The sequence below is a fragment of the Candidatus Poriferisodalis sp. genome, assembly GCF_965215815.1.
Taxonomy (GTDB): Bacteria; Actinomycetota; Acidimicrobiia; order Acidimicrobiales; family Poriferisodalaceae; genus Poriferisodalis.
Map to the genome: position 1 here is coordinate 57672 of NZ_CBDCEO010000011.1, position 56631 is coordinate 114302.

Consider the following 56631-nt stretch of genomic DNA (forward strand, 5'->3'; position numbering starts at 1 on the left):
GTCTCGGCTGACGGTTTCCGAGGCGTCTACGAGCGCATCGTGCTCGACGGATACGACGAATCCGTCAGCGCCCATGAGTACGTCCATCACCTCGGTGCTCATCGGGCGCGCCGAGTCGACATTGACAACGACACGGCGTGGCCCGCTGACGGCGGGCAACTCTTGTGGGATTGGGCTCTGTTCTTGCACGCTTTTCCTCCGGTGGATCGTGAGCCTGCCGCGTGGGGGATGCACACCCTGCTGACGACTCGCCATCCGTCGTGTGTGGCCCGTGAGACTCTGAAACTCTGCGACGCACCGTTCTCCGCTGCCACGTCGCCGCATCTGCGCAACGACGAGCACGCCTCGCCGCTGGGGATCGCGTTGTGGAACCTTGTGTGCGGGGAGCACCCGCAGACCTAACGGGACTGTTCAGCAGAGCCTTCCGCAATGGGGCTGGTTGCGGAAGGCTCGACGCTAGGCACCGACAGGCTCAGCGGGGATGCCGACTCGTTCCTCGATGCGAGCCACCCGTTCCCTGACTCTGGGCTCCATCCATGGCGTAGCCGCTCGGCTGCGCCCTCAACCGGAGGCCAGGTTCCGAACGTTCTTGCGATTCCGAACGCGCTGGATGTGCCCCAGTACCCGCCTCCACAAAGACGGTATTCCGAAGTCGAATATCAGCCCGCGGCTGACGTCAGCACTCGGGAAGAGCGCTTCTTGCTCATTGGGCGACGCTTTCAGGTCCACGAAATTCACCGTAACACCGTAACCAAAATGGCTGCGACCACGTAGACGACCAAGAGTGTGAGGGCTGCTTGGGCGCCAACCAAGCGTTGCGTCCAACGCACGATGCGCTCGTTGTGATTGAAGTGCCCCAGGAACGCACCTACGAGGTGGCGTTGCAGGCGCGGCAGTGCGTTGACGGTGCCAGGGAAATCTGTCAGCACGTCGAACTCGGCGATTTCTCTCCAGTGTCTCGCAGCGGTGTGAGTCTTGATCCAGAAAACGCCGTTGACGAGCGCGGCCACCACGAAGACAACAGCAATGAATGCCAACCATCCCGACTGCAGGCCCATAGCAGTCTCCGTGTCGGCCCCCTCCGACCGGAATGCGGGAGCGACGGAAACGGCGGTCACGAAGATTGCCGTCATGGCGAGGAACCCAGCGACGATCATCTGGGATTGCCGCTGGGCACTAACAAGGCGGGCATCCTGCTTGTTGCGGATCTCCCGGACCTCAGTGAGGACTTGCCCCCACGCGAGAGCCGCATCGCTGTCAGTTGGGCCGTTTGACACGGCACATCTCGCTGATCTGGTCTGAAATCAGAGCAACGATCACGATCTCAGTTTCCCAGCCCGACCCCATGTGCCTCAACCTAACGGTCTTCACCTGGTCGCTGATCGGCAGGCCCTTGGGGTGCGGCGAACGGGCCGATGCCCATATTCGACGGTATGTCTCTACGTCGGAGGTCTCCGATGGATGCCATTGCCGAAAACCCCGTCGACAACACGACCCGCTGGCGTTTTGTCGTCGCGGCGCTGTTCGTCATAGCTGGCGCGGCCGTAGCAGCGGTCTTGCTGGACAGCGAACCGGCTGCGGCGCACGATCCGACGTGCGGACTCTGGGGATGCCAACACACCGACCATCCGCCGCCACCGCCACCACCTCCGCCACCGTCTTGTCAGCCATGGCCCAACTGCAACCAAAACCCCCCACCGCCACCGCCGCCGCCGCCGCCGCCACCACCTCCGCCACCGTCTTGTCAGCCATGGCCCAACTGCAACCAAAACCCCCACCGCCACCACCGCCGCCGCCGCCGCCACCACCTCCGCCACCGTCTTGTCAGCCATGGCCCAACTGCAACCAAAACCCCCCACCGCCACCACCGCCGCCGCCGCCGCCGCCACCTCCGCCACCGTCTTGTCAGCCATGGCCCAACTGCAACCAAAACCCCCCACCGCCACCACCGCCACCACCGCCTCCGCCACCTCCGCCACCGTCTTGTCAGCCATGGCCCAACTGCAACCAAAACCCCCCACCGCCACCACCGCCGCCGCCGCCGCCGCCACCTCCGCCACCGTCTTGTCAGCCATGGCCCAACTGCAACCAAAACCCCCCACCGCCACCACCGCCACCACCGCCTCCGCCGCCGCAATGCCCCGTCGGCACAACAGGCACCCCGCCGAACTGCGCACCTGTCGAAGACGACGATGAGGAATTCGACGAAGACAACGACTTGGAAGACGTCGATGACCGGCCGACGTACAGCCCTGATGACACGGCGTCGGGGAATTGCAGAGGCAGCGACAAGCTTGTCGACGGTGCGTGTGTGCCGCTTGATCCGGTCACTGATCTGCAAGGACGGGTGCAGTGCATGGTCCTTGACCCCTTGGACACGACGGGCCTCCACACGACGACGTATCTGGTCGACAGCGCAGCGGATTGCCCAGGGGTTCTCCCGGGAGTCGATGATGACACCGAGGATGCGTTCTGGGAAGAAGTGTGGGAAGACCGATGCGCTGATCAAGGTCTCGGGACGACATGGGAACCGACAACTCAGACGTGCGGCGGCAGCGGCCTGCGACCTTGCTTCGACGGCACCACTTGGACCAGTGTTGACCCGAACGTTGTGAATTGCGGCGCTTCGCAGTGCCCTGTGCCAGGCGAACCCGGCAACTTCATCGCTGGCACAAACGGGCAGGACTGCGGGGGAACCACTCCGGGCGGCAGCGGCGGCAGCAGCGACACAGACCTTTGTTACGACGGGATCTACCGGCCTTCAGGATCGTGCCCTGCGCCGCCTCCCGGCTACACCCCGCCTCCTGTTACGCCGGGGTCGACACCACAAGAACCGCGTTCAGGCAATCTGCTGGCTTGCCGTGCGAGCTCGACGGTGCGCATGTCGTGGTCGGCGGTGACGGTTTCGAACCCGCAGACCGGCTTCGATCTGGATGGCTGGGAGATCGAATGGGGAGTGCAAGGCTCAGCGTCGACCTCCACGGCCTCGCTGGCTAAGACCGCGCGTTCCTACAGCCGAGTTCTGTCTACGACTAACGCGTGGACTGTCACGCTCACGCCGATGCTGGAGTCCGGCATAGCCGGGATGCACTCGGCCTCGATTGACATTCCGTCTGGGAACCCACCTGCGGGGCAGTGCCCGGCGCCTCCGGCGTTGCCGATCCCGACAGTGATGGCGTGCCGTTCCACCGCGGGCATCGAAGTGGAGTGGACAGTGCCGCCCGGCACCGGCGTGGGCACCGGCTGGGTCATCGACGTGAACGAATGGACCGGCTCGGTCGGGCATTACACCTCCTACAGCATCACCAGTTCAAACGCGTTGCCATGGGCAGACCGAGCAGTGACGCTCCCTGTGCCTGCCGGGCAGGCATACCTGCTCACTGTCGTGGCATACGACGCAGGCCCGCCGGCCCGCTGGGGCTCCTACTCCACGTTGTCGGATGACACCGCTGCCGATCAGCCCGAAGCCGGCTGCGGCCCGCCGCCACCGCCTGCCGTGCCTGGGGGGCTGCCCGATCCGGCACCGGCCCTTGCATGCCTCGCGACGCAGTTCACTGGCCGCTTTACGAGCTGGGCTGACTCGGCGCCGGCGAACTGGGAACGCGAAGCCGAGTACGAAGTCAGGTATCGCCGAAGCGGCAGCACCGGTGCGTGGGCGACAACGACAGCGACGACGAACAGCTCTGGCGATGTCGTGCTCAGCGGCAACTCTGATCCCGGCTACTCGGTCGAAGTCCAAGTTCGTGGCCGTGGCCGTCACCGTCAGCAAGTCAGCGGTGTGTGGTCCGGGTGGTCAGCGTGGGGCTCGTGGAGCAGCTGGCACACACACACGACAAGCACATGCCCTGTGCCTCAGCCGTCGGCTCCTGCTGGTCTGCCTGATCCCGGCCCGGCGCTGACATGCTCCGCGACACAGTTCAGCGGATCATTCACAGGCTGGGCTGACGGCGCCCCGACGAACTGGGAGCGCAACGACCGCTACGAAGTCGAGTACTTGAACGTTTCGTCAGTGTGGACATCGTTGACCGTGACAACGAACGCGGGCGGCGACTACGTGTTCGACGGCCCACCGATCGCGTCGAGCGCCGTTCAGGTTCGTATGCGAGGCCAGGGGCAGCACCGTCAGCAGATCAACGGCACATGGTCGCCTTGGTCAGCATGGGGTGCATGGAGCAGCTGGCACACGGACTCAACACCGACGTGCCCTGCAACGCCGCCGCCGACGACACCGGCTCCGCCTGCCGCTTTGCCCGCTCCGACTGTGAGCCTGCCATGCACAAGCGCGGGATTCTCAGGCACGTTCACCGGATGGGCAGATGGAGCAGCAGCGAACTGGGAACGCGACCAGGAGTATGAGGCCGAGTACCGGCACTCGGGCAGCAACCCGCTCGCCCCATGGCTGACAGCGACTGTTACGTCACTGTCGGGTGATCGCGTGCGAGTCGACGGGCCTGTCGACCCAGGGCACACGATTGAGGTTCGAATCCGAGGCCGGGGCCAGCATCGCAACCAAGTCGGCGGCGTGTGGTCATCGTGGTCGGGCTGGGGCGCATGGAGCGGTTGGAACGCCTACACGACCGGCGCATGCCCAGGCACGATTGGCACAATCCCGCCGGCACCGGCGCAGCCGACGATCACGTGCGCCAGCGCTACAGCGACGAGCGCCACGGTGTCGATGCCTGTCACTGCCTCCACCGGCCTGCGCGAAGTTCGCTACCTGGTGCGCTGGTACGAGGGCCACGCAGACATCAGCACACAGGTACAGCATGACTTGCTGATCGGCCCGTTCACCAGCAGCCCGCACACCATGACTGTCAACATCGGCACTGACATCGCTGCGCTGTTCGACGTCGTGAGCCTGCGGGTCTACGCGCAGCAGCGCACCAAGCCCAACATTTCATCTCCGTGGAGCCCATGGAGCGTCCTGTCAGACGCATCAGCACACCCGCACGTGATCAACTGCGTCTCCGGGGTTGCCAGCTGACGGCACTGATCGGACAGATCTAGAGCGCGGCAGCGGGCAGGAACCGATTCCTCGTCCGCTGCCGCGTTGTCGAGCTACGTCTCCGGAGCCTGTGCCCGTTCTGCAGCGCCGCGCCATGCCGAACAGCAGCCCGCTGCCCGCACATGTGACCACGGCCAGGGCCGCGGCCGTCCAGCGCCTCGGATCTTCCAACTGATCGGCCCGTTGACCAGCAGCACACCTCAGACGTTGACGCTCACAGTCGGCACCAATATCGATGCTCTGCTCGACGTGGTCAGCTTCCGCGTCTACGCACAGCAACGAACACGAGATCTCCCGACCGATCCTTGGAGCCCGTGGAGCGTGCTGTCCGACGCATCGGAGCAGCCGCAGGTCGTCAACTGCGTCGCCGGGGTCGGCAGCTGAACCCAACCGATTGCAGCCCTCCGCAACTCCGCAGACCGACCGGCTCAACACCCTGACCTGTGGCTATTGCTGAGACGCGGTCCACGAACCCGGCGTTTCGCGTTCCGCGCTCACCTCGGAGGATCGCTGCGGGCCGCATAGACGCTGCAAAACGGACTTACGCGCACGTCCCACCCCAGTGCGCGCCGATAGGTACGCCGGGCCGCGCTTGGTGCTCTGGCGCAACCCGCAGACTCGCTTCTCCAGCGCGGCCGGGGTGCGCCTCGGCGAACGGTGAGGCCGGCTGGAACGATCCACCAGTTCCGCCTCACCTCCGGCCAGATACCGGTGCCACCACCTCGCGACGGTGCCCCTCGACAGGCCCATCTGACGGGCCACCTCGGCCTGGGTCGTGCCCGCCTCGATCCGTTCGACCAGCAGCAGGCGCCCAGCGGGCGTCAAGCGAGCATTAGCGCGAGACATCGAGCCTCCTGATGTGATTGTGGTTGTTGTCGCAAACACCACGCTCGCACAGGAGGCTCAACCCATCACGCTGCTACCAACCTCTATGTCCACGACATCTAGATGCTCACGTAGTAGGCACCGTCGACGTTCGCGTTTGGCTCACGCAGGTACTGAACTCGGCCACAACGCGCTCTGGGAAGTCGCGAGGCAGAACCGTGACATAGGCATCCACCAAGTCACCCAATCTCAGCAATGCCGCTTCTCCCAATAATGTCCTCTGACCTGCGGTTATTCCCACGAGTAGGCGTCTACCATGGCACCAATCGGTTACCAATTTCGAGAAAATCAGTTACCCGAGGGATCCGGCGCGACGCTGTGACCAGGGACTTTGGGATTTCGTTCCAGCGCCCGTTCCTGCGGCAGATTCATCCACTCGTTCCTGTTGAGTGGGTCATATAGCCGACGATACGGAAACCTCACTAGATGTACCGCTGGGAACAGCCTCACAGCAAGAACGCAGAAGGAAGCCTGGCGAGTCCGAACGCCACCCGGCAGATGCAGTGTTCGTAGGTACTCTCTTGCGAGTCAGGAGGGGCTGTGATGCACGTCGAAGTTGAAGTCGACCAGTTGGACCTCGACGTTCGCAACCCGCGGCACGGCCCAGTCACAAGCCAGGAAGCGGCACTTAGGTCGCTCATCCGCGACCAAGCACGAACGAATGACAGCCTGCTCGTCAACCTCGCCCTCGACCTTCACCGCCACGGGCTCAGCCCGGCACTGCGATTCGTCGTCATGGAGAAGCCCGACGGGCGCTACGCGGTGCTTGATGGGAACCGAAGACTCGCCGCTCTGCGCTTGCTTCAGCAGCCCGACCTGCTGCCACCGGGGCCAGGGGCCAGCGAATTCGCCGAACTGGTGAGCGGGTCCGGGAAGCAGCCTGACAGGGTTGCGTGCTACGTCGTTTCTGCACGCGATGATGCTGACGATTGGCTGGAGCGGACTCACACTGGGCAGGCGGACGGTAGAGGCACCGTGCAGTGGTCACCGGCTGCCCAACATCGCTGGCGTCCGGTTGGGCGACCGACCCAAACGTCGAGAGCTATCGACGTTTTGGACTGGCTCAAGCGCCACGTCGACGACGAAAACGATGTTCAGGACAACATCGGCTACGTCGAGCGCAACGCCACAACGAATCTCGGCCGGCTGGTCCAGACAACCATCGTGCGAGATCTTGTCGGATTCCATTTCGAAGGACGCGAGATTGTTCCTGATGCACCAGAAGCGGACCTGGTGCGACGTCTCAACGTTGTCGTCGCCGATCTCGCCTCAGGGCGAGCCGTGACGGATATCGCCCGCAAGGAAAATCGTGAGCAGTACATCCGCGATCTGCTGGGAGCAGACTTGCACGGCCAACAGCCCGAGTCCCCTCAGGCATCGCTTCTCGAAGACGATGAGGCCGACGAGGACACTTCGGGCCCTGGTGAGCAACATGACAGGGGCGAGCGCGTCGACTCCCGAAGCGGTGACGAGGAACAAGACAGCGGCTCGAGCCAAGATGCCGAGCCGCGCACGCCTGATCGCCGGCCTACACCTCGCCTGTTCCGAGATGTGGCAGTTGACGGGTTGCATGCGCGGACACAGACCATCTTCTGGGAGCTGAGGAATCTCGATCTCTCGAGGTTTCCGAACGGGGCGGCAGTTCTGCTGCGCAGTGCCATCGAACTCAGCGTCGATGAGCACCTCGATGCCATTGGTCCCACACCATCACCCGACACAGAGCTCGCCAAGCGGATTCGAAGATCCATCAACGCGCTCAAGGACGGCACTGCCGGGGGCAAACGCTTCGAGAGCATCCTCACTGACTTGGATAAGCAGTACAGCCTCGTGTCGGCGCGGAATCTGAACCAGTACGTGCACAACATCAACAACTCGCCGCTCCCGCGCGACCTCGAGACCATCTCGGTCAACTACAGCCCGCTCATCGAAGGCATATCGGCAGCAATCAAGGCTCGGCGGGCAAACTGAGCGGCGTGGCGTTTTTGAGCCCGTTGCGATACCCAGGAGGCAAGGGCCTCCTGCTCAAGTTCGCTGAGGCGATCCTGCGCCAGAACGTGCCATCGGATGCCACCTATGTGGAGCCATTCGCCGGTGGTGCCGGTGTCGCTCTCGGGCTCTTGCAGGCAGATGCGGTGGCGCGCGTGATCATCGGCGATGCAGACCGACGTATCGCTGCGTTCTGGCGAGCCGCCACGGACCACAGCGATTCGCTCATCGAACGCGTGGAACACTGCGAAGTGACGATCGAAACCTGGCACGAGCAGGCACGAATCGTCCGCGAGGGCGCCGAAGATGAGGTGGATCTGGGCTTCGCGACCTTCTTTCTGAACCGCACCAATCACTCGGGCATCATCGATGCCCGCCCTATCGGCGGACTGAACCAAGACGGACCGTGGCCACTGGACTGCCGCTTCAACAAGGAGAACCTGGTGAAACGCCTCGGCTTGGTCAGCGACCTCGCGGACCGGATCGAAGTCCGACATGGCGATGGGGCGAATCTCGTGACGGAGGTCACGGCCGATCCCGACGTGCCGCTGTTCATCTACGCCGACCCGCCCTACCTCACCAAATCGGACGACCTGTATCTAGACACGATGACGTACACCCGCCACCGGGATCTTGCAGCAGCACTGCGGACGAGCAACTGCTGCTGGATGGCCAGCTACGACGTTGACGACCGAGTGGCCGACGAGCTGTATCCGCATTCGCCGATCTTGCGGTTCGATCTTCGGCATAGCGCCCGGCGATCTCATGTAGGCCGTGAACTCATGGCGTTCTCGGCAACGTGTGCTGTGGGTGAAGCGCGATCACTGTTGCGAGACCCCACTTGGGTCCGCGAGGCAACATCCCTGCCTGTCGAGGCCGTGTAGCGGCTACAAAGACATGCGCCTATCGCAATTCACCGCTGGAGCATCCAGAGACGGCCGCTTGCCACCGAACCGGTCGCATCTGGCACAACGAGGGCCAACTGCTCTCCAGCCGAGCGAAATACTGCTTGCCGGTCCAAGCGCCCTTCCACGCCCGAAGCTGCCGTTGTTCTTGAGCATCGTCCATGTCTCACGTACCTTCGACGGCGGCAGGCCAGTCCGCTCAGCCACATCATCGATGGTGCGGCCGAACCCGAACCGTTCCATCTCATCGGTCACCCTGTCCAAGACCGTTGCGGTCATGGAGTTGCCCAGCGATCTCGTGGTCGCCCGGAGGCAAGCTCGTCGGCACTTGATGCCAAGGCGAGTAGAGACGCGTCGTTCGATTCCCGATGCGCAGGGCGATGAATCCATCTGCGTCCTTGTCGGCTTTGTTGCCTCTGCGAATGCTGCGGCTCGGTGGTGCGTCCGAAGGTCAGAAGTGCCCCTTCGAGGTAGAGAGGCTTAGGCTCCGCGGTTTCACAGCCGAGGCGGCGGATGGAACATCAGACACTGGGCGCGGCCCACTCCGCGGCGGCCCAGCAGGCGTGTCCGATCTGATGATGAGTTGGGGGATTACATCGGTGAGTGACCACGCGGCCGAGTTTGACACGAACCTGTGGATGCACGGCCGAACTAGCGTGCCTGCGTGGATTTCGATAATTTGGGCTGGCTCGACAGCGACGATCCTGACGTTCTCAGAGCACGACTGCTAGCAACCGACTCGGCATTGATGATCGCAGCGAAACGGCTGTCAATCCCGATGTTGCGAGAACTGGGCAAGGCCCTTGCGCAATTGGACGTCGAGATCGACGGCGAAATCGCGGGCCATCCGTTTCTTTCTCATATGCGGGAAGAACTTGACCGGCTTTCGCTGATCCTGTTGGACCTCGCTGCGGAACGGTAGCCAGCTCATGTCTGTCACCCTACCGCGCGCCCGCGCGCGGAACAGCCGCCCTCGGTGAGTGGCCACGGGGCCGATTTTGGCAGCCGGGAGCCTGTGGATAACGGGCTGGGCTGCCGGGCGGGCCGGTTGTTGTCTTGTAGCCTTTGGCTCGCTACTGCCGAGAAGGGGTGAAATGAGCAACTTCGTAGAAATCCCGAACATCCAAGCACGCGTGCAAGGAAGCCGCGACAGCCTCGCCAACGCGGTCAATCTCGCCGTTGACGCTGTTGTGAACGAAGAACGCGGCAGGTTGCAGAGCATCCTCAATGCAATGCTCAGCGCAAGCGTCGTGGACTACGAATCCGCTCAGAACGGATTAGAGGAATACCGCAGCGCCATTGCTTCGGCGTTGTGGAACCACTTTCCCGAAGATGCCGTGCGCTCTGTATTCCCCGAAGAAGATGGCTAGGGACAACGGGCTACCGGCTCAATTGTTCTTACGCGTGATTGTTCGTTAGCGCGCTCATGGTCCCGTGAACGCGGGCCATGCCAGAACTACACGCTTCGGATTTGGCGTCGGTGGGGGTCCGCTAATATCGAAGGTGCCCTAAGGGCACAAAAGGCCCCACCGGTGAGCGCAGAAGGTACCTGCGCAACCGGTGGGGTCCCGCGTTGTTCAGCCACGGTATCGGATGGTGATACCAGCCCGCCACCGCATCATGATGGAATGATATGAACAACGCGCGCGGGGGCATGAACGAAACGCGCGCCTAGCTGCCCCGCTCAGCGTCGACTCAAGGCGTTGACGCCGAGCAACCCGACGAACAGCGCGGCAGCCGCCCACCACAGCAGACCTGCCATGAAGAGAGCAACGCCGACCCCGACCACAACGAAGTTACCGACGACTGTGACCATCAATCGGTATCGCGGTCTACGTCGTATCGCCATTCGTCGGGCTTACGCGGCGGACTCGACATCAACGCCTTGGCGACGTTCTCAGGGGTGTCGGGGATCGGCTCAGGCAGGTCGCGTTTCGCGGGTTTGCGTCGCCGTGGTGTCGCCATAGGGCCACGGTAGCGGCTCGGCTGTGGATCGGCAGCGAACAGCGCCAGTCGTAGCGGTTACTATCCAGTTTGCCATCAACGCCGTGGCAGCCCCCGTTTGGGGGCCGTCGCAGTCGGTCTCGTTTCGGGGCATCATTGCAAGCACATGGTCCCCTTCGGATCGGCTGCGACGGCGTTGATGGCTTGATGCCTGATCTTCCGAACCGAAGGGGACCACCCCATGCCCGCACCTTGGCGGCTCGGCGTGCTCATTGTCGCGTTGCCGTTCACCGCTTGCACAACGGCAACGCCCGAGACCGCGACCGTCACAGTCCCGGCGACCACAACGACGGTCGCCGTCGTGCCGCAGTCGACCACAGCGCCGGTGATTGTTCTCGACGCTGAGCCGTCCGCAGTCGATGTCGTGCTGACCCAAGCCGAAGACGACCCCGAACAAGCCAACGAAGCCTTGTGCAAGTTGCGCGGCGAGTTGCGCAGCACCTACGCCGCGCTGTACGACGAATGGACGGCTCAACTCGAATTCGCCGAAACGAATGCCCGTGTCGAACACATCGCTGAACACGCTGCCGAAGCGTTGGTGCTGTGGCAATCCGCTCTGCCGCCGCCCGAGTGCGAGTGGTGCCATGGACGGTTCTACGAAGACATCTGGGCTGCGTACGTAGACCACGCTGAACGATGGGCCGAATACAGCCCCATGCTCTACGGCGAATGAGTCGGGACGCCCCATGGCTCTGAAACCCTGCAACGAATGCAAGACCGACATATAGCGACGAGCGAAGACCTGCCCGCACTGCGGCATCAAGAAACCGTTTCAGTCAAAGTTCGAGCGTGGCGTCACCGACGTAGCCAATGCCCTAATCGGATTAGCAATAGGTGTGCCGGTGCTGATCTTCCTCGGCATCTTCCTATGGGTTTGGATCACAGCATGGTTCTGAATCCAACGAATCGCGTGCTCCGCGCGAATCGTCTGTTACCGTGACGAGAGAAGGCCCCACCGAGCAAGCTCAGCAGGGCCTCCATCTCAGCCCCCGTATCGGGGGTGCCATCTGGCCCCGGCTTCGGTCGGGGCCAGCACTGTCTAACGATAGAAGGACCCCACCGAATCGGGGGTAAGGCTGCCACGGCTCAGTGGACAAGTCACACGCCGGTAGTTACTCGCGATCAGACGTTCGCGCCAGCTAAGATGGGAGATAGCTAAGCGCGGCTAGGCCCCAGCCTTAGACCCCGAGTAGTCCGATGTGGCCGGACGAAACGGTGACGAGGCTGGGGCCGCACCATTTGAGACTGTCACACGCAGGCGAAGACTCACTGCTGATTATACGCATGTTGGTCCGCAACGCGTGCGTAATTGCGCTACCACGGTTCGCCGTAGGCAGGCTCAACGTCCATGTCCGGTTCGATATCGGCCACAAGGTCGACGTATTGCAGCACCTTGCCGGACATGGCCGCTGCGGTCCGGCGCATCTGTTCCGCGGTATCGGAACCGCGGGCGTTGTGGCGGCCTGCGAACTCGGCTACGTACCGATCCAAGTGTTTCGCTGAGACGTGATGGAAGGTGCCGTGGTAGCCGCGCTTGAGCAGCGACCAGAACGACTCGATGCCGTTGGTGTGGGCTTGGCCGTTGACGTACTCACCGACGCTGTGCCGCACGAATCCGTGCGGGCGGGGCAGCGCCCGATATGCGGGGTGCCCGTCGGTGAACACCACCGTCGCAGCATCGGTGCGGTCGGTGACATAGGGCACCAGCGTGGCGGCTTCGGTGTCGGCGACGACTTGGGCTGTGACCGTGTTGGTGGCCCGGTCCAAGACTCCGACGACGACGGTCTTGTCTTTGCCGCCGCGGCCCGTGATGCGACGTTCGCGGTCGCGAGCGTGCATGTTCTTGGCGAGACCGCCGATGAACGTCTCATCGACCTCTACGGGACCGTCGAAACGGTCGATGGCGGTCTTGTCGGCCCACGTCTCCCGAATACGGTGCGCCAGATGCCACGCAGTGCGTTGCGTCACCCCCAAGTCGCGGTGCAGTTTCATGCTGCTGGTGCCTTTGATGCCGGTGTTCAACAGATAGATGCCGATGGCCCATGTCTGGTAGCCGAGCTTGCTGTCCTGCATCACGGTCCCGACACGCACCGAAAAGAACCGGCGGCAAGTGCGGCACCGGTACGGCATCGTCTTGTGAGTGGTGCCGATCTGCACGTTCGCTGATCCGCAGCCTTCGCGGGGGCAGCGTGGCCCGTCAGGCCAACGCACGTCAGCGAACCACTGCTCAGCGGTCTTGTTGTCGGGGAACATGCGGAACAGGGCGGGGAGTGTGACCCCTTGACGGTCCGCTCGGCCGGGTGCGTTCTTTGCCATAACCCCACCGTAGACAGGGGGTGTGACAGTCATGATGGGAGGGTCAGCGGTCGGGCCTGGGTTTGACTCGGGGTGTGACGGGCTTGATGCCTTGTACGTGATCTGTCGGCCTGGTGTCCCGGCTGCTGGCGCGCACCGACCGGTCGGGCGGACGTGACCTCATAGGAGCCTTGGAGACCACCTTGACTGTCCTGTCCGCCGTCCCGGCCGGCGGTGCCTAGCTCACTACTGGCAAGAAAGGCAGGGTTCATCATGGCTGATGAGGCAGTCGGCGTCTACGGGGGCGTCGACACGCACAAGGAGGTCCATGTCGCTGCGGCGGCCGACCAGGCGGGCCGGGTGCTCGCTGCGGAGTCGTTCGGGGCGGACCCGGCGGGGTATCGCCGGCTCGCAGAGTGGCTGGGGTCGTTCGGCCCTGTGGTGCGCGTCGGCGTGGAGGGCACCGGCTCTTATGGGGCGGGGCTGACGCGTCACCTGGTCGGCTCGGGTGTCGAGGTGGTCGAGGTGAGCCGGCCGAACCGTCAGATGCGTCGCCGCCGCGGCAAGTCCGACACCGTCGACGCCGAGGCCGCGGCACGCGCTGCGCTCAACGGCGAGGCGGCCACGGCTCCCAAGGGCAGCGACGGGATTGTGGAGTCGATCCGGGCGATCCGGGTCGCGTTGTGCTCGACGCGTGCTCATCGCACCCGCATCTCCAATCAGATCCGCGATCTCATCGTCACCGCTCTGGACCGGCTGCGCTGCGCCCTCGAGCCGCTCACCACTGCACAGCGGGTGGCTCGGTGCGCTCGGTTCCGTCCCGGCGATCCCGCCGTGCCCGCCGAGGCGGCAAAGATCGCGCTGCGCACCCTGGCCCGCCAATACCAGACCCTCGACGACGACCTCGCCGAGCTGCGCCGCCATCTCGACGAGCTCACCATGACCGCCAACCCGGCGCTGCGAGCCGCCAAAGGCATCGGCACCGACACGGCGTCGATCCTGCTCATCGCAGCCGGCGACAACCCCGCCCGGCTCACCACCGAAGCCGCGTTCGCCGCTCTGTGCGGCGCATCACCCGTCGAGGCGTCATCAGGCAAGACCACCCGGCATCGCCTCAACCCCGGCGGGAACCGCCAAGCCAACCACGCCCTGTGGCGAATCGCCATGGTCCGCCTCGCCACCTGCCCCCGAACCCGCGCCTATGCCGCCCGCCGCCAAACAGAAGGCAAATCACGCTGCGAGATCATCCGATGCCTCAAGCGCTACATCGCCCGAGAAGTCTTCGCCATGCTCGCCGACCCCCACCAGACCAACAGCTCCGACGACCCAAGCGAGCTCCGACACCGACGACAAGCAGCAGGCCTCAGCCTCGCCCACGCCGCCGACCAGCTCAACACCTGGCCCGCAACCATCTCAGTGATCGAACGCGGCAAAGCACCCCACCACCCCCTCATGCCCGCCTACCGCGACTGGCTCAACACACTCCAACCCGCCGCTTGACGAACCATAGGAGCATCACGAAACGGGCGTGGCGGTCGGTACCGGGGCACGACAAACAACGCCATTTGCTCGGCCATCGGTGGCACCTTTCAGTTGTGGAATGTGTGCCCCTACCGGGACGCGAGCCATTGAAGCACAGACCTGTGGATGGCCGAATGGGCGTGCGTAGGCCCCGGCGCATTCCACAACACCGGGGCCTACGGATGTCCCGTAGCGACCGTTACAACGCCACGGGACTGCTGAGAGTGCCACGCAGGAATTGGAAACCGCGCAGCGCTCAATCAGATCAATGGTCACTCACCGATGAGCCTCCCGATAGCGTTCCGCGATGCCACCGACACCCGACGAAGCACAAGAACTCCGCGACCTGCTCGCGGCCATCGAACCGTTGACCGACGCCCTCGAAGGCATCCAACGAACCGCAGCCGAGTCATTGGGTATCGTCGCTCAGTGGCGTGAACTCATGGCCAGCGCTTGGGACGTGCCCACGCCCGGCTCGGAATGGCATCAACGAGGAAAGGCGCTCAGCGATGCGCTCCGGGAACGGCTCGGCGTGCTCGCTGTCCTTTTCGAGACTTTGCGCGACAAGAACACCGAATGAACGAAACGCCTCCAAGAACTCTCGGGCGGCCACGATTTGAGAATTCTGGTGGTGACTCACCGATGTAATCCCCAACAAAAGCCTGCCCGATGGTTCGCGCGAGAGCTACCGGCACCGCATTGCCGATCTGTTTGGCTTGCGTCGTGAGGCCGCCGACGAACTCGAACTCGTCGGGGAATGTCTGCAGGCGTGCCGCTTCCCAGACCGTCAACGCTCTGTCCTGCGTTGAGTCCGGATGGCCATACCGACCATTGCTGTAACTGATGCAGCGGGTGCTCAACGTGGGAGCGGGTTTGTCCCAGCTCAGACGACCGTACGTATCAGTGTGGGCTACGCGTTCTTGCTTGTGGCAGTCAACCCACAGCCGTTTCGGCCAGTTGCGCCTGTCCCCGCCTTCGGGCGTGTTGCGGATGCGTTCTAGGTTGAGCCGTGAGAGGCGCATGGCTCGGTGATCAGGAAACTCAGGATGTGTCTCGCCGGCTTGGACCTGCGGCAGGTCATGGATCGCGTCGCGCACGGTCACATGACGCTCAGAGGCTCCATCTCCGTGAGTGGGCGACGGGAGATTGATCTCGCCGAGCCGGCTGGCGATGAGCACGAACCGGCGCCTTGTTTGCGGGACGCCGTAATCGGCACAGGGAATGATCTCTTGCGTGGACTCGTATTCCTGCGGAAGGTTCTTCTCGAACTCTGTGAACGCCTTCTGTCCCTTCGCACCAGGCACGTTCTCGACGAAAACGAGCTCTGGGCGCAATTCGTCAACGAACCGAAGGAAATTCAAGAGCAGCCTCGCGTCCGGTCCTCGCGCGGGTGCGCCGTTCTTGCGTCCTGCGAACGGCTGGCATGGAGCGCACCCAGCGAAGAGCCGTACCGCACCCTGCGCCTCGCTGAACGCTTCGCGGACTTCATCGACGCTGACGTCACGGATGTCGCGCTCCAAGACGGTCGCATCCGGGAAGTTGAGCCTGTAGCTCTCTGCAGCGTCCGGGTCCCATTCGACAGCCAGCCGGGGCACGATGCCGACATCTGCGAACCCCTGAGATGTTCCGCCGCAGCCAGCGAAGAAATCAGCCAGCACCAGCTCGGCGGCGGGCGATGTCGGATCTGTTCCTCGTTCCCGCGTCGCCGTGCCGCCTACGCCGGAGGCGAGTTCGGCATAGCCACCTGAAGCGGACATCACGTCAACGGGAGCAGCAGCACGATCATGGGCAGCCATGGCACCTCAACAACGTTAGACCAGAGCCTGCAAGAGGAGGATGCCACGCGGACGCCATACCGATCAGAGCCGTGATCCTCTTCCTTCTCGGTCAACTGTCGGCGGCCCGACCATCTCCTGTGGTGTTCAGCGGCCCTATGTCTCCGGCGACCCAGAACGTTTCGGGGCAACTTTCGTGCGGCTGGGTCACAAGCGCAATTGTGTCGTCGCCGAGATTTTCGCGGCTCCAAGCGTTCGGGGAGGCGAATTCGACTGCGTCGCCGTCATGAATCGTTACGGGCTGGTGTCGTTGGATGACATCTGCGCTCTTGCCCTCCAGAACCTCCAACGGCGGATGCTGGACTGTGATCGGCCCAGTCGGCGAACTCACCAGGACTGGTTCGCGAGCGTCGAACATCAGCGTGTACAGCCCTTGGCGGGAGCTGGGGGCGGCGATCTCGAGAACGATGCACTCCGGATCGATATGCAGTACACCTACGGCCGATGCCTGAAGAACAACCGCATTTGGGCTATGGCGAACATACACGACTTGGCTGGTCTCCATCTCGCCGACGACCACGTCAGAAGCCGGCGGAGCCGATGCCGTTACGACCTCGGCTGTGTCCGATGATGCACCTTCGCTGACCGGCGGAGCGTTACCGCACGCCATCGCGACCGTTACGGCCAAAACCAGCAGCACGACGTGTCGGGTATGCCGATAACGGCCGAGGATGCACCACATTAGATATCAGTCTTCCGAGTGGCAGAAATCAAGGTCGCGCGATGTTCCATCCGGGCACGCACGTCGGACTAGTCGTTCACGAGAATATCGAGACAGCGCGGTCGAGACGTGATCAGGCACCTATCTCATGTTGCCATTCACAGGCCCGTCATCGCGACGCGCCTCACCCTCCTGATGCTCAATAGCGCAACCAACCATTGGGACCACATCGGCTGGCGGGAACAAGTCCAGAGCGTTCTGCGCGCAACCATCGACGCGGACGATGCTGAGACGATCGAAAACCGAACCGCAATTGTCGACCACTACGTGGCCCGCGGCCGCTACGAGTTCCGGGAGTTCGTCAGGCGACGGAGCGAATGAGCAGCAAGAGATGAGTTCGGTCAGCTCGCCGGAGCATCCGCGCTTCCGCTGGGCACACATGCCGCCGATAGCTTTCCTGTAGGTGGTGTCAGCCGAGCGTCGTGCGGGAGAACGCGTGGGTATCGAAGCGCTCGAACAGCGTGATTTGCGTGAAGCGTTGGAGAATGCTGGGGAGCAAGCGTGGACGATGCTGTACGAGACGCGCAGGGCCGAGTCCGCCGTGGCGTACCGGTTTTGCGTGCTTGTTCCGAAGCGTTACAGGTCGGAGGTTCTTGGGGAGGGTTTCTGGCTGCCTGATCTCGACAACTGCGCTCCGTGCTTGGCGGAGTCGGGCACCGATGACGGCTACGAGTACTGGAGACTTGGTGATGGCAGTGGTTTTGAGCCTCTGGTGATTCTTCAGAGTCATCACGGGTTGCGGCCCAGCATGCTTCCGCAGCTCAGCGAAGAGTTCCGGCTGTATCACAATCTGTGGGTCAACGACAGCGGTGCGGAACTCATCAAGATCAGGCCGGATGGCTCGGAGGAAGTCGCGGCGGAGATCCGCCCCCAAAGTGTGCGTGTCCGCACGAAGTACCTGCGGCAGTTCCTCGCCGGTAAGCAGATGGACCTGGTGCTGCGAGTCAGCTCCGTTCTGTATGCGGACGACCCCGACGAGGCAGCCACACTCGGCGAAGTCGCCCCTCGCTACATCCGAGACGACATTCGCGTCAGCATTCATGTCTCTGATCGGGTCAAGGGCAGACAGCGGCCGTCGTCCCACTTGCTGGGCAGGAAGCTGCTTCCAGCTCCTCCCCGAGAGAAATCCGGCATCTGGCCGTTCGACAACCCGCCTGAGAACTACCACGACTTCGTCATCGGCGAGAACCCTGACGGCGAGCCCGTCCGGCACACATGCGATCCGGAACAGCTCGACAACTATTTCGGCAAGAACCCGGGCGCACCTGACTACTTGACGCCGGTCCATTTTCGCCGCGAAGTCCTGCAGCGCTACTACGAGTCTCCCGAGAAGTACTCGATAACAGACGGCGATCTGTCCTGCGGGGCCCTTTGGGGACTCCGCCTCGACAACAGCCACCCCAAGTATGTGGTTGTGTTTCTCGGCGATCTGGGACAAGGCTTGCCCGAGTCGGAACGTCCCTACTGGCAGTCGTTCAATATCGTTCCCGAAGGCGACCCGAGCCCCACCCTCATCAGCCGGGCCTTCTTGGGAGAGCCAGCCGAGCCAGAAGCGCCCGACCTGCGCTTTAAGTCTGTCTTCGGCACGTTCAACGCCGAGTGGCGCAAGCAGTTCGGATGGCCGCTGTTCAGAGACCCCGAGCCCGACGACGTGCATGTCCTGCAGCGGCTGCGGGTGCCCCTCACAAGCAGCCAGCCGGAGTTCGAGGCGCAAGTCATGGTCATAGCGAAGATCCTCGTAGACGCCCTCAACGAGGCGGAGATCCAGAAGCGGCTGCCGTCCAGCCTCCGGGGCGAGAAGGGCATCAGCAAGCTGGAGCGCTGGCTGCAACAAGAGAACTATCCGCATGTGAGGCGTGACATCGCATTCCTCAGACGCGTTCAGCGCCTTCGAAGCAAGCTCGCAGCTCACCGCAAGGGCTCGGACTACGAGACGACCCTCGCAGACGAGAACGTCCACAGTGATCCGATGCGGGAAATCGCCGCGACGCTCCAGAAAGCTGAACGATTTCTCTACGACCTCGCTGCTCACTTCGCAGTCGACTTGGACAGCTAGTCATTGGCTGACTAGCTGAGGTTGTGTGCGTGTGATGCGTGTGGGCCGCACGTAGCCGAGCGGCACTCCCAGTGGTGGTCGTGCGCTCAGCCCGACGAGAGCCAGCGAGCCTTCGCCGGATGAGCGGAGCGTGCGATGCTCTGACCAGCGCTATTGGGCACGACGCGTTCCAGATTCGGCGTTTTCGTGTTCCGCGCCACAGCGGCGCAAGCCTCTGACCTGGAGTTTTAGCCAATTGCGCCGACTCCGGAATCATTCGCTGCGTGGAAAACACGCTCACAGGTGGGCATCCTCTAATGCATGCCGAAGCATCGCCGCAAGGGGCATATGCGGAAGGGCAAGCCCGTGCGGCCCGCGACCGTCACAACTAAGGGCAGCGGCCCTAACGCGCCGCAGCCCGCAGATTCCGTCGCGGCAGTCCGCTCTGCGCAGACAGGTCAGCCGTCGTCGGAAACTCCGAGCGACCTTGACGAGAATCTGGGTGTGGTTGTCTGGCAAACGGGAAAGTCGGCGATCGACTACCTAATCAAGGACGGCCGATTGGAGTCTGTTTCTGAGAGAGGGAGAGAACAGGCTGCCGACCGCTTAATCCAAGACGCCTCGAAGCGCCTCGACTCGGCGCGACGTCTCATGGAATCGGATACCGGATCCGCGTTCTCGTTGGCGTACGACGCTTACCGCATGGCAGCGGACTCGCTGCTGGCGCTTCAGTGCCTGCGGGCGACGGGAGGCGATGGCTCGCATCGGATCCTCGAGGACGCCATCTCAGCTCAGTTCGGAAATAGAATTCCGTCGTTCTCAAAGCCAAGATTCGAGCAGTTCCGCCAAATGCGCAACGCTTCGCAGTACCCGGACTACGAATCTCCCGATTTGACAGACAGCGATGCGCAGTGGGCCATCGACCTTGCTGGCGATGCAGTGTCAGGCGCGCAAGATCTTACGGGCGTCGTGGAACTGGGTCCGTATCGACCGAGTTCTTGATTTCGATTGCGACGATCGGGCGCTCGGCGACGGTCGCGTGAAAGCTGCCTGAGCCGTCTCGGAGCCACCCGGCATCGCGGATGACGACGTTGACGGGGCGCCCTAGACGATCCTCGACGCCGCTGAGCGCCTCGTAGAGACCGTTTCGGTCGGGTTCGCCCGTCACGAGCAGGTCAATGTCCTCGACGGGCCGTTTGCCCGTGACGCCATGCAGGCGCGCTGCCCACGAGCCAAACAAATACGCTGCCTCGATTCCGTCTATGCCTTCGAGCACTTCTGCGAGGACCCGCGGAGGCCCGAACGCCTTGACCAAGAGGTCAGACAGGCTGTCGAAATAGGGGCTGTCGGTGTTGGCCCGAACGAACCTTGTATTGCCTATGCGGCGGCTGGTGACGATGCCCGCAGCCTCAGCGCGCTCGACTTCGCGGTGCAGGGAACTGAGCGGCACTCGGACACGGTGCGACAGTTCGCTCATGCTGGTCTCGCTATTTGGGTAGCACACCAGATACGTCAGCACCTCTCCTTGCTGACGTGAGCGCAAGATGGGCAACAGACTCGGGCTCGACTTAGTTTCCATACATCGGAAAGTATATACCATTGAGCGGAAGTTTGATGCCGACGATCATCCGCTCATCCCCAGTCACGGATGCGACGGAGCCGATCAGTGACGCCGCCAACATCACGACCAGAGCTGCCGACACCGAAACCGCGAAGAATCCCCATGCGCGAACGAACGAGCACACTGAGAATTGACCGCTCAGCGACGCACGGAGTCGACGCTGAACTGGCGCAGCAGCGCTCCGATTCGTGTTGTGGGCGGCTGCTTGGGCGCACTGGTGGGTGTCGGGAAGAACGTTGCGGTCAGTCTCACTTCGGGCGCTGCCGTATGGGGATGATCAGGGCAGTACGTCCGGCAAGGGATCTGGATCTGTGTGGAGCCGGTGCCGAACGGTCCGCCGGTATCCGATTCGTTGCTGACTAGAAGTGCATCGATGTCCATTGCTTCCAAGCGCCACGAGATCTCGTCGTTGGCACCGGTGCGTCCCCGGACCAGCGCAAACACGTCTCGGTCCACGCCGGGATCGGTGTAGAGCGCTAGCTGCTGCTTTGTGAGTCCGACAGGGTTCTCTCCGCTGAGCGTGCCGTGGTCGAGCAGCTCGCCCCGATCTGCCCAGCAGGCAGATAACACGTACACGTAGTCCGACATGTCGTTCTCCACTGGTCCCGGCGTGTCAGCGCCGGATACAGACGCGTCGCTGCATGGGCGGCGGACGTTACGACCCGCGGAGCAGCCGGTCAATCGGTACTGCCCTCGTTGGACGCTGCTGGTGGCAGTTCGACCCGTTTCGGCGGAGATAGTTGACAAGCACCCTGTGAGTGCCTCAGTATCGCGTCCCTCCTGGCTGGGGACCCGAGACAATCACTGCATTCGGGCACAGGCGCATGAAAGAAGGGCAGCCGCATGATTAATGCAAGCATCGTCGATCCCATCGAGGCACATCTCGACCGTCACCCCGGGCGTCGATCACGTGTGACGGTCGCGGCGCTGCTGGAAGCGATGACCCGAAACGCGAAGCAAGGCCGGCCCTACACGCGGTCCGCGGTGACTGAGACGCTGAACAGTTTCAGCCGCGACGAACTGGCTGAGCTGGGAGTGCAGACCGCCGGTCAGACCCCGGAGCCGTTCAGCTACTCATCAGTGGCGAGACGCATCAAGCAACTCGAACACGCGCTCGCGGAAGGCTGGACCGCTGACGGCGTCGAATACGACCTGGACTGGTTCAACCGGGCGATGATCGCTGCATCTCTGCCGGCCGGGATTGGAGCGGTGTCTCACGCAGAGGCGGCCGACGCGACAACACTGCCCGCCTGGGCTGACGTCAGGGATGCTGCCGCAGACCGCGGCTACGCGTCTCGAATGGACAGGTTCGCTTCTCGAGGGATCAACGTCGTCATGGACTACAGCAACGACAAATCAGCCGCAACTGAAACGCCCCCCAGCGGCCACGGTCTGCCGCGCGGACGCGCCGCAGCCCAGATCGCAGCAACAGCAGCCGCTGTCGCCCACAACCGACAAGCAGCCGCACAACACAGCGACGCCGACTGAGTAAGCCAACCCGCAGACGGTCCGACTGAACCGTACGACGAACCACTCTGCTGTAGTCCAAGCCGCAAACGCGGCATCAGGGCGCGAACTATGTGCCCCGACCACCACGTCCGACGGACCTGCGATCTACGACGCTCGGCGACAGATCTCGGACCCGGTGCCTCGCCAGATCTTTGGCCTCAGTCCGCACCCTGCCCAGAGCGGCCATGCTTGCGTTCTGGCTCAAGGGACGCTGTGAATTGACGTTCGGTTGAGGCCAGCATGCCTTTGTAGCCGCGGCAGCTCGTGACGAGTTCGGTGGCGTCGTGGGGACTGACTCCGAGTCCTTGCAGGAACTGCCACCGCAGCAGCCACTGAAGCGCTCCCGCATGCCTCTCGAGGTCTTGCAGCTCAGCTACTGATTCAAACCGCCAGTCGTTGCCGAGGGGACCGTGTGCTGCGTGCTTCTGGCGCAGGTATGGAATCGAGTTGTGGAAGGGCTTCTCGCCACGCAGGTCCCACAGTCTGATGATGTCCTGACCTATCGGGCCACTGCGAGCGAGGAGGTCCTTGAGCGCCGCTCCCAGGTTCACGTTGGCATCGCTGCCTTGCGCGGTTTTCTTGTAGGTCTCGATAGATCTCGCTGCGCTGAGCAGGCGCGAACCGACGCTGTGGTCCAGCAGTGGCTCTTGAGAGTCAATGAGCAGTGTGAGGGCTGCTGCGTAGCCGTGCCTGTACCAATCGAAGTAGTTCGAAAGGAGTCCGCCGAAATCGACGCCACAGTCTCTCAGGCTCCCCAAGTTGATGAACGGCGTGTGCGCTGACGCCGTGCCGGATCTGTCGCCGTCGGATTTGATCCCAAGCGGGTCTGGGTAGTGCAGCGTCAACCAGCGCTCGTGTTCGGCGGTGCGGGCTCGGATTCTTGTAACGCGCGCGTTGGCGGCTGAACACAAGCTCAGCAGTTGGAAGAGAGGCCGTACCCAGCGTTCTTGGATGCTCGCGAACGGGACGAGCTCCTCGATGGCGAAGAACGTGCGAACCCGAACAGACAGAGTTTCGGCCGACGCGTCGATCACGCATTCTCGGCGAAGGCAAACTTGATCGCCGTCGACATCAGCTTGTCGGACCAAGGTGTCCGGCACTACGACGGTACGGGTGTCGGGGTTCCAAACTTCGGCGAGGTTGATGTCTCTGATGAGACCGATGCCGCGTTCGCTCCACTCGGCTGCGGTGTCGAATTCGATCTCGATGCGGGACGCCAGATCATCTGGCTCAATCCAAGCGCCCCATGATTCAGCCCACCAATTCCCTGTCCACACTGACTCGCTCTCCCGATTCAAACGCGATGCGGGCTTCAGGCACCACGCGTCGAACAGGCTCACACTTGCGTCGCGTGTCTCGCCCCAGATCGAATCCCTTCGCTCGACACCGATTGCGAACGAGTCTTCAGGCACCAATCCGCCACTGGGCCGTATGTCACGAATCAGCAGCTGCCAATGCCCTTCATCGCGCATCGCCAACACGCCCGCCGAGCTGCTTGCGGGAATATGGCTCAGCGAGCCGTCGCTGCGGGTTGGCGTGTCGCGAGGCACCCACCAGTGGCCCAAGCGAGCCGACGGCGCCAAGAAGTCGTCTTCGGAATAGCTCGTCACTATTTCCTTCTGTCATCGCTGACCCATGCAGATGAATCGGTCCGTGCACGACAGCTGCGACCAATCCGATTCGACAAGATACCTATATGCGCGAAATCACCCTAGAGAACTCACGCCTCTAGCTAGCGGTCGAATGGCAACTCGACCATGGAGACCTTCTTGCTCTCGAAGTGCGCCATCAGTTGCGACAGGTACTGCTGGTCTGGTTCCGACTCCACCACACTCGCAATTTCTCGGCCTGAACGCGACAGGGCCACACCGCTGATCTTGAGTGCGCTCGGCGGCGTCTCGCCGAGGGACGTGAGTCTCCACGAGCGACCTGCGTGGCGCAGCATCAGCATCAGCCCGTCGTCAGGTTGTGGCGCATCCAGACATCCCCGGTAGTCGCGCCACGAGTCGAAGTCCGAGATGATCAGCCCGTACTCGTTGAGGACGCTGAGAATGTCGAAGCCCAGCATGTGCTCACTCAGAGCGTTGTGTGCTGCGTTGCCGTTCACTGAAATGACGCGTTGGTCGAGCACGAAGCTCCCAGATCGCGGATCGAAGGACCCGTAGAGCGTCTCGGCCGGCGGTTCGATTCCGGGAGGCAGACGCAGGGCCAGGGCGGTCGACAAGGCGCAAAGGCGGCGGAACTCGCGAGCGACGCGCTGATCAAGGTTGCGGAGAATATCGAGGGTGCGAATCGAGGTGGTGCCGGGCCTTCGCACTTCGCCGGCCAGAACGCGCGCCCACATCTGCTGCATCTCAGCCGCAGTCACATCTTGAACATCGCTGAAGAACCGCGCTGTCCAATCCGGGTCCGGGTCGTGGTCCGAGACGGTGTCGTCGCCAAGGTCCGCAGCCGCCGCCTCGACGACGGCTTCGATGTTGTGCATCCGTTTCTGGTTCTGGTACTCCCATGCGGCTGTGAGGTCGGCTCCCGTCAATTCCGCCCTCTGCTGCGGTTCCGCCAGTTGGAGGTAGTTGCGTGCTTCTGCACGGGCCAGCGTGATCAGTTTCGTGTGTTCTGCTTCCGCTGCAGACAAGATGCGCTGGGCGTCGGCCTGGCCTTGGGCCTCTACCAGCGCCGCCTTCGCGCGGCGCCCCGCTGCCCACGGTGCCAGCAACGGTCCGGCGACGCTGCCGATGCCGGCGGCGACGTAATCGAGCAATTTGAGGATGGCCGGAATCATCGGCAGGTCACTGCAGTCAGACCTCGCCAGAAGTCGTGCTTCATGCAGTGCGCACCGTACTTCTCGGCGGCGTCTCGGTCGCTGAATGGACTACCGACGGGTGCCAGATGAGCGTCGGCAGCCCAATATCCGCGTTTCCCTAGATCGCGCGTCGTACCTTCGCGCGCGGCAGCGAAGCGGATGCAGCAGTCCAAGCTGAGAAAGGTGTTGCAGAGTGCCCCAGAGAAGAGAAACGCACGCGCCCGGTAGTCCGGCACCACGCCGCGGCAGGTATGTGGCCGTCGGGCCGCGCGGCGGCCGGACCGACCAAACCGCGACCATGAAGCGCCGCGGTGACAACTTGCCACCGACTGACCGATCCGGTCAGAGATGGAAGCCGGCCTGAGACGCAGGACCGATCCGGCAGGAACGCACGGTGGCGGGCAGCCCGAGCGCGGCGACGGCCGCGTCTAGTTCGTGGTGGACCGACGAGCGGGCACATCTCTATGAGTGGTTTCACAAGACAGCACCCGAGTTGACGACGGTCTACGTGGGAGGCCTTCGTGTCCTGATGGATGAGGAGCTGCCTGGCCGCGTCCACTTCGCCGCTCACGCAATGCGGGAGATAGCGAACCGCCTGAGGGATGTGCTCACTGGAACCGATGCCAGGCGGCCGCAGTATGAGCATCTGGTAGAGCAACTCAGCAGCAAATGGGTTGCCGAGGATCTGCCGATTGGTGATCGGCAGGCGCTCAGTGAGCGTGCGTCTCCTTCAGCGTCGGGACCTGTGACCTATCGCGTCTCGGAGCAGCTGTTCTCAGCCGTGGCCAAGTTGGTGGACACGTACAATGATGCACCTCCGACGAACAGGGAGCGACTGCGGCACTTGTTCCACAAAGTGGGCGGGCCGAATCCGCCGCCTACCGAAGTGGTCGAGAGTTGGGTCAAGAGCTGGAGGAACGTAACAGAGCGCGGGGTACGCCTTGCGCATGTCGGCAAGGATCCGCTGGGGCCCGACGCTGAGGCGGAGGTAACAGCGATTTTCTTGGCGTTCGAGAAGTCGATCATGGCGATCGCCAACCGCTCGTATCAGAATCTGGACGCGCTAGACCAGCTGCTCGCGTCAGCGAATCAGCGATGACCTCTTGGAGTCGACCGTCCGAACCCGAACTCGCCGAGGTTGAGGCGCTAGCGATTCGGCCCGAGAACCGTCGGTATTTCTTCGACCGATTGGAGAACCCGAACTGGGTGTCGCCTCTGGCGCAGCGCGGCTATTTCGGGGAACCGCCTGAACCCATTCGGGACGACGAGAGCGGCCATGTGCGCTATCCGCCATGGCCCGAGGGCCGCTACCTCGCCAGGATGGCATCGGAAGCGCCCGATGAAGTAGCGGAGGTGCTCAGCCGAATACCGCGATCATCCAACCCCGCCGTCACACGCATCCTCCTTGAGGCCCTTGACACACTGCCGGATGAACAGTTCGGGCAATTGGCGGGACGCGTTATCGAGTGGGTCGCGGCTCCAGGTGTCGGGTTCTTCGACGATAAGGCGGCATCGGTGGTCGCACGCCTGTTCCGTGGCAATCTCGTCAAGGAGGGCTTGAGGGCAACGAGGGTGCTGCTGGCGTTGCAGTCACGAACGACTCCGGCGCAGGAAGCCGCCGAGCATGGATCCGTGCCATATCGCGCCGAGCCAGTCGGTCGATGCTCAGATTGGGAGTACGAGCGGACTGTCACAGAGATCTTGCCGGATCTCGTCGGTGCTGCTGGCAGTGAAGGACTAGCGCTCGTCTCATCGCTGCTGGATGACTCGATTCGCCTGAGCCGAGGTCCGAGCGAGCCCCTTGATGACGACCCCTATTCGTACATCTGGCGGCCGGCGATCGAGGATCATCCACAGAACACCGATCACGGAGTCCGAAGCACCGTCGTCTCGGCTGTGAGGGATGCCGCTGTGATGTTGGCCGGGGCCGGTGAGGAGGAACTCGAAGCGACAGTGCGCCGGCTCGATGCGGGGTCAACACTTCATCGCCGAATCGCTCTGCATGTCTTGGCCAACACGTCCGGCGGCGCTCACATGGTGAGTGAGCGGATTGCCGACACAGGCCTGTTCGAGGATCCCGGCATGCTGCACGAATACGCAGGACTACTGAGGCAACGATTCAGCGACGCGGATCCCGAAGCGTGTCGGTCCTATCTGGCGTGGGTACTTGCTGGGCCCGATGTCGAACAGTTGAGGCAACGCTGGGCTGACTTGGCGGGATCACCTCCGAGTGAGGAAGACGTGGCTGGCTATGTCGGACACTGGCAGCGAGACCGTCTGAGCTTCGTTGCCGACCGCTTGCCCGACGATGTTGTTGACATCTATCAGGGTCTGGCTGAGCGTTTCGGAGAACCGGAGCACCCTGACTTCTCGAGCTGGTCATCGGTTTCGACCGGGCCGGAGAGTCCGATGCCAGTCGACGACATGAGAACTTGGCCGCTCTCGCAAGTCGTCGAGTACCTCCAACGGTGGCGTCCCGATGACTCATCAGCGAGAGGATTCGGCCCCTCGATTAGAGGTCTCGGCCAAACATTCAGGGCCGCTGTTGTCGACCGCGCTGCAGACTTCTCGACCGAAGCGGATCTGCTCGGCGACCTGGACCCGACCTACGTTCGCAGCTTCTTGGACGGCATCGAAGACGCCGTCAAGGCAGGCGTCTCCGTCTCGTGGGCACCGCTATTGCGGCTGATGGCTGCGGTAGTCGAGCATCCCTTCGAGCCGGACGAGGATGTCCGCAGTTGGGACCGAGATCCAGGCTGGCGATGGGCCAGGGGCGCGACAGCGTCACTGATCAAGACCGGCGTGACAGACCGCGACAACCGGATCTCCTTCCAGTGGCGTGACGCCGTCTGGCAGATTCTCGAGCCTCTCACCAGCGACCCCGACCCGTCTCCGGCCACCGAAGCGACCCGGATCGACGGCAGCCCGAGATTCCACAATCTGTCGATCAATTCCAACCGCGGGACCGCGATGCATGCTGTCGTCGAGTTCGCGCTCTGGTGCCGTCGCGAATTCGAGGCAAGCGGCGCCGACATCGAATCTGGCTTCGATCTGCTCCCCGAAGTACGCACAGTGCTGCAGGCACACCTGCAACCCGAGCAGGACCCGTCGCTAGCCATCCGAACCGTCTACGGGCAGTGGCTGCCGTGGCTAGCACTGCTCGACGAGAGATGGGTCATCGAGAACACCTCACAGATCTTCCCGCGAGCACCCGAACTCTCCGGATTCAGAGACGCAGCATGGGACACGTACATCTGCTGGTGCTCGCCGTACGACTCGGTATTTCGGGCAATCCGAGGCGAGTACGAGGCAGCGGTGGAGCGGGTCTCGGCCCGGCCGGAAGCCGATTCTCCCAATGACGAACGGCCCGACCAGCAGCTCGGCCAACACTTGGTGATCCTCTGGTGGCGTTCGACAGCCCCACACTCCCTGCTGGACCGCTGGTTCGAACTCGCTGACGACGAACTCGCAGCAGGCGTAATGAACTACGTGGGTACAGCGCTACGCAATACCGAAGGCGACATTGACCCTGAAATCCATGCCCGAATCCGAGAGCTCTGGGACTCTCGGATCGAAGAGATCAGCTACCTGCCCGATGCGCATCCCCTCGAATGCCAAGCATTCGCATCCACATTCGCGTCGGGGAAACTCGAAGACGACTGGTCCCTCGCCCACCTCGAGACCACACTCCGATGGAGTCGACCCGGCTGGCACTCTTGGCACGCAGTCGAGCGACTGGCAGAAGTCGCCGCTGCCCGACCCGCCGCTGCCACCCGGCTCGCTCTCAAGATGCTCAACGACACCGCGGACGACTGGGACCACACGCACTGGAGCGAACCGATCCAGTCACTCCTGCAAGCGACAATCGACGACAACGATCACGAGACGCAAGAAAACCGATCAGCCATCATCGACCACTACGTCATGCGCGGCGACCATGAATTCAGGCAGTTCATCGCCCCACGATCCGCTTGATCGGCACCGACGTCTGCCGTCGCTTTGCGTGAGGTTGTGCACGCGTGATGCGGGTGGGCCGTATGGCGAAACCGCAGCGTGCAGTGAACTCATAACCCTGGTCGCTGCGAGACCGCTCAGATCCCCCGAAAACGGCCATTTCGACCCGATTTCGACCCGAGAATGGCCTTCTGAGAGCGCATTTGCGCACTTCCGCTTGACGTTGGTGCGTCGCGCGACGCTCTGACCAGCGGTTTTGCCTCTTCGCGGCCAATGTGGAGATTCGCCTAGAATCATGTGGAGATCGAGATCCGGGCTAGAATTTGCCCCGTCTGACCAGGGCAAACGCGACTGGCCAACATCCCACCATAGGATGTTGGCCAATATCCGGTGTGGATGTTGGCCAGAATCCAGGAAATCGGGCCGATTTGGCCCGATTTTGTGCGTTCAGGCGTGGGTTTGGGGCTTCGTTCGGCGCCACTGCGTCAATTCGTGGGGCACCCGTCGGGATTCGCTTGAGTGCGGGCATGACGAGGCAGACGGCTCGGCGGCCGTCTGCCTCATTTGTGGCGTGAGGAGCGATTCTTAGGGAGGTGCGCGGGGTGCGCTGGCGTCGGACTCGCCGGTGTCGGTTTCGGGTGAAGTCGCGGGGTCGGGATCGTCGGGCTGTCGGGGTTCGTACGTCTTGGGTTGGGTCGCGTTGTGGGTGCGTCTGGATTTCTTGGCTGCTTGCTCGGCCTCTTGTGCTTCTTGCCGTTGCTTGCGGGTGAGGTTGAGGTTGGTGCGAACGATCCTCGCGATGACTGAGATCGCTCGGGCGCCGTCGTTGGCGGCGCGGCAGGTCTTGTTGGTGAGTCCGTTGTTCTCTTTGAGGATTGCGAACCCGTTCTCGCTCGGTAGGCGCCGCCCGTAGCTCTGATTCTGCGGCGGGGTGCCGAAGTGGGGCTGTTGGTAGTCGTCGAGCTCTTCCGCGGTCACCATGATGTAGGGCTGGCGGAGGAGTTCTTTGGGGATGCCGGGGAACAGCGTGTCGAAGTCGTCGGGTTTGGGGTAGAGGGCTCGGCCGGTCGAAGCGGTGTTCTGGGCGGGGCCGATGGTGAAGTCGCCTCTGTGGATGGGCGACTCGAACTGCTTGTCACCGTTGGGGAAATGCCGGTTGACGGTGAGCGTGAATCTCTCTCGGTAGACGTAGAAGTTCTCGAGCTCTTCTTCGGTGAGGCCTTCGGACGGGACTCTCCACTTCTTCGGTGTGCATGCGTGCAGGATGGTGCCGGCGTGGACGATTGCGGGGTATCCACTGGGGCCGAGCTTGACCGGCCTCGCGGTCTTGAGCCAGTCCGACCTGTGGTCCATGGTGACGTGGACGCCCATCTTGTGCAGCTCGCGGTTGAAGGTGCCCCGCAGCTGGGAGAAGCCGCGGTCGACAACAGCGTCGTCGGTGTGGGTGCAGAGCTTGCGTGCTCTCACGAAGGTGCGGATGCCGGCGTCGGCTGGGTTGACGCCGGCGGGGCTGCTGTCGACCGCGACGATGTAGGGAGGCATTCTGGGCCCGAACTTGGCCTTCTTTTGGCTTCCGGTCACCTTCCTGTACTTGACCGCGACCGCGATTGTGACGTGGTTCCCGAAGAAGATGTCTTCGGCGTGGCCGCTGGCAGCGTTTCGATGACCCCAGCTGGCGCCCGGCGTCCGGCTGAGGATGATCCCTCCGTCGGAGCGGCGCTGGCCGATGAGGCCGTTCGTCCGCTTGAACCTGCGTCGTTTTGCGCCCCGGCGGAGCCGAATGGTCTTGTTGAGCTCGGCGATGTCACCTTCGGCGACGGCGGCCTCTACCACGCGCCGCGCATGGGGCGGCTGGGACCACGACGGGTAGTCGGTCGTGTCGATGGCGACGGACGCTGTCCGCCATGTGACCTCGTCGGGTATTGACGCTGCGATGAGCGAGTCGAATAACCATTGCAGGTCGCATACGGTGCCGTCGGTCTCGTCTACCCACCCCTCGCACAGGGCCTTTTCGATGAGGTCCGCTCGCTTGCGAACCGTGTTGTACGTGATGGGCTCCCGCAGCCCGTCGAGAGGCTGGATGCCCCAATCGACGGCGTCTTGGGGCTTCAGGCCCGCGAAGAACCCGGTGAGTTCGGTCCGCAAGTAGCTGTTCCATTCACCGGCGACATACAGCGCTCCCATCAGCAGGGACTCGTCCGGCAGCTTCGAGGTGCTGCCGCCCTTGGGCTTGAAGCGGCGCCTGATGTACGGCAGGACTCCTGAGCGGATCAGCACCTCTTCGAGTTCGGCAATGTGCCCCGAGTCTGCCGCGTGCAGCTTGACGTGGTGGCGGCGCACATCGTGGGGCAGTTCGCTAGCGTCGAGCCGCCTGGCAACCTCTTCCGGGGCGAGCTGGTCAGGAGCCGGCGCCGACGAGTGTCTGAGCGCTGGTTGGCGGCGGATCACGGCCCGAGTCCCCTGTTGGCAGCCTGGACGGGGTCGACCGGACCGGTGCAACGTGCGAGCATCTGATGGAGGTACGCACCGGTGATCGGGCCGGCGATCTCGTGCAGGACGTCGAGTGGTGTGCCTGCGTTGATGTGAGCGCATACGAACGTGGCCCGGGCGCGTTGGATCTGCAGCCGTCCGAGACCCTGGACGGTGAGCCGCGTTGCCAGGCTTGACGGCGCTGCGGGATTGTCGCCCTCAAAAAACCGATCTGAGCCGCACAGGTCGCGGGCCTCGACGACGAGAGCGGTGTATCTCTCGCGGATCGGGACGATCCGCTGCCGGTCGCGCTGCACCTTTACGCCCAGTCGACCTGCGTCGAGTTCCACCACGTCGCGGGGGCCGAGCCGGAATGCCTCGATGCCGCGAAGGCCCGCTCCCAGGGTCGCTGAGGTCAGCCACAGACGTTCGCATCGGAGCTTGCGGCCCGCCATCAAGGCTGCTTCGCGGAACAGGAACTCGTCGACCGCCGAGTACGGCACCACCGCGTCGATGGCCCCGATCGGTCGGGGGCCCTCGGGCCACAGCTGGGGGCAGACCGCCCGGCCCACACGACGCAGCACGGTTCGCGCCTGGGCACGTCGCCCGTCGGACCATCCGCGCGCAGGGTCCATGGTGAACGCTTCGACGTTGCGGGGGTGCAGCACAAAGTCGGGGTCGGCGGTGCCGAGCTCGCCGTCGGACCACAGCAGCGCGTCGGTCACGATCCGCAGCCACGCGGTCGCCGCGGATCCCGACGGCGGACCGGTGTGGGTCACCAACTCGCGCGCAATCCCCAACAAGGGAGTCGCAGCCCGCGACTGCTCGTCTCTGGGGCACCAATGCTCGATGGTGAGCTCGATGTGTCCCGGGTCGTCGTCTCCGACACCCCCAGGGCGCCTGCGCTTCCGCGACGTGTCCGCGAGTCCCGCGATCGCATTGTCGGACGGCAACTGTCCCGTGGCGATTGCGGCCCGCACGACACGACGTGCAGCCCAGCGGCGCTGCTTCTTCGACAGCAGAGACCGGCCCGGCTTCCGACCAGTATCGGGATGTTCCCAGTTCCCGTCGCACCAGGCATCGATCATCTGCTGGGTCACGTTGACCCAGCGGTCCCCGGCAACGCGAACCAAGTACTCCAGCAGGCTCTTCACGAGCCACAGCAGATTGCTCTTCGTGGCGGGACTCAGCCCCTCGATCTTCCGCAGCTCGGCGAGGATCAGCGGGATCGACGCACGGATGCTGCCGCTCACCTCGCGGCCGCGGGAGGCATCGTCAGCCGAGACGGCTGCAGTCTCCGGCCGGCCCATGCCTCCTTGGGCCCCGTAGGCGGCGATGCCCGTCACAGCAGCACCTCGAAACCGCGCGCGGCCTGGTGATGGCACCTGGCGGTCTGCGGGGCCGCATCGACGACGGGTCGGTAAGTTCTCATTTGCCGGGTTCAGCAGCCGCGGTGTCGCTTGCCGAAATGGCGACCGGCACTGCGGCTGCTACCTATGAGCCGTAATCACGTGCCACGACATGGAACGACGCGATTGCAAGGTGCAAACCCGATTTCCCAGTCCCTATGCGGCTAAGCGGATGTTTCAGAAAAATAAACTCATATGCAGGTCGCGCGCGCACTTCGGATCGGAGAATGAGGCTGCGAGCGGCAAGGGGCAGGGGAGCTTGCGGTACCGCGAGCGGACCGAACACGTCGCCGTGAGACGCAACCGCAGTGTCGACTCGCCGAGCTCTCGGAAGGCGATTGGCCGAGCTGCGCCTCTGATTCGCGCGACGATGCGAGCCGAGGAATCAGACCCGTGGCCCGCATCGTCTCTCGAAGGCTCGTCGAAACGTGGACAGTCCAGGCGCTGTTCGCAGCGCTCGGTCCCACGACGTGGATCTGCTCGCACGAAGACGCCCAGAGCGTTACCCGCTGGCCCGAGACACTCGCCAAGTGGTTCATCATCAAGCCCACCACGCCCGAGCGGGTCGCCTCCGCTGGATCCCAATGGCGCGAGACCGGATCCATCGACTCCTACATCAGGATCGACCTAAGCACTGCCGCTGCGCATGACGCCGGCTTCCGTGATCTCAATCACCCCGACGTCATCTACGTGATGCCGGACCTGTCCCAGTGGCTGTCCGGGAGTTGGAGCACCCGATCGCACGCGGGCGTCATCCCTCCCGCAGTCGAGCACTTCGTGAAGCACTCCGTCGCCATGGCCGCGAGCAAGCTGATGGCCCAGCTGCGCAGAGGTAAGGGCAGCGACAGCGCCAGAGTCCAATTCCATCGAGGCCAGCTCGTGTACCGGCCGCACGCCACCCAGGACGCCGTCGCGCTCGAAACCATGCCTCTGTGGCAGCTGCTGGGACAGCTGCTCGAATGCCAAGAACCCGCCGGGCTCGCCCTACGACGAACCACACGAGGACAGCCACGCCGCAACACCGACGAGACCGACACGGTCCACACCCGCGACATGACCATCGGCGCCAACAACATCGACCGAGCCATCAAAACGGTCAAGCACAGCCCCCCGGAGCTGATGCTGTACGTAGGACAAACGCTCACCAAGCCGCGCCCAGGAGCTGACGCGCGACCGTGAAGGCGTCGGCCACCGAATCGCCGTTGAGCACATGAAGAATTCCACCCGTCCGCGACGCAGGTCCGTCGGCACGCGCTGCTGGCTTGCTGCTCCTTGGTGCTGCGCGCCTCGGCAGGGCCCATGTCACGGCCAGCGCTTGGACCATCGATGGGAAATAGGCGCTGACGGGGACCCGCTAGTTGGTCCAGTCGTTATGGGTGTTGGCTCGTTGTGGTCGTTGGTTGTGTGGGTCGGTGGCCTGCAGCGTAGGTTCCGTCGCAGCCATGGGGCGCGTCTCGGCGGGGCTAGGTGTTGCGTCAGTTCAGTTGGGTGCGGAGATGACTTCATCCTTGTTCGCCACAGGCAACCTCCACAGCGCGTTCGGTGGGTGAAGTGGAGATACTCATTCTCCTGGTACCGCGGTACTTCGCCCCGAGTGTCGTGGCCGGGGCGCGGTCGCACCCGTCCGGTGGGAGAGGGGGTCATCGCATTCAACCTGTTGCTCGGCTGGATTGCCTCGCTGTCCCGCACCGACTGACCCCGCTCAGCTGACTGCTCGCGCCGCTTGACAATATGCGCGAAACGAAGTACTCCATCCACCACGCGCACGCGCGCCCGTGGTACGTAATCTCACAACGCGAACTACGCACATGTGTTTTTGGTCCAAGGAGGAACTGCTATGGGATCGCACGACTTGACCCGTACACGTTGCGACCAGCAGGTCGCATGACCGCGACGGACTTCCCAACATTCGATAGCCCCCCCGTTGTAGAAGTCGGACTCATCGCACAGTTCGTGGAACCGCTGCCTTGGAAGCACGTAGACGCGTTCGCGGCAGCATGGCCCGATTACGAACGCCACTCGCGGCGAGTGCTCGCCAGAATGGACCTGGTTCCTGAAAGCGGGTCAGCAGCGGATGAGAAGGCAGCCGGAGAGCGGCTGTGGTTGGAGAACGCAGCCGGAAGCAGGGTTGTGCAAATTCAGCCGGACCGTCTCATGGTCAACTGGTCCGACGACGACCCCACCGAGGAATACCCACGCTACGAGAATATTCGAGAGTTCTTCAAGGAAGCATGGCGACACGTCGAGAGCGTCGCCGAGACAGCGTTGGAACCCGACATCTGCGAAGTGTTCTACCTGAACTACATCACCGCACGAAACGGCTGGACGGGTCCCGAAGACACCGCCTCGATCATTGCTCCGTGGAGCGGCGAAATGAGCAACGACTTTCTGTCGGAGCCCTACAGAGCGGCGACGTACCTACACTTTCACGTCCCCGAACCGTGCCAATGGCTCGACATAGAGATTGGCCCCCTCAGTGTCGAAGAAGAACGCTTGCTCGCAATCCATCTCGCCTCGCGCGGCTTCGCCCCGTCGCTCGGTCTCGACGGTGCGCTCGCGGTCCTGAACGCAGCCCATGAACAGATCGTCAAGGGTTTTGTGTCCCTTACAACTGAGCATGCCCACGCCATATGGGGGTTGGAGCGATGAGTAGCCAGTCCAGGTTCCGCATCAAGACACCCGGAATCGTGACAGCAAGGAGCAGCCCAGGCCGCATCGCACGATCATCAGGGCAGACGATCAGACTGTTGAGGACACGGGAACACGTACACGTCTCACCGTCCAGCGCAAGACGCGACACCAAACCGCGTCGAGAGCCCAGCCAACGAAATGACACATCGGCTGCTGTGCCACAGCCGTCCTCTCGGGTCGGCGCATCGCCGTTCGGGGGCAGCACACTTGCCGAAGCCCGCAAACGTGAAGAGGCATACCACCAAGATTGGGTGCAGCGAGGCTCACAACGCGAGAATGAAATGTCACTTGACGAACTCGCGGAAGCTCTGTCGCGCCGTCGAAGCGAACGGTGAGATCGCCTGACCGATGGAACTGGGTTGATCCCGAAGGCGGCATAGAACGTCTTGCTGAGATGTTGAGTGGTTACGACGAGGGCGAGCACAATGCCGCGCTCGAAGCGATGGACTTCGTGAAACATCAGTCCACCGCTGAGATGCCCGGCCAACAGGTTCCCGGCCAGCCAAACATCACAAGGCGCTACCAAGTTCATGCTGGCTGGTACGTCGAGTTCCGTGTTCGGCGTGAACACCATCAACTAGTGCCGATCTGGTTAGAACCAGCCTCTAGCTAGTTGCTGAGAATTCGTGTGTCAAGACTACCTGTCACGGGTAAACACGTACCTAAATCCCATCTCGATCGTCCATCAGGAATTCCTCTGACGAGAAACCCCGACTGTCAACAACCTCCGTCAGTTTCAGACCCTGTCGCTGCGCTTCCCAAGGCGGTAGATCAAGCTATTGAGCAACATCTCGCGGGCCTGACGAGAAGCGCCTGAAGAAGCTCCGCCGGGTCGCGCGCAAGATGGGGTTGGCGCGAAACTGTGTTCTCGCAGGTCAGCGAGTTGCTTCTGAGTGGCCGCGGAACGCGTTTCGTCGGTTTACGGAACGCGTTGGGTCGATTCGCGGAACGCGTCGAGCCCAAGACCGCAGGTCAGCGCATCACCGGCCGAGTCGGCCTTGTCGATTAGCGGACGACTGGGTCGTCGGCCCTGACAGAGCGCGTCGCTGACGGCCCTGTCGCGCTTGGCGCGGCTTGTTCGGCATCGAGTTGCGCTATGGAGCGGAGTCGGTGCGGATAGGCAAACCCCAGGTCAGAGGCCTTCGCCGCGATCCCGTGGATCGCGCGAACGTCGATTCTGGAACGCGTTTGGGCTAAATCCGTAACGCGTCTTGCCCCAAACCGCTGGTCAGAGCATTGCGCGCGTGCCGCTCAGCACAACGAGGACTGGCTGGATTTCGCCTGGCCGGGTCCACGACTACGGCCGCCGCCGGCGCCACTCCGCCTTAGGCGGCCCACCCGCATCACGCGCACACAACCTCACGCGCACCGACGACTAGCGTGCGCAGTCATGTCAAAACGACTCATAATCGGGGTGTCAGCGTTGCTCTTGCTGGTTCTCCTGTTGACAAGCACCGCCGCAGCACATGACCCGGAACCACCGCAGCCCGACTACGGAACTTGCAGCTCAGGTGACGGCGCGGTGATTGTGAAGAAGGCGTCCGCACCGGATCTGATCGCTGCCTATCTCGTCAAGGGCGTGCTCGGCTCGGCATGCATCTACGGGCCGGGCGAAGAACTGCACCCCAGCGCCGATCCGGTGATCGTGGTCGGAGGCACTGCTGCTGTGCCTGACGCCGGGCTGCCCGTGGGTGCATCGCGCATCGGCGGCAGGGACCGTTATGAGACCGCCGAGTTGATCGGCAGATGGGCTACGGGTGACCTGAGCGTCATACGACCCATCACGAGTGCCGCCGAAGAACAAGCCGCGGAAGAGACGACGATCACAGGTTCCTGTACCCACTGGCATGCCGGAGCTCCCAAGCACACCCATGTGCGCCGCAGCGGCGGAACCGTGAGCGGCCACAGCCACTTGCCGTCACTGAGCACAAAGTGCGGCTATCTGTGGCGATGATCCCAGCAGAGGTTCTGCCCATCTCCGCGCTCGAGTGGACTCTCGGCTAGTCGTTCTGCTCTGAGTGGCGCTGATCTCGCTCACGACGCGAGTGCACAGGCCGTGGGTCGACAGCACCAAGTGCAAGCGCGACAACGAACCGAGAGGGCGCCAAGACCGGGGCCAACGCTTGCGCCACTTGCCGGGCGACTGCACCGGTGCACCGAGGCGCGACATTGCCTCCGTGCTTCACGAAGGGGTGCACCCGCACCTGGCAGGTGCCCTAACCACCGCCATGAGGATGTCGGCCGTGCTCCCGAGCGAGCTCACGATTCGAGGCGACTGCTAGGAGCGCGCGTCGACTTCTCGCGAGGCTCAGCTGACGGCGGACTCATGCACTGGCGCGATCTCAGGCTGGGGCAGCTGCGACCCGCAGGTGGGACAGAAATTCGTCGAGTCACTCTGCGGCGCTATGTCCAGCGTCCTGATGCGGGTGTCTTGACGAATGAAGCGGGCAGACACATTGGCGGTGATGAGTCCGAACATGGAGATGCCGACGACCATGAGCGCCGCGGCTGCGACGCGGCCCGCCAGAGTGACCGGGCTCGTGTCGCCATAGCCGACGGTCGTGATGGTCGTTACAGCCCACCAAAGCGTTGTCTCCGCTGAGTGGATGCTGCTGTCGGCGGCAGCTCGCTCCGCTGCGTAGACGACTCCCAGCGCTATGACCGCAACGGCCCCGCATCCCAAGAGCAGAACTTTTCCGTGAATCTCGCCCCAAACCTTGCGGGCTGCAGCCCGCGCTCTCGCCGCAAACAGCGCGAGCCGGACCGGCCGCAGCAGCTGGACCGCCCGCAGCATCCGCAGCGGCCTCAGCAGCGGAAGCAGCGACAAGACGACGATCAGCGCATCGAGCCAGTGCGACTTGAGGTATTTGAGCCGCGGGTCCGGAGCGATGAGGACACGAACCGACAAATCGGCGGCGAACAGTCCGACGATCAGCCAGCCGAGCCATCGAGCCGGGGTCCACTGCTGTTCGAGCAGCAGCATCGGGATGCTGGCTGCGGCAAGCAGAAACACCGCCGGCTCCGCTCGACGCTCATAGGCCCTGAGCGCGTCGGCTCGCGGATCGGATGCGTCTGTGGTTCGCTCCTGCATCGATGCCACGAGGCGTGAGGTTAGTTCCGAGGACTATTCGTGGACCGTGCGCCGGGCTGACTGAGCCGAAGGAGCACTGCTGGGAGCAGCCCAGGTCGTCGTCGTGCACTCCATGCTCAGGACCCGGTGGCTCGGCGGTGACTCTGACTGGGGAAGACGTCTTGGTGCTGCACGGTTTCGGGTTGCCTCTCGGGTGCCGTCACACGCCGGCGCATTTGCCGGTCTTGTGGGTGTGGTTTGTGGGGTGGGTGTGGGTGCCGGGGTTGTAGCCGAGATAGCCGTGACCTCGTCCGTTGTGGGTGCAGGTTCGGCCCGTCGTGCGATCAGTTTGTCGTTGGGTCTGTGAACTGCTGGTGGAGGACTCACAGCCCACCCCGTCACGGTCTCCGTCCAGACGGTAGGGATCGATTCCTGTCTGCTTGACCCGTACCGGCTTCTGGGACGAAGAGAGGTCCGAACAGTTCAACGCGTCGCCCGCGAGGTTGGGAATGCAGGTCACATACGCCGGATGGCAGTCGGTGGCCTCGGTTGCCTCTGTCGTCGTGGGCGCGGGCTGAGGGGGAGTCGCAGGTGCAGCTATGTCGCTGGTGTCCTTGACGGGGGCCGCCGTTGTTGCAGGCTCTGTCTGAGTCGACGAGCGTGCTGACGGGGTGCTCGGCTCGTCGTTCGTGTTGTCGCTCACGGCGCAGCTCGTCATGATCAGCACTGCCGCCAATGTGAGCGCGAGCGCCGCTTTGACCCTGCGGGTCGGGAGTGACATGGTGAAGCTCCAAAAGGCGCGTAAGGAATCGCAACAGACCGTCGTGGCCGCAGCGACAAAACGCGCCGGACTCGAATCGACGGTGCCTACGCCAAGTAGCGCTTCGATGTCACCCGGCCAGCGTGACTATATCCCAACGTTCCTGGCCGCCAGCTCGATCCAGTCGCCAATGTGTTGCGGACTCGTCTGCGTGTCCCACACGCGAAAGAGATACTGGGGGTGGGACCCATGCTCCACAAGGGTCCAGCCTGCGGGTAAGCCACCGAATGTCGTTGTGCGGCCGTCTTGGTCTGCGATGCCGCTGATGTCGATGAATACAACGCCGTTGCCTCGTGCCATGCTGGCCTCGAATTCGTACTTGACCCAGCGGCTTGCGAATGTTGTCGCGCCGAGCAGGACGACAGTCACCGTCGTTCCCACCAGCTGCGCGTCGATCCAACGCTGAATTGCTGCATCGCTTTGACGCTTGACGGCTTCGATGTCGGCGGCGTCCTTGAAGCCCGCGGCGTTGACGCCGAGGGTCAGCCCGCAGTTGCGCACCACCATTGCTCGCCAGACATCGTCATCCCAGCCGAAGCTGAAGAACACATTCCGGTATGCCATTTCGATTCTCCTTGGTGTCGCCTATGAGATGACGACTACGACATGCAGGGCGATCAGAGGCGCATAGAACGGCCACAGCGACCACGAGAAAACGGTCTTGCGCCATGTGTCGCTGCCCGCCGCCGGTCGCGGCTTCATGCTGAACGTCGTTCGGTCCTTCTTGCGAGCGAAGTCGTAAAGCGCCCGGAAGCGTCGCTCCTCCCGCAAGTAGAAGCTGTCAAGCAGCCAAGCGGACGCCCCCATGGCAACCGGGAGGACGGCAATGAGCCACGCCGACCGGGCAGACGACTGGCTGCTCGACAGGGCGAACGCGATCAACGCGGCCCACGCGACCATGTACCACCGCTTCACGCTTGCGCTCTGATTTGCCAGCCGCGAGATGGTGCTCTGAATCATTTGAAGGTGGGCTTGCCTGTCGGTCGTGATGGTCATGGCAGCCTCTCAATTGCAGCAGCGAGCAGTCGGCGGCACACGGTCGGCCCTCGTCCAGAAGGTGCTGAGCGCTAGCTCGTGCATCCTCGGCCGTCATTGTCTCGGTCGAGCCGGTACGGGTCGACGCCTATTTCCTTGACGGTCACGGGTTTCTGGTCAGCGCTCAGGTCACCGCAGTTGATGGCGTCGCCGGGCAAGTTGGGCAGGCAGGGCTCGTAAGCGGGATGGCAGTCGTTGTCCTGCTTCGGTTCGATCTCCGGAGCGGCTTCTTCGGTCTGGGTGTCCTCCGCGGAACTCTCCGTGTCTTTCTCGTCGCCACTGTCGTCGTCGGGGTCGGCTTGGGCTTGGGGCCAGGTGGTGAGGTCGTCGTCTTCGCAACCGGCGAGGATCCCGTCGAGCGAGTCGACCTCGGCGCGGTCGACATTGAGGTCAAAGATGCTCTTGACGTTGACCCATGCAGCGGCGTACCAGCAGTGCACCCCAGCGCTGGGCGGTAGCCATTCGGCGGGATCTCTAGCGCCTTTCGAGCGGTTAGAGCTCGCTGAGACAGCGACGAGCGCGTCCCGGTAGTCGAGGAAGTTCGCGAAGTGCTCGCGCAGCGCCGGCTCCCAGTCCCGGGCGCCGGACTGCCATGCCTCCTGCAGCGGCACGAGATGGTCGACGTCGAAGCCGCTGCCGGTGCCGTCGGTGGTCTTGCCGTCGTAGCGGCTGAGCCATTCCCCGCCCGACAGGGCGCACCGGGTGCCGATCTGGGGCGCTCGGATGGCTTCTGCGAGGAGGACTTCTTTGCGGGTGTCGCAGCCGTCTTTGTCGGCGTCGGTCCAGTGTTTGAACAGGCTGCGGCCGTAGCCGCCGGCGATCTCGGGGGCGACCGTCAAGGCGTCGAACAGTCGGCGGTACTCGTCAATCTTGGTTCGAGGAGTCGTGTCCGCCTCGGGCCGGACGCCTGCCTCTGTCTCGTCCTGAGCGCCAGTGTCCTCGTCTTCAGAGTCGGCTTCTGGCTCGTCTGTCTTCTCGTCCTCGGCTTCGCTGACGTCTGCTGCGCCGTTCTCGTCTGCTTGCGTCCCGTTGTCGGCGGGTACAGCCGAGCCGTCGGGCTCTTCGCTTTCCTCGGCCTGTGCTTGGGGTTCCCCGCCGGCGGCAGTCGTGGCGGGCGCCGTGTCTCGGGTGCGGGCTTGGGTGGTTGCCGGTGTGGTGTCGGAGGGTTGTGTCGGTTCGGGAGCCGCTGGTGCGGTGTCTTCGGCTGCGGGAGCGGTGGGGGCGGTCGTGTCGACGGTGGTGGCGCACCCTGCGGCGGCGAGCAGGACTGCTGCGGCGGCGATTCGTCCCGCTGCAGCGCGGAAGCGGTTCGGGTGTCTCATGTCGGGCCTTGTTGGAGGGATTCGGCCATTCGGGGGCGTCGCGGGTTGCGGGCGCGACCCTATGTGTGTGGTGTGACGCGTTTGCGGATCGGTGTCGGCGGCGGGGTCCGGCGACGGGCGGATCGGTGTCGGTCGGGTTCAGGGTTTGGTTCGGTGCGGGATCCACAGCCGGGGTGTGCCGCGCGGCGGGCGCGCCGGGGAGCGCCGTTTGGGGTGCCGGGTGCAAAAGGCGAGTCGGGGCTGGGCCATGCGACGCGAGTGTCGCGATCTGAGGTGACGCTCGCAAGGAGGTTTCTGCGGGTCCGACGGCCTGTGTGTTGTGTGGGGTGCGGTCGACGTCGCTGGGCCGGGGGTCAGTTGATGTGGATGGTTTGGATCCAGTGGGGGATGTCGAGGGTGGGTGCGTCGTCGCCGATGAGGACGGCGACGGTGGTGGGCTGTCCGGGTGGTGGCTGGTCAGGCCAGGGTGTGTGTCCGTCGGTGAGCACGATGATGGCGGTGGGTCTGGTTTGGGCGGCTGTGTTGATGCCGGCGGCCATGTCGGTGCCGCCGCCTCCGTGCAGGGGCAGTTGGCGGGTGTTGGTGATGCGTTGGCGGGCTCGGGTTTTGGTGTCGACGGCGTAGTAGTCGATGTGGTGTCCGGGTGTGACGCGGGCGCAGATGGCGTCGATCTCGGCGATGGCTGTGTTGTGGTCGTCGGCGTCCATGGACCCGGAGGTGTCGACGATGACGGCGAGGTCGGGTATGGGGCGGCTGGTGGCGGGTCGCAGGATCTCGCCGTGGGGGGTGTGGGGGTTGGGGCGTCGTGGGGGTCGGGTCCAGGTGTAGTCGTTGTCTCCGGTTCGGTGGTGGGCGGCGCGGCGCAGAGCGGCGGCGAGCGCTCGGCGCCAGTCGATTTGGGGGTCGAGCTGTTCGTGGGCCCATCGCAGGAGTGCTTCAGGGACGGTGTCGGGGTCTTGTTGTTCGTGGTCGAGGGCGTGTTGGGCTGTTCGTCGGCGCAGCATGCGTGCTTGTGTGTCGCTGGGGGTGTGGGGGTCGGCGGGGGGTTCCCAGTGGGGGGTGATGCCGGTGGCAGCTGATCCGCAGTCGGCGCTGTGGCGGTGGACGTCGCCCGAGCCTTGGTCGAGCCAGGCGACGGCACCGGTGTCGGGGTCGATGCGGTCGCCGCCGAGGATGCGCCGGTAGTAGGTCTCGGCTGTTTGGGAATCGCCCATGTGCAGCTTCCACGGCGTGAGCCAGTGGTCGGGCAGTTCCGCGGTGCGGTACGCGAGGCCGTCGAGAAGGTCGTCGTTGATCTCGCAGTCAGCGGCGACGTTCCATGCCAAGGCCAGGAATGGATCGGCAATGGTGTGCTGGGCGCGATGGTGGTGGCCGCGCAGGGCGTGGTTGAGGACGTGCATCAGCTCGACTGCTGTCTGGCCGACGGTGAGGGTGTTGATGTGGGCCGGGTTGGCCCAGATGCGCCAGTTGCGGTCGATGACGACGGTGTCGACGTGGTCGGTGGTGCGCAGCGGGCAGCGGAACAGCGCGGTCATGTAATAGGGGCAGTTGGTTGCGATCCAGTAGCGGGCAGCGCGCATGCGCCGCTGGGCGGCTTGCCGGATCGCCGCCTCGACGTCCGGGCTCTCGTCGCTGTTGTCGTCGGTGTGGTGTGCGGTCATTGGCCCGGTTCGGGGTCGAGGTCGGGGTCGAGCTGTTCGAGGAAGACGTCGTTGAGGACGTCGTGGCCTTGGGGCAGGCGAGCGCGTGGGGGCCGGATCGCGGCGAAAGTTCGGGCTGCGGTCATGGCGATGTCGGGTGCGTCTTGGCGGGCTGCGGCGATGCACACCTCGAAGCCTTTCGCCCAGCGGGCCGGCGTGTTGTGCTCGGTGACCGCTGCGGCGACGGCGTGCAGGCAGGCGAGCTGCTGGTCGGGACGTTCTGGCAGCACCAGCGAAGCGGGATCCGCGAGCAGCGCTTCGGGGTCGGGCAGGTCCAGGTCGGAGAGGAACGCGAGATACTCCGCGGCCGCAGCGGTGCCCAGCAGCGCTTCGGCGATGAGCGCGCTCACGTCGGGATGCGCCCCGGCGGCGTCGGCTGCGGCGAGGCACGAGGCGGTGCGTTCCCAGGTGCGCGGAGACGGCCATCCCTGTCCGCCGCTGTCAGCGGCGAGGCCGGTCGCGTCGGGCGGTGCGCACAGCACCCCGGCGCGGCGCCGCACGAACGCGGTCTGCATCGCCCGGTGGAACGACACCCGGCTCAGGTCGGGATCGGGGGTCTTGAGCGGCTCCGGTGCGGGCCAGCCGCCCAGATAGCTTGCGGCCCATTCGTCGACGCTGAGCGGCCAGCGCAGGTGCGCGAACCGGTTCGCGAGCGGCGCGGACAGCTCCCACGCCCCGGAGTTCTGCCCGGGCGGGTTCGCCGCTGCCGCGAACCGTGCCTTGGAGCCGAGGTCGACGTCGCCGACGCGGCCCGACAGCACGACCCGCATGAGCGCGTTCTGCGTCGCCGGCGTCGCGGTGTTGATCTCGTCGAAGAACACCAGCGTGTCGCTGTCCCTGCCGGCGACGCGTCGCGCCCACGCCGGAGGCTCGAGGATCACTCCGGCGGGGGTGCGCACCGGCAGCCCGCCGATGTCGGTGGGGTCATACAGCGACGCCACCACCGTCTCGACGCCCCACCCGGCCGCTTCGGCGAACTTTTCGATGGTGGTGGTCTTGCCGGTGCCGGGGTCGCCCCACAACAGCACCGGCACGCGAGATGCCATCAGGATCTGCATCGCTTCGAGGGTGAGCCGCTGAGTCGTGTCGCTCATCGTTGTCTCCTTGAGTCTTGGGTTGGCTGGGGAAGCCGCGAACGCTTCCGGAGGGGTGTGACACGCATCCGCCGAGCTGGGACCGCGACGGCTCTGGGCGGGATCACCGCTGCGCCCATCTGCGCTGGTCCGCCGGGCTCATGTACAGCTGCGGCGGCGGTCCGCTGTGCGCCGTGTACGCGTCAGCGGTGCGTGCGCGCAGCGCGGTGTCGAGCGCGTCGTTGTCGAGCAGCGCACCGAGCATCTCGAGGTCCAGCTCGGTCTCGGCGCGCTGCGACAACGCCCGCAGCGCACGCACAGGCGCTCTCGGGTTCGCGGCGACAGCGACGCGGACCTCGCGAACGGAATCGTCCGCCAGCAATCCCAACAGCACGCCGGGCGTCTCGGCGAGACCCGCGGCGATCTCCCGAGCAGGCCACTCGCCGGCGACGGCGATCCGTTCGGCCACGGCGCGCATCCCGCTGCGCTCGGTCGCTGGATTCGCAGCCGCCGCGGCTGCGGCGAGCATGTCGGAGTCCTCGCACAGCGCACGCAGAACCCCCGACGGTGTCGCCTCGTTTCTCGCGGCCTCGCGGCGCACCGCAGCGACGCTGTCCCCGGCGAGGCCGACCAGCATCCCGGCCGGCGTCGCACGGTTCGAAGCGACAGCGGCGCGTACCGTGCGATGGGAATCCCCGGCAAGCCTCTCCAGCAGGCACGCACACGCGGACGGGTTCGCTGCGACCGCGGCACGCACATCGGTGTCCAAGCTCGGGGCGAGCGCTTCGAGCACTCGTGCCGACGCACGCGCCGAGCGTCCGACCGCAGCCCGCACTGTCGCGTCGCCGCAACCTGCCAAGTCGCGCAGCAGCGTCTTGGGGGCACGCGGATGCAGCACAGCCCAGACCCGCTGGGCGATCCCTGCGATGTCCCAGCGCGAAGTCTGCCGCGCGAAGCGCTCCTCGACCGGGGCCACCGCAGCCTCCGCGATCAGCCAGGCCGGCGCGAACGGGTTCTGCAGCACCCTCAGCCGCACGCGCATCGCCTCAGGGTCCCGCACAGTCCCGCAACTCAACCCCTCGAGAACGTCGACCGGCGTGGAAGGATTCACCGCAACCAGATCTCGCACCCGCCAGTCGCGATCGGCAGCCAGCTCACCCAGACGCCGCGGATCCCCAACAGGATCCGTCGCAACAGCCACGTCCCGAAAACGCCGATCAGGATGGGCCGCGATCGTCTCGAAGAAACCCTCACCGAGCCGCTGCGCCACTTCCCTGTCGAACTCCCATCGAGCCTCGTCGGCCCAGCCGTGCCAGCCCGGCGGCATCCACGCCGTGCGCCACAACGCCGGCTCGAGCCGTTTGGCGAGCACCCACGACAAGAACTCCAATGCCGCGTCGCCGCCCAGATGCGCGCACGCCACCGCCAACGCGTCACGCTCATCGAACGCCAAATGCCAATACCCGTACGGCCGACGCATCCACAGCCACGCCAGCCGGCGCACCAGGCCGCTGAGCTGATCAGGGCGCACCAGCTGCGCGTTCAGCGCCGCTACGACGCCATTCGCACGGCCCAATGCCTCAGTGGGCTGCCCCAAGGTCTCAAGCAGTGCCGTCTCCGACGCCAAAACCTCCTCCTCGACCACAGCCCACACGCCGGCCCGCCGCTCCAAGACGACCTCGACGCCGTCCAGCACCACACGGCGAACCAGATCACCCTGCGGCCACACCACCACCCGGCGCCCGCTCATGTTCGTCCCAGACATGGCCGCGACCCTCGCGAAGGGGTGTCACAAACATCCAACCTCGCCGCCGCGAAAGCTCGCCGCGGACACGCCGGTCCAGGACCGCACATCTCGCCAACGGATGTCACACGCGCGGTCCCAGCTGCCGAGCAGGACCGCCCAAGGCCCCTCTTCGCATCGCCGTCGTGGGAATCCGCCGACAGCTTCCCAACCCATTCCCGCGGTCGGTCTCGGCCCGAAATCACTCGCTGTGCGTCACACCCCACCTCTACGGTGCGATGCAACCCCAGAGCCCGCATCCGCGCCCGAGCGGACCCCCCAGCCGTGGTGCGCGGCGGCGCAGCCAAGAAGACGACCCATGCCTGAATGCGAGCCTTACGAGTTCACAACTGAACACGCGCGAGACGACGTCGCCGCGCTCAGCCCTGACGCGATGGGCGAAGTGCTCGTCGTTGGCGACATACACGGCACCGAGACGCTTCAGAGGGCCGCGATCGAGGCGGCCGTCGATCTGGGCGCCGGGGCGATCGTGCAAGTCGGGGATTTCTGGCTCTCGGACCGCCACTGGAGCCGCCACGGCCCCAACCAAGCGTCGTTCATGTGGACAGCGCACGACTCGCCGGCCCCGATCATCGTTATCGACGGCAACCACGAAGCGTGGCCCACACTGGCCATATGCCCGTTCACACAAGCCGGTCGTGCGGCGATGGCATCGCGGCGTCCGCTGCATCTGGGCGGATCGATCTGGTGGGCGTGGCGAGGCAGCGTCTGGCGCTGGGGCGGATGCGCGTTCGGGGCGCTCGCCGGTGCCGTGTCGCCGGACCGGCGCGAACCCTCGGTGCGTCACTGGCGCTGGCCCGAAGAAGGGAAATTATGTCGTTGAATGGCCAATCGTCCGCGCGCGAGTGTTCGGTGCCCCGCTAAGCGCGCGTTCGTTCGCTACGGTGGGACGGAAGAGAGTCCCGCCCACGGGTTTCAGGGTGTCACAGAACCGACGGACAGCGCGGTCCGCGATGCTCTGACCTGCGGAAACCAAGTCCACGAAATGTATTTGGGATCCTGTGTAGTTCCATCCACTTCGCGTTCACGAGCCTTGGATACTTTGGAGATCAAGTGGAGATTCTGGCAGCCGCAGCGAGCGAAAACAGCAACGGATCTGTCATTGAACTGCCGGACCCTTGGACGATCGCATTCGCTTTGGCCGCGTTGGCACTCACTGCTGGCGGCCTGCTCCTGCACGGCGTCATATTCTTCATCCGCCGCCAAGACCGCCAATCCCGATTCCAATCAGAGCAACTGCACTCGACATTCATCCACCTCGAACGCAGTCTTGACACTCTCAGAGCCAACTGGACCCGCACCGATGTGCGACTCGCAGTCGTCGTCAGCGAACTTGCAGCCAAGGGGCACCTGAGTTCGCCACCGGACGCCCAATGACCAAGACCAGAACCCACCACCCGCTCGCTGGCCTGTACCTCACCCCCGAAACTTGCACCGTCAAAGACATCGCAATCGATCTAGGCCAAGTAGAACGAGCCGCGAAAGCACTCAGGGACATCTTCGACCGAATCGAAACCGAATCCGATGACAAGCCGGTAACAACGGAACTGGCTCAAGAGCTCGTGAACGCTCTAGGCAACTACGCCAATGCGGTCGGAGCAGCGGAACCCACAGGCTGGCTAGAAGCCATCGGTCAGCTATTTGAGTGACCCCCTCGCCGTCGTTTGCTGACACCGCATGGCAGCACGATGGCGAGGCAGACCAGCGAAACGCGAGATGCCTGAGCCGGTCCCGGACACCCCGGAGAACATCGCCCGTGCGCTCGAGTCGAGTCCGCCACGCAAACCCGACGAATGGCGTTACGCGGAGCGTGCCCGCTCAGCGAAGAAGAGCTCGGCGCACTGTTGCCCGAACTGGCAGCACAGCAAGTCTCCGCGTGGTGTGTTGCGTCTGACTTCGCGCGACGGGATCCCGGTTCTTTCAGACCGCATCTGAGATGGTTGCTGGCCTTGATTATGGAGGCCGTCAACGATGACATCGACACCGCGGAAGCCGGAGCGGATGCTGACAGCGGAGCAGAAGTACGACTTGTGGCTGCGGATGCTGACGGGGCAGATCTCCCAGGCCGACGCGGCAGCCGAGGCTGGGGTGGACCGGTCGGTGATCACCCGGCTGCGAGCAGTTGCCCGCGATGGAGCGATCGCGGCGCTGCAGGCGTCGAGGCCGGGCCGGCCGCGTCAGTCTCGCCAGGAGGCGTCGGAGGCCGCGGCGTTGCGGGCCGAGGTCGACCGGCTCCAGGCGACGGTGGTCGAGCAGGCCGTCGAGTTGGCGGTGCTGCGGGGAAAATCGCGCTGGGGATGAGCGGTCCGGTTCCCGCCCGTGTCGACGGGACCGCCAAGGCGGCGTTGCTGTCCTTGATCGACGATGCGGTCGATGCCGGCTGGACGCTGAACCGGGCGTGCGCGGTGGTCGAGCTGGACCGGGGTCGGGCGTGGCGGTGGCAGCAGCGCCGAGCCGGGGGCGGGCTCGATGACGCCCGCCCGGGCGGGAACCCGATCCACGGGCTCTTGGAGTGCGAGGAGGCTGAGATCTTGGCGTTGTTCGACGAGTGGGGCGACGTGGACCGGTCGCATCGCAAGCTCGCTCACCGCGGCTCCTACGAGCAACGGGTGTGGGCGTCGCCGTCGACCGTCGATCGGGTGCTGGCCCGTCACGGCCTTGCCCTGCAAGGAGCTCCACGACCGGCACGGACCGTGAAGACGCCGTGGCCGCACTGGTGTGAGTGGCGCCCGAACCAGCTGTGGTGCTGGGACGGCTCCCAGTTCGAACGCTGCGTCGCCGCCAAGCACGCGTACGCGATTGTCGACCTCGTGTCCCGCAAGTGGATCTCGACCCACCTCACCGCCAACCCGGATTCGGTCGCCGCCCGGGTCCTGTTCAGCCGCGGGCTCGACAACGAGGGACTGCTCACCGACGAGCTCCGAGCCCGCCTCGCCGACCCCGACACCGGGCTCCCCGACGGCGACCAGGCGCCGTTGCTGCTGGCGGTCTCGGACAACGGGACCGAGATGCACGCCAACGAGACCCGCCGGTTCATGGCGCTGTGCTCGATCGCCCAACACTTCGGTCGCCCGTCGACCCCGACCGACCAGGCGTGGATCGAGTCGCTGTGGGGCCACGTCAAACGCGAGCACCCACACCTGACCACGATCACCGACCCGGCCGTGCTCGCCGCCGAACTCGAACGCGTCCGAGTCCACCACAACAGCGTCCGGCTGCACGAAGCGATCGGCTACGTCACCCCCAACGACGAACACGGCGGCCGCGGCGACACCATCCGCGCAGCCCGCACCGACGGCATGCGAAACGCCGACGAACAACGCCGAGCCTGGCACCGGAGCCAGCGATGAACCCGCCGACTACCCTCACCAACCGCAACCCGCCAGCGACCATCGGATGCGGCCTGAATCCCAACCCGATCCGTCGCGAAGAGTCAGATACACCTCAGTGGCGAGCCGGGCCAAGAGACTGGGATCACGGCCCGAGGCAACTGGCCGGAACGCTGCAGCGCGTCGTGCAGTAATCGCCGGAAAAGTGGCTGAGTGATCCGGTCGGCCTCGTGGCCAAGCTCTACCACCCGACCTACATCACCGCCTACCTCCAAGGCGTCAAGGAATCCGTCGCCGAATGCGACGTGCCCGTCGACCCGCTGCTCGACGTGATCGCGCTCGTCGACACAGCGCCGTGGGACGTCGCGCCGCTCGCTGACAGCCCGATGGACTACGAAGCCGACTGGCTCGCAACTCGACGCGCCGGGCTGGATCTCATCGTCGCGATGGCCGCCGCGGATGTCCAATTCGGCGACCGGTCCGACCAAGCCTGGGCCCTTCTCTACATCGCCGCCACCGACACAGCCGGGGAATCGTGGGCGCCGATGGACCCGCTCACCAGAGCGATCAACCGGGACTGCACCCGTGCGTTCGATGCGGCGGTGCCCTTTGTCGCCTCCGAGCTGCGCGCCGACAAGCCGGTCCGCGCCGAGTTCATCGAACTGCTGGAGTTCGCGTTGACTCGCGTCGGCAACGACGGTGAGGAATACCGGGCCGTCGTCGCACGCCGCCTCGGTTGGCTCCGCCATGCCCTGCCCGACTGGACCGATGACAACATCGGCCTCCTCTTCGGCGTCGACGCACCTCCTGAGCTAGCCCAGCTCACTGTCGATCTCGCCATCCACTGGGGCGCACCGAATCGGTGGCTGTTCGAGACAGCACCCGAGATGGTCCGCAGTGCAGTGCTGCGCGACACCAAGCAAGCCGTGGAGCACTTCATGGTCGCACTTCTGGGCGACTGGCCGGGCTACCGCTTCGACGACGTCGTCAGCTTCATCACACAGCACCACGGCGACTACCCGGACCTCGCATCCAAAGCCGGTACACGCATCAGCCACATCGTCAGCGACGACAACATCGAACAGCGGCACATCGACACCGCAGTCCAGCTGTGGGAAACGCTGCTCGACTCGACTGCGGCATCCGCTCTCGGGGGGTTCTGCTGGATGCACCGAGCCGCTGCTCTCGACGACGAACGATGGGCACAACTGACGGTCCGCACAATCGAGAAGTCCCACAGCGGAGGCCGCTGGCGGCATGGCGCCATCGTCCGCGCAATGCAGGTCCCTGTGTCCCGGTCCAAGCTCGCCGTCCTCAACGCAATCGTGCGCAGACCTCTCGAGCAATGGGAGCGCTACCACATCGGCGAACACATAGGCGAGGTGCTCGACAACGCCGCCGATCTCGAACAAACCGTCGAGTACCAGCAGCTCGACACAGCACTGCGCGAACACGACATGATCCGCGACGAACCGAAGGAGGACTCATGACAACCGAATGGGACGAGATCGCGCTGCCCGCTCTGCGCCAGATTCACGCCTGGGAGGACGAAGAAAATGCCTTCGAGTACGACACGAACGATGTGGCGAAGGCGCTCGGAATCGAGGACGTCAATGGCGTAGGCCGCCAGCTGGAAGCGCTTGAGGAAGCCGGCCTCATCACCAAGGGCAATGCCATAAGTAGCGGGAACCCGCACAACTACTTCAGCCTCAGGGTCACCGCCGAAGGCAGGCGCGTGGTAGGTGAATGGCCGAGCGACCCCGCGACCGCTCTTCTCAAGGCCATCGAGCACGCAATCGAACATCACCTGGGCGGACCCGACGAGAAGCGACTGAAGAAGCTCCGGCGCCTCCTGCGCAAGATGTCACCCGAAGCCTTACGCGCAATCGCTCAGAGTCTCTTGATCGCCGCGCTCTAAGACAACATCTCGGAGACCCGAGCGGTCCCTATCGCGCGCTCCGTAGAACGCCGGGATCATCGAAGGTGCCTAAGGACTCGCCGTAGGGCCACGCTCGGTGAGTCCATCGAAACGGCGGGCCGGATGGTCGACATCACTACGGGTACGTATCAGTCTCGGACTTCGCTCAGGTCCGCCGCAAGCTGCTACCGATAACCCCCGTCGGGTTTGCGAGCAGCTGTCGTCTGCGACGGTTCTGGGAGGTCGAGGCAAAGGTCGGGGTCGGATTCGGTCAGTTCCCCGCTGGCCTCGACGTAGATGTCGGCGATCTGCTGAAACGCCTCAGCCACGGCCGGGTTATGGACCGGTCGGTTGTGGTCGCCGGTTGCCGGCATGGGCTCAGCGCAACTGGAGCCACCAGACGGGCCTGCCGGGGCGATTGGGGTGTGTCAGTCGCTCCCCCAGAGCTGCGGATGGTGTTGTGTCGACATGCCCTGCGTGGATGAGTCAGGTACCGACCGCGTCACCTCGGTCCGCTGCGAGGTTCCCCGAGGGTGAGGGCTCGTCGGCTCCAGTCAGCGCGGTGACGAACTCGTCTTCGCTGCCGTCGGTGACGTCCAAGATCTCTGTCACCGTTTTGTCGAGGCCTTCGAGCGCTTCTCGTCCTGCTTGGCGGTCCTTGGCCACATCAGCAACGTTGCGGAGGCGACCGTGGCGCACTGTGGCCGGATTCGGTCACCTCGGCGCTGCGGGCGTTCAGCGATGGGACACCTTGCCCCTATACGAGACATGCCCCGCCATTCCCGGCGAGCCGGGAAGGCGGGGAGAAGCGCACGAACTCTAGCGGTCTGAAATCGGTCTTCGGGGATCTCGATAGCGTTCGCTGCGGGCACGAGGACGACCCATGGCTGAAGACAAGAAGTCAAGATCTCAGATCGCGGAACGCGTTCTGGACGTGTCGTTGCCCAAGCCTGGGGTCGCTGAGGCGATGCGGTTCTGGCACTACACCCGGCCCGTGCCCACGGATCGTCCCGGCGGAAGCGGCCGCGGAAGCTGCGACGCCTGACCGGGCTGTCGGGCTCTGAGCCCGCCTGGCGAGTCTTGAGCGGGACAGCCACTTCTCGAGTTGTCGCTCAAGGCGCGAAAATCATGCTGGTGCTGTGACACCGGATACCTATGGTGCAGTCATGGCCCGCTGGTACACCTCGGATCATCATTTCGGGCATCGCAACATCATCGGCTACTGCGACCGGCCATTCGCCGACGTGGACGAGATGAACGACGCGATGGTCGAGCGGTGGAACGAACGCGTCAAAGACGATGACGAGGTGTGGGTGATCGGCGACATCGCGCTCGGCGACCTGCACACCATCCTCGCCGAGCATGTGGCGAAGCTGCGGGGCAGCAAGATCCTCGTGCCCGGCAACCACGACCGCTGCTGGGCCGGCCGAAACAAGCACGAGGCCGGCCGCAGCGACTATCTGCAGCTCGGCGGCTTCGAACGGATCGTCGACGCGCCCAAGCCGATGCGGATCAGCCGCAAGAAGGTGCGCATCAGCCACTTCCCGTACCTGCTCGACGACGCCTACGACCTCAAGTACCTCGACCACCGGCCCCGCGACGACGGCAGCTGGCTGCTGCACGGACACATCCACGAGAAATGGCGCCAGCGAGGCCGCCAGATCAACGTCGGCGTAGACGCATGGGGCTTCGCCCCAGTGTCGGAGGACACCATCGCTGAACTAATCGCCCGAGGACCCGCGGACCGCGACCCGGTCCCGCACCGGGACACAAACCAGTCAGCGCCCAACTGATCTGGGGCAAGACCCGGTCTTCAGACTCCCCAAGGCCCGCTCGGGGACCCGACAAATCTGGGTGTTGTGGACTCAGCTCAGTCAGGTCGGCCCCCAGCCACCCCACCACTCCAACCACGCCCGGATCATCGAGCGGTAGGTGTTCTCAGTTCCTTGTGGGTAGGGCCGCTCTCGCTTCTGGCGCTTCCTGTACCAGTCTAGAAACTCGTTGAACTCGGCTTCGCCGCCTCGGGTGACGTCTTCGTCTTCGTTGATGCGATAGACGACCCACCACTCGATGAAGCTGCGCCTCTGGTCGCTGCTGTGGTAGCGCGTCGACTTGATGTAGCACTCGATCGCCTCGTACCAGCGGCCAATCCTGGTCTTGCGATCAATAGCCATGCCCTGACCCATGCTTGGATCTCCTCGTAAAACTCATGCGGCAACTACTAGCAGTTCATCGGCTTTCGAGTCACGGCAGCAGACAGCCGATTACAGGGCGAATAATTCAAGTTCACCCCGGTTGTGTTCCTTAGCGCCGCCAAGAGCGTCATCAGGCAGCACGTCGGCAGAACGGATGCGAAGTCGCTGAAGAGGCTGCCGCAGCTCTCGCGCAAGAGGTGACCCGACGTCGCACGCGGACTGGTGCACCGGGCCACAGAGGCGGCGCTATCAAACGATGATCGAGCCGAGCGGCCCGGCCCGGCCCGGCCCGGAATTGAGCAGTCAAGTTGCGCCGATGACGGAACGGTTCGCGCGCTTTGTGGCGCCAGTTTGAGCGTCACGACTGCAGCGAGGATGGGCGGCTTCCAGTCGGCGAGCTCTGCCAACGAGTGACAGATTTCGTCCTACCTCAACCCGTTGCCGGCCACTCGCCCCGAAAAGGAACTTGCGCTGCGCGTCTCGGGCGGTTGTCGGCAGCGCCATTACGAAGAGCAGCGACTCACCTCGGCGCGAGAGCCCTCGGCCTCTGCAGATCCGGTGGGAGCAGGGATCTGCTCTCGCTGGGCCGTCTAGAGCCGTTGTGTTGGGTCTCCGGCGTGATCGACTCGTTCACCGTCACAATTAGTCGTCGGGATTGTCCCGAAAATCGCTTTCCGCTAGGTCTGCGGCGTCGCGTGCCGCCTGATTGGCCAACTGTTTCGCCTCTTCGGACACTTGAGCTGGCAGTGACTTGGGCTTCGTGCGCTGGGGACGGGCTCTTGGCTGGCGTTGTTGCTTCATGGACAGAGTGTCGCGCGCGGCCGCAGGCTGTCTCGCGGCAATCAGATTACGACGGCAGCGGTCCTGTGGGCGCCGGGGCGATTCGGCTCTGGTGCTACTCACGGTTGATGTCGTCGAAACGTCGCTGTTCGGCTGAGTTCCCATTTCAAGTGAGCGGTCGTCGTTGACCGGACGACGCAATCTGGTTCAGTTACCGACATCAACTTGGCGCTGAGTCACGACTGCTCGGGCGTCGTCCTCCAACGAGAGCCAGTCCTGCGGAAACCCCAGCGTCACCAGTCGTCGACAAACTCGCCAAGGTTGTACTCGTCGGACGCACCCCACATGTCGAACACACACGCGGCACCGTGCAGCGCACTCGGCGTGGCGAACAGGAATCCCGGTCGGAGTCCAGTGCACGGCGCCGTGGCGCGCTAATGCGTCGCCTGGTCAACCTGGGGTGCGGCGTTGTTCCAACCCGGGTTGCGGTGCCGACGTCTCGGTGAGCGGTCGGCAGAGCCGCCAGTACTGCAGAGTCTCCGCCAGCCCTGGCTTCGCCAGGGACTGCTCGAGCACCGAGGCGATGTCCGGCCGTTGAGAGATCGGTGAGGGCATGAGAGTTGTCGGGTCGCTGATCGCTGCGGGAACTGAGGGTAACCCTCGCGATTCCGAAGCTGTACCAGCGCGGGCTGTCAGTTGGCCGAGAAATTTCTCGGGCTCCGCTGCTGCTGGCGTCGAACGGTCTTGCCGTCGTCGTCGAGTTCGACATAGGGCCGGCCTTCGGCCGCGAACGTCACCGTAAGACTGAGACTACGTCTGCGCTGCTCGGTGCGTTCTGCCCACTCGGCTCGCACGATTGCTTGTTCGCGGCTGTTGAGATCGTCGTAGTGGGCCTCGCTGGCGAGTACCCGCTCTATCGCTTCTAGGGAGACGTCCGGTTCGGACATATGGTGCTCCTCGGCACTCTGGGTGAACAGTTCGGGGGGTGAGGCGTCTCAGGACCGCGATGGGGGTTGAGTCGCGACGGCTAGGCGTAAACGGCGACCAGTGTCGGTTGTGTGCTGAGCAGTGCAGTGTGGTTCTGTCGTCCGTCTTCGGCAAGTCCGATTACTTCGGTGCGTCCGCTGATGCGCTCGGCGTTGGCTTGGTGCCAATGGCCATGCAGCACGAGTTCGGGCTGGGTGCGGTCGACGGCGTGGGCGAGCAGCCGGCGGCCGTGCTTTGCCTCTCGCAGCACGTCGAAAGGGATGCCGGTCATGCCGGACTTGAGGCCGATGACTTGTGCGGGGGCGTCGTGGGTGAACAGCACATCGAGCCGGCCGTCGAACTCCGCTTCGGTGTTTACGATGAGCCGGTCGACGTCGTCCTCGTCGAGGGCCTCTTCGAGCCATCGGTAGTGACGCACCTCGGGCAGCCGTTTGTCAGGCGACACGGCGCCGCCGAGCGCACCGAACGCGCAGTCGTTCCAGCGCCAGACGCTGCCACGCCACGCCCACCACAGCGACCCGCCAAGATGCAACGGACGGCGTTCCTGCATCGCCGCCCGGGCGGCGGGCGTTAGTGCATACCGGCCGAGCGCAGGCCAGATCTCATGGTTGCCGTCGATCACGACGATCGGCAGCGGCGAGTCGCAAGCAGCCTGCATGTACTCGGCCTGCAGGGGGCTGAAGCGGCTCCAGTGGCGGTCCGCTAGCCAGAAGTCCCCGACCTGCACGATCGCCTGGGCACCGAGATCGGCAGCGTGGGTGATGGCGTCGGCGAGGTGGGTCTTGGTGCCGTGGATGTCGCCGACGACCAGCACGTCACGGACCGCGTCGGGGGCGACCTCGGCTGTGTCGTCCCAGGTCTTGTTGGTGGTGAACTCGAACGTGTCCCGCGCAGACATCTCAACCCTCCTCGACCATTGAATCGGCCGAGTCCGCCGAGTGGTCGGGTGC

The 56631-nt window shown here is 64.2% G+C and carries 56 protein-coding genes and 1 pseudogene (2 of these 57 running past the window's edge); 29 read left to right on the forward strand and 28 right to left on the reverse strand.

Annotated features, from left to right (window positions below; translation table 11 throughout):
• Positions 1-402: the end of a cell wall-binding repeat-containing protein gene (locus tag ACOOHB_RS01695; RefSeq protein ID WP_420443096.1), read on the forward strand. The gene continues 1491 nt to the left of window position 1, outside the view; only the last 402 of its 1893 coding nucleotides appear in the window; its start codon lies off the left edge, out of view; it ends in the stop codon at positions 400-402.
• Positions 403-734: 332 nt separating this feature from the next.
• Here the strand turns inward: ACOOHB_RS01695 and ACOOHB_RS01700 are convergent, their stop codons facing one another.
• Entirely contained in the window at positions 735-1277 is a 543-nt protein-coding gene (locus ACOOHB_RS01700; protein ID WP_420443097.1) for a hypothetical protein, read from the reverse strand.
• Positions 1278-1439: 162 nt separating this feature from the next.
• Positions 1440-2075 carry a hypothetical protein gene (locus tag ACOOHB_RS01705; RefSeq protein ID WP_420443098.1) on the reverse strand — a complete coding sequence of 212 codons (636 nt, stop codon included), beginning with the start codon at positions 2073-2075 and terminating at the stop codon, positions 1440-1442.
• A gap of 143 nt (positions 2076-2218) precedes the next feature.
• Between ACOOHB_RS01705 and ACOOHB_RS01710 the strand changes: the two genes are divergently transcribed.
• Positions 2219-4984: a hypothetical protein gene (locus tag ACOOHB_RS01710; RefSeq protein ID WP_420443099.1), complete on the forward strand. Its 2766-nt coding sequence runs from the start codon at positions 2219-2221 to the stop codon at positions 4982-4984.
• Between the two features lie 204 nt (positions 4985-5188).
• Complete coding sequence (locus ACOOHB_RS01715; RefSeq protein WP_420443100.1) at positions 5189-5389, forward strand: hypothetical protein; 201 nt, start codon at positions 5189-5191, stop codon at positions 5387-5389.
• 63 nt (positions 5390-5452) lie between these two features.
• Here ACOOHB_RS01715 and ACOOHB_RS01720 read toward each other — a convergent pair whose 3' ends face one another.
• On the reverse strand, positions 5453-5851 hold the full coding sequence (locus ACOOHB_RS01720; protein ID WP_420443101.1) for a helix-turn-helix domain-containing protein: 399 nt from the start codon (positions 5849-5851) through the stop codon (positions 5453-5455).
• Positions 5852-6433: 582 nt separating this feature from the next.
• On the opposite strand from ACOOHB_RS01720, the gene ACOOHB_RS01725 reads away from it, so the two are divergent.
• The 4 genes from ACOOHB_RS01725 to ACOOHB_RS01740 all read left to right on the forward strand — a co-directional run bounded on the left by ACOOHB_RS01725 (position 6434) and on the right by ACOOHB_RS01740 (position 10151).
• Positions 6434-7858, forward strand: a complete 1425-nt coding sequence (locus tag ACOOHB_RS01725) for a hypothetical protein (RefSeq protein WP_420443102.1) — start codon at positions 6434-6436, stop codon at positions 7856-7858.
• A gap of 5 nt (positions 7859-7863) precedes the next feature.
• A complete protein-coding gene (locus ACOOHB_RS01730) occupies positions 7864-8760 on the forward strand; it encodes a DNA adenine methylase (protein WP_420443103.1) in 897 nt (298 codons plus the stop codon).
• Between the two features lie 685 nt (positions 8761-9445).
• A complete protein-coding gene (locus ACOOHB_RS01735; RefSeq protein WP_420443104.1) occupies positions 9446-9703 on the forward strand; it encodes a hypothetical protein in 258 nt (85 codons plus the stop codon).
• Between the two features lie 172 nt (positions 9704-9875).
• Positions 9876-10151 (forward strand): hypothetical protein, encoded by a 276-nt coding sequence (locus ACOOHB_RS01740; protein WP_420443105.1) that lies wholly within the window; start codon positions 9876-9878, stop codon positions 10149-10151.
• A gap of 314 nt (positions 10152-10465) precedes the next feature.
• Here ACOOHB_RS01740 and ACOOHB_RS01745 read toward each other — a convergent pair whose 3' ends face one another.
• The gene (locus ACOOHB_RS01745; RefSeq protein WP_420443106.1) at positions 10466-10597 is read right to left on the reverse strand and encodes a hypothetical protein; all 132 of its coding nucleotides are present in this window, start codon (positions 10595-10597) and stop codon (positions 10466-10468) included.
• Positions 10597-10746, reverse strand: a complete 150-nt coding sequence (locus ACOOHB_RS01750; protein ID WP_420443107.1) for a hypothetical protein — start codon at positions 10744-10746, stop codon at positions 10597-10599. Before ACOOHB_RS01750 ends, ACOOHB_RS01745 begins: the two co-directional genes overlap by 1 nt.
• Positions 10747-10966: 220 nt before the next feature.
• Between ACOOHB_RS01750 and ACOOHB_RS01755 the strand changes: the two genes are divergently transcribed.
• Complete coding sequence (locus tag ACOOHB_RS01755; RefSeq protein ID WP_420443108.1) at positions 10967-11458, forward strand: hypothetical protein; 492 nt, start codon at positions 10967-10969, stop codon at positions 11456-11458.
• A gap of 641 nt (positions 11459-12099) precedes the next feature.
• Here ACOOHB_RS01755 and ACOOHB_RS01760 read toward each other — a convergent pair.
• On the reverse strand, positions 12100-13101 hold the full coding sequence (locus tag ACOOHB_RS01760) for an IS1595 family transposase (RefSeq protein WP_420443109.1): 1002 nt from the start codon (positions 13099-13101) through the stop codon (positions 12100-12102).
• Positions 13102-13353: 252 nt separating this feature from the next.
• On the opposite strand from ACOOHB_RS01760, the pseudogene ACOOHB_RS01765 reads away from it, so the two are divergent.
• Both ACOOHB_RS01765 and ACOOHB_RS01770 read left to right on the forward strand, forming a co-directional pair.
• Positions 13354-14373 (forward strand): annotated as a pseudogene (locus ACOOHB_RS01765) (IS110 family transposase); the annotation flags it as partial.
• Positions 14374-14908: 535 nt separating this feature from the next.
• A complete protein-coding gene (locus ACOOHB_RS01770; protein WP_420443110.1) occupies positions 14909-15181 on the forward strand; it encodes a hypothetical protein in 273 nt (90 codons plus the stop codon).
• Here the strand turns inward: ACOOHB_RS01770 and ACOOHB_RS01775 are convergent.
• Positions 15105-16358 (reverse strand): DNA cytosine methyltransferase, encoded by a 1254-nt coding sequence (locus tag ACOOHB_RS01775; protein WP_420443111.1) that lies wholly within the window; start codon positions 16356-16358, stop codon positions 15105-15107. The two genes, ACOOHB_RS01770 and ACOOHB_RS01775, sit on opposite strands and share 77 nt — an antisense overlap.
• A gap of 130 nt (positions 16359-16488) precedes the next feature.
• A complete protein-coding gene (locus ACOOHB_RS01780) occupies positions 16489-17076 on the reverse strand; it encodes a hypothetical protein (RefSeq protein WP_420443112.1) in 588 nt (195 codons plus the stop codon).
• 216 nt (positions 17077-17292) lie between these two features.
• On the opposite strand from ACOOHB_RS01780, the gene ACOOHB_RS01785 reads away from it, so the two are divergent.
• The 3 genes from ACOOHB_RS01785 (at position 17293) to ACOOHB_RS01795 (ending at position 20194) form a co-directional block, all read left to right on the forward strand.
• Entirely contained in the window at positions 17293-17478 is a 186-nt protein-coding gene (locus tag ACOOHB_RS01785; RefSeq protein WP_420443113.1) for a hypothetical protein, read from the forward strand.
• Between the two features lie 82 nt (positions 17479-17560).
• A complete protein-coding gene (locus ACOOHB_RS01790) occupies positions 17561-19213 on the forward strand; it encodes a hypothetical protein (RefSeq protein ID WP_420443114.1) in 1653 nt (550 codons plus the stop codon).
• Positions 19214-19513: 300 nt separating this feature from the next.
• Positions 19514-20194 (forward strand): hypothetical protein, encoded by a 681-nt coding sequence (locus tag ACOOHB_RS01795; protein WP_420443115.1) that lies wholly within the window; start codon positions 19514-19516, stop codon positions 20192-20194.
• Here the strand turns inward: ACOOHB_RS01795 and ACOOHB_RS01800 are convergent.
• Both ACOOHB_RS01800 and ACOOHB_RS01805 read right to left on the reverse strand, forming a co-directional pair.
• A complete protein-coding gene (locus tag ACOOHB_RS01800; RefSeq protein WP_420443116.1) occupies positions 20151-20669 on the reverse strand; it encodes an ArsR family transcriptional regulator in 519 nt (172 codons plus the stop codon). The genes ACOOHB_RS01795 and ACOOHB_RS01800 overlap by 44 nt on opposite strands.
• A gap of 282 nt (positions 20670-20951) precedes the next feature.
• A complete protein-coding gene (locus ACOOHB_RS01805) occupies positions 20952-21401 on the reverse strand; it encodes a hypothetical protein (RefSeq protein WP_420443117.1) in 450 nt (149 codons plus the stop codon).
• A 255-nt stretch (positions 21402-21656) separates the two neighbouring features.
• Between ACOOHB_RS01805 and ACOOHB_RS01810 the strand changes: the two genes are divergently transcribed.
• Positions 21657-22301, forward strand: coding sequence for a hypothetical protein (locus ACOOHB_RS01810; protein WP_420443118.1), 645 nt, complete (start codon positions 21657-21659; stop codon positions 22299-22301).
• Positions 22302-22480: 179 nt separating this feature from the next.
• On the opposite strand, the gene ACOOHB_RS01815 is transcribed toward ACOOHB_RS01810, so the two are convergent.
• Positions 22481-23932 (reverse strand): hypothetical protein, encoded by a 1452-nt coding sequence (locus tag ACOOHB_RS01815; protein ID WP_420443119.1) that lies wholly within the window; start codon positions 23930-23932, stop codon positions 22481-22483.
• Positions 23933-24054: 122 nt separating this feature from the next.
• A complete protein-coding gene (locus tag ACOOHB_RS01820) occupies positions 24055-25104 on the reverse strand; it encodes a DUF2806 domain-containing protein (protein WP_420443120.1) in 1050 nt (349 codons plus the stop codon).
• 214 nt (positions 25105-25318) lie between these two features.
• On the opposite strand from ACOOHB_RS01820, the gene ACOOHB_RS01825 reads away from it, so the two are divergent.
• The 3 genes from ACOOHB_RS01825 to ACOOHB_RS01835 are packed head-to-tail and all read left to right on the forward strand — an operon-like array spanning position 25319 to position 29100.
• Positions 25319-25489, forward strand: a complete 171-nt coding sequence (locus ACOOHB_RS01825) for a YjzC family protein (protein ID WP_420443121.1) — start codon at positions 25319-25321, stop codon at positions 25487-25489.
• A gap of 30 nt (positions 25490-25519) precedes the next feature.
• Complete coding sequence (locus tag ACOOHB_RS01830; protein WP_420443122.1) at positions 25520-26224, forward strand: hypothetical protein; 705 nt, start codon at positions 25520-25522, stop codon at positions 26222-26224.
• Positions 26221-29100 carry a hypothetical protein gene (locus tag ACOOHB_RS01835; protein WP_420443123.1) on the forward strand — a complete coding sequence of 960 codons (2880 nt, stop codon included), beginning with the start codon at positions 26221-26223 and terminating at the stop codon, positions 29098-29100. The genes ACOOHB_RS01830 and ACOOHB_RS01835 overlap by 4 nt, the downstream gene beginning before the upstream one ends.
• Positions 29101-29664: 564 nt before the next feature.
• Here the strand turns inward: ACOOHB_RS01835 and ACOOHB_RS01840 are convergent.
• Positions 29665-31527 carry a hypothetical protein gene (locus tag ACOOHB_RS01840; protein ID WP_420443124.1) on the reverse strand — a complete coding sequence of 621 codons (1863 nt, stop codon included), beginning with the start codon at positions 31525-31527 and terminating at the stop codon, positions 29665-29667.
• The gene (locus ACOOHB_RS01845) at positions 31524-32894 is read right to left on the reverse strand and encodes a hypothetical protein (protein ID WP_420443125.1); all 1371 of its coding nucleotides are present in this window, start codon (positions 32892-32894) and stop codon (positions 31524-31526) included. The genes ACOOHB_RS01840 and ACOOHB_RS01845 overlap by 4 nt, the downstream gene beginning before the upstream one ends.
• Positions 32895-33350: 456 nt before the next feature.
• Here ACOOHB_RS01845 and ACOOHB_RS01850 point away from each other — a divergent pair, with 456 nt between their 5' ends.
• The 3 genes from ACOOHB_RS01850 to ACOOHB_RS01860 all read left to right on the forward strand — a co-directional run bounded on the left by ACOOHB_RS01850 (position 33351) and on the right by ACOOHB_RS01860 (position 37602).
• Positions 33351-34136, forward strand: a complete 786-nt coding sequence (locus tag ACOOHB_RS01850) for a hypothetical protein (protein ID WP_420443126.1) — start codon at positions 33351-33353, stop codon at positions 34134-34136.
• A 705-nt stretch (positions 34137-34841) separates the two neighbouring features.
• Complete coding sequence (locus ACOOHB_RS01855) at positions 34842-35606, forward strand: TIGR04255 family protein (RefSeq protein WP_420443127.1); 765 nt, start codon at positions 34842-34844, stop codon at positions 35604-35606.
• A gap of 1432 nt (positions 35607-37038) precedes the next feature.
• Positions 37039-37602 (forward strand): hypothetical protein, encoded by a 564-nt coding sequence (locus ACOOHB_RS01860; protein WP_420443128.1) that lies wholly within the window; start codon positions 37039-37041, stop codon positions 37600-37602.
• Between the two features lie 354 nt (positions 37603-37956).
• Here the strand turns inward: ACOOHB_RS01860 and ACOOHB_RS01865 are convergent, their stop codons facing one another.
• The 8 genes from ACOOHB_RS01865 to ACOOHB_RS01900 form a co-directional block, all read right to left on the reverse strand.
• Complete coding sequence (locus tag ACOOHB_RS01865) at positions 37957-38739, reverse strand: potassium channel family protein (RefSeq protein ID WP_420443158.1); 783 nt, start codon at positions 38737-38739, stop codon at positions 37957-37959.
• Between the two features lie 199 nt (positions 38740-38938).
• The gene (locus ACOOHB_RS01870) at positions 38939-39499 is read right to left on the reverse strand and encodes an excalibur calcium-binding domain-containing protein (RefSeq protein WP_420443129.1); all 561 of its coding nucleotides are present in this window, start codon (positions 39497-39499) and stop codon (positions 38939-38941) included.
• Between the two features lie 126 nt (positions 39500-39625).
• Complete coding sequence (locus ACOOHB_RS01875) at positions 39626-40102, reverse strand: TIR domain-containing protein (RefSeq protein WP_420443130.1); 477 nt, start codon at positions 40100-40102, stop codon at positions 39626-39628.
• A 21-nt stretch (positions 40103-40123) separates the two neighbouring features.
• Positions 40124-40453, reverse strand: coding sequence for a hypothetical protein (locus ACOOHB_RS01880; RefSeq protein ID WP_420443131.1), 330 nt, complete (start codon positions 40451-40453; stop codon positions 40124-40126).
• A 152-nt stretch (positions 40454-40605) separates the two neighbouring features.
• On the reverse strand, positions 40606-41895 hold the full coding sequence (locus ACOOHB_RS01885) for a GmrSD restriction endonuclease domain-containing protein (protein WP_420443132.1): 1290 nt from the start codon (positions 41893-41895) through the stop codon (positions 40606-40608).
• 353 nt (positions 41896-42248) lie between these two features.
• Positions 42249-43556 carry a DUF2201 family putative metallopeptidase gene (locus ACOOHB_RS01890; protein ID WP_420443133.1) on the reverse strand — a complete coding sequence of 436 codons (1308 nt, stop codon included), beginning with the start codon at positions 43554-43556 and terminating at the stop codon, positions 42249-42251.
• On the reverse strand, positions 43553-44689 hold the full coding sequence (locus ACOOHB_RS01895; protein ID WP_420443134.1) for an AAA family ATPase: 1137 nt from the start codon (positions 44687-44689) through the stop codon (positions 43553-43555). Before ACOOHB_RS01895 ends, ACOOHB_RS01890 begins: the two co-directional genes overlap by 4 nt.
• Before the next feature lie 103 nt (positions 44690-44792).
• Positions 44793-46433, reverse strand: coding sequence for a hypothetical protein (locus ACOOHB_RS01900; RefSeq protein ID WP_420443135.1), 1641 nt, complete (start codon positions 46431-46433; stop codon positions 44793-44795).
• 337 nt (positions 46434-46770) lie between these two features.
• Between ACOOHB_RS01900 and ACOOHB_RS01905 the strand changes: the two genes are divergently transcribed.
• The 7 genes from ACOOHB_RS01905 to ACOOHB_RS01935 all read left to right on the forward strand — a co-directional run bounded on the left by ACOOHB_RS01905 (position 46771) and on the right by ACOOHB_RS01935 (position 51719).
• Positions 46771-47295, forward strand: a complete 525-nt coding sequence (locus ACOOHB_RS01905) for a metallophosphoesterase (RefSeq protein WP_420443136.1) — start codon at positions 46771-46773, stop codon at positions 47293-47295.
• Between the two features lie 230 nt (positions 47296-47525).
• Positions 47526-47849 carry a hypothetical protein gene (locus ACOOHB_RS01910; RefSeq protein WP_420443137.1) on the forward strand — a complete coding sequence of 108 codons (324 nt, stop codon included), beginning with the start codon at positions 47526-47528 and terminating at the stop codon, positions 47847-47849.
• A complete protein-coding gene (locus ACOOHB_RS01915; RefSeq protein ID WP_420443138.1) occupies positions 47846-48121 on the forward strand; it encodes a hypothetical protein in 276 nt (91 codons plus the stop codon). The genes ACOOHB_RS01910 and ACOOHB_RS01915 overlap by 4 nt, the downstream gene beginning before the upstream one ends.
• A gap of 322 nt (positions 48122-48443) precedes the next feature.
• Positions 48444-48773 (forward strand): helix-turn-helix domain-containing protein, encoded by a 330-nt coding sequence (locus ACOOHB_RS01920; RefSeq protein ID WP_420443139.1) that lies wholly within the window; start codon positions 48444-48446, stop codon positions 48771-48773.
• Positions 48770-49822, forward strand: coding sequence for an integrase core domain-containing protein (locus ACOOHB_RS01925; RefSeq protein ID WP_420443140.1), 1053 nt, complete (start codon positions 48770-48772; stop codon positions 49820-49822). Before ACOOHB_RS01920 ends, ACOOHB_RS01925 begins: the two co-directional genes overlap by 4 nt.
• Positions 49823-50031: 209 nt before the next feature.
• A complete protein-coding gene (locus ACOOHB_RS01930) occupies positions 50032-51291 on the forward strand; it encodes a hypothetical protein (protein ID WP_420443141.1) in 1260 nt (419 codons plus the stop codon).
• On the forward strand, positions 51288-51719 hold the full coding sequence (locus tag ACOOHB_RS01935; RefSeq protein WP_420443142.1) for a hypothetical protein: 432 nt from the start codon (positions 51288-51290) through the stop codon (positions 51717-51719). The genes ACOOHB_RS01930 and ACOOHB_RS01935 overlap by 4 nt, the downstream gene beginning before the upstream one ends.
• A 185-nt stretch (positions 51720-51904) precedes the next feature.
• Here ACOOHB_RS01935 and ACOOHB_RS01940 read toward each other — a convergent pair whose 3' ends face one another.
• Together ACOOHB_RS01940 and ACOOHB_RS01945 are read right to left on the reverse strand one after the other, a co-directional pair.
• Positions 51905-52093: a hypothetical protein gene (locus ACOOHB_RS01940; protein WP_420443143.1), complete on the reverse strand. Its 189-nt coding sequence runs from the start codon at positions 52091-52093 to the stop codon at positions 51905-51907.
• Between the two features lie 112 nt (positions 52094-52205).
• Complete coding sequence (locus tag ACOOHB_RS01945; protein WP_420443144.1) at positions 52206-52385, reverse strand: hypothetical protein; 180 nt, start codon at positions 52383-52385, stop codon at positions 52206-52208.
• Positions 52386-52602: 217 nt separating this feature from the next.
• Between ACOOHB_RS01945 and ACOOHB_RS01950 the strand changes: the two genes are divergently transcribed.
• Both ACOOHB_RS01950 and ACOOHB_RS01955 read left to right on the forward strand, forming a co-directional pair.
• On the forward strand, positions 52603-52764 hold the full coding sequence (locus tag ACOOHB_RS01950; protein ID WP_420443145.1) for a hypothetical protein: 162 nt from the start codon (positions 52603-52605) through the stop codon (positions 52762-52764).
• A 121-nt stretch (positions 52765-52885) separates the two neighbouring features.
• Positions 52886-53512: a metallophosphoesterase gene (locus tag ACOOHB_RS01955; RefSeq protein WP_420443146.1), complete on the forward strand. Its 627-nt coding sequence runs from the start codon at positions 52886-52888 to the stop codon at positions 53510-53512.
• A gap of 81 nt (positions 53513-53593) precedes the next feature.
• Here the strand turns inward: ACOOHB_RS01955 and ACOOHB_RS01960 are convergent, their stop codons facing one another.
• The 4 genes from ACOOHB_RS01960 to ACOOHB_RS01975 all read right to left on the reverse strand — a co-directional run.
• The gene (locus ACOOHB_RS01960; RefSeq protein WP_420443147.1) at positions 53594-53905 is read right to left on the reverse strand and encodes a hypothetical protein; all 312 of its coding nucleotides are present in this window, start codon (positions 53903-53905) and stop codon (positions 53594-53596) included.
• Positions 53906-55386: 1481 nt separating this feature from the next.
• Positions 55387-55641, reverse strand: a complete 255-nt coding sequence (locus ACOOHB_RS01965; protein WP_420443148.1) for a hypothetical protein — start codon at positions 55639-55641, stop codon at positions 55387-55389.
• A gap of 80 nt (positions 55642-55721) precedes the next feature.
• Positions 55722-56579: a metallophosphoesterase family protein gene (locus ACOOHB_RS01970; RefSeq protein WP_420443149.1), complete on the reverse strand. Its 858-nt coding sequence runs from the start codon at positions 56577-56579 to the stop codon at positions 55722-55724.
• 1 nt (position 56580) lies between these two features.
• Positions 56581-56631, reverse strand: partial view of a PP2C family protein-serine/threonine phosphatase gene (locus tag ACOOHB_RS01975; RefSeq protein ID WP_420443150.1) — the 3' end only. The gene runs 777 nt beyond the window's last position; 51 of the gene's 828 nt are visible here — the last part of the coding sequence; the start codon falls outside the window, past its right edge; the stop codon is at positions 56581-56583.

Excerpts from the sequence above, each read along its gene's own strand:
- ACOOHB_RS01960 (WP_420443147.1), bottom strand. The coding sequence starts at position 53,905 with ATGGGTCAGGGCATGGCTATTGATCGCAAGACCAGGATTGGCCGCTGG.
- ACOOHB_RS01810 (WP_420443118.1), top strand. The coding sequence starts at position 21,657 with ATGATTAATGCAAGCATCGTCGATCCCATCGAGGCACATCTCGACCGT.
- ACOOHB_RS01795 (WP_420443115.1), top strand. The coding sequence starts at position 19,514 with ATGCCGAAGCATCGCCGCAAGGGGCATATGCGGAAGGGCAAGCCCGTG.
- ACOOHB_RS01820 (WP_420443120.1), bottom strand. The coding sequence starts at position 25,104 with ATGATTCCGGCCATCCTCAAATTGCTCGATTACGTCGCCGCCGGCATC.
- ACOOHB_RS01935 (WP_420443142.1), top strand. The coding sequence starts at position 51,288 with ATGACAACCGAATGGGACGAGATCGCGCTGCCCGCTCTGCGCCAGATT.
- ACOOHB_RS01950 (WP_420443145.1), top strand. The coding sequence starts at position 52,603 with ATGGCTGAAGACAAGAAGTCAAGATCTCAGATCGCGGAACGCGTTCTG.
- ACOOHB_RS01720 (WP_420443101.1), bottom strand. The coding sequence starts at position 5,851 with ATGTCTCGCGCTAATGCTCGCTTGACGCCCGCTGGGCGCCTGCTGCTG.
- ACOOHB_RS01875 (WP_420443130.1), bottom strand. The coding sequence starts at position 40,102 with ATGGCATACCGGAATGTGTTCTTCAGCTTCGGCTGGGATGACGATGTC.
- ACOOHB_RS01940 (WP_420443143.1), bottom strand. The coding sequence starts at position 52,093 with ATGCCGGCAACCGGCGACCACAACCGACCGGTCCATAACCCGGCCGTG.
- ACOOHB_RS01865 (WP_420443158.1), bottom strand. The coding sequence starts at position 38,739 with ATGCAGGAGCGAACCACAGACGCATCCGATCCGCGAGCCGACGCGCTC.
- ACOOHB_RS01785 (WP_420443113.1), top strand. The coding sequence starts at position 17,293 with ATGCTCAATAGCGCAACCAACCATTGGGACCACATCGGCTGGCGGGAA.
- ACOOHB_RS01740 (WP_420443105.1), top strand. The coding sequence starts at position 9,876 with ATGAGCAACTTCGTAGAAATCCCGAACATCCAAGCACGCGTGCAAGGA.
- ACOOHB_RS01905 (WP_420443136.1), top strand. The coding sequence starts at position 46,771 with ATGCCTGAATGCGAGCCTTACGAGTTCACAACTGAACACGCGCGAGAC.
- ACOOHB_RS01925 (WP_420443140.1), top strand. The coding sequence starts at position 48,770 with ATGAGCGGTCCGGTTCCCGCCCGTGTCGACGGGACCGCCAAGGCGGCG.
- ACOOHB_RS01835 (WP_420443123.1), top strand. The coding sequence starts at position 26,221 with ATGACCTCTTGGAGTCGACCGTCCGAACCCGAACTCGCCGAGGTTGAG.
- ACOOHB_RS01775 (WP_420443111.1), bottom strand. The coding sequence starts at position 16,358 with ATGTCCGCTTCAGGTGGCTATGCCGAACTCGCCTCCGGCGTAGGCGGC.
- ACOOHB_RS01870 (WP_420443129.1), bottom strand. The coding sequence starts at position 39,499 with ATGTCACTCCCGACCCGCAGGGTCAAAGCGGCGCTCGCGCTCACATTG.
- ACOOHB_RS01970 (WP_420443149.1), bottom strand. The coding sequence starts at position 56,579 with ATGTCTGCGCGGGACACGTTCGAGTTCACCACCAACAAGACCTGGGAC.
- ACOOHB_RS01920 (WP_420443139.1), top strand. The coding sequence starts at position 48,444 with ATGACATCGACACCGCGGAAGCCGGAGCGGATGCTGACAGCGGAGCAG.
- ACOOHB_RS01890 (WP_420443133.1), bottom strand. The coding sequence starts at position 43,556 with ATGACCGCACACCACACCGACGACAACAGCGACGAGAGCCCGGACGTC.
- ACOOHB_RS01900 (WP_420443135.1), bottom strand. The coding sequence starts at position 46,433 with ATGTCTGGGACGAACATGAGCGGGCGCCGGGTGGTGGTGTGGCCGCAG.
- ACOOHB_RS01860 (WP_420443128.1), top strand. The coding sequence starts at position 37,039 with ATGTCAAAACGACTCATAATCGGGGTGTCAGCGTTGCTCTTGCTGGTT.
- ACOOHB_RS01955 (WP_420443146.1), top strand. The coding sequence starts at position 52,886 with ATGGCCCGCTGGTACACCTCGGATCATCATTTCGGGCATCGCAACATC.
- ACOOHB_RS01745 (WP_420443106.1), bottom strand. The coding sequence starts at position 10,597 with ATGGTCACAGTCGTCGGTAACTTCGTTGTGGTCGGGGTCGGCGTTGCT.
- ACOOHB_RS01705 (WP_420443098.1), bottom strand. The coding sequence starts at position 2,075 with ATGGCTGACAAGACGGTGGCGGAGGTGGCGGCGGCGGCGGCGGCGGTG.
- ACOOHB_RS01770 (WP_420443110.1), top strand. The coding sequence starts at position 14,909 with ATGCCACCGACACCCGACGAAGCACAAGAACTCCGCGACCTGCTCGCG.
- ACOOHB_RS01800 (WP_420443116.1), bottom strand. The coding sequence starts at position 20,669 with ATGAGCGAACTGTCGCACCGTGTCCGAGTGCCGCTCAGTTCCCTGCAC.
- ACOOHB_RS01855 (WP_420443127.1), top strand. The coding sequence starts at position 34,842 with ATGACCGCGACGGACTTCCCAACATTCGATAGCCCCCCCGTTGTAGAA.
- ACOOHB_RS01965 (WP_420443148.1), bottom strand. The coding sequence starts at position 55,641 with ATGTCCGAACCGGACGTCTCCCTAGAAGCGATAGAGCGGGTACTCGCC.
- ACOOHB_RS01760 (WP_420443109.1), bottom strand. The coding sequence starts at position 13,101 with ATGGCAAAGAACGCACCCGGCCGAGCGGACCGTCAAGGGGTCACACTC.
- ACOOHB_RS01895 (WP_420443134.1), bottom strand. The coding sequence starts at position 44,689 with ATGAGCGACACGACTCAGCGGCTCACCCTCGAAGCGATGCAGATCCTG.
- ACOOHB_RS01915 (WP_420443138.1), top strand. The coding sequence starts at position 47,846 with ATGACCAAGACCAGAACCCACCACCCGCTCGCTGGCCTGTACCTCACC.
- ACOOHB_RS01750 (WP_420443107.1), bottom strand. The coding sequence starts at position 10,746 with ATGGCGACACCACGGCGACGCAAACCCGCGAAACGCGACCTGCCTGAG.
- ACOOHB_RS01725 (WP_420443102.1), top strand. The coding sequence starts at position 6,434 with ATGCACGTCGAAGTTGAAGTCGACCAGTTGGACCTCGACGTTCGCAAC.
- ACOOHB_RS01805 (WP_420443117.1), bottom strand. The coding sequence starts at position 21,401 with ATGTCGGACTACGTGTACGTGTTATCTGCCTGCTGGGCAGATCGGGGC.
- ACOOHB_RS01885 (WP_420443132.1), bottom strand. The coding sequence starts at position 41,895 with ATGAGACACCCGAACCGCTTCCGCGCTGCAGCGGGACGAATCGCCGCC.
- ACOOHB_RS01755 (WP_420443108.1), top strand. The coding sequence starts at position 10,967 with ATGCCCGCACCTTGGCGGCTCGGCGTGCTCATTGTCGCGTTGCCGTTC.